Raw genomic sequence first — 55,490 nt, forward strand, 5'->3', positions numbered from 1 at the left:
GTGATGTTCATGGTGGTGATCGGAACGTTCGCCTGGAACTCGCTCCGGATCATGTTCAAGATCCCGCGCTCTGATGCGCTGGTGATCGTTCTGGTCACGGTGGTGACCGTTCAGTACGACCTGGCCGTGGCGGTCGTCGCCGGCGTGATCGTATCCGCGCTCGTCTATGCCTGGCGCTCGGCGAAACGTCTGCATATTTCAGCCCATGACAGCCATACGGTTCCGGGCGCGAAAACCTATGAACTGGACGGCCCGCTCTTCTTCGCCTCGACCGACAATTTCAGCGAACTGTTTGATATCGAGAACGATCCGGATGTGGTGATCGTGGACTTCAAACGCTCGCGTGTGGTCGACCAATCCGCTCTACAGGCGATTGAGGACCTGGCGCTGAAATATGAAGCCAGCGGCAAGGAGCTTCGTCTGCGTCATCTGTCTCGAGATTGTCACCAGCTTCTGACGAAAGCCGGTCAGCTGATGATCGATTCCGATGATGATCCGGAATACCAGATCGCGACGGACTATTCGGTGAAGACGGGCGCGTTCGGCGGCGGTCACTAGAGCCGCTATTGGGCTGACCGCCCCATCAGCCAGTAGATGGCGTCGTGGCGCTCTTCAAACAGGCGCATTTCCACGGCGCCGCCGCCGGTGGGGAAGAACCGCGTCCAGGCGTCGACCGTATCCCGGATGCTGTCCTTCACGCCATAGAAGGCATTGAATTGCCGTGTGCGGGACTTGTCGCCGAAATCGCGCGCGCGTTGATTGGCGAAGCTGACAAGATCGGCGGAGGTCAGGGTGATCTCTTCAACCTCTGTGAGATTGATCAAAGTCCGGCCATGGGTCGAGATCGGGCCAACCTGCATATAGGTCATGGCTTCGCGAACCGCCGGCGCATCCATACAGGCCGGATAGATCACTTCCAGAATGTCGCGATCTTCATCGAAGACGAAGCGGAGTCGCCCCTGCCCTGAAATAGTGTCCGACATGACTGCCCCCGTGCCTTCAGCCCATGGCGACCCCGGTAGGACTCGAACCTACAACCGTCGGATTAGAAGTCCGGTGCTCTATCCAGTTGAGCTACGGGGCCTGACCGTCACCCTCATTAGAACGGAACGCCGCATCCTGTGAAGATACGGCGTTGCGGGAAAGGGTCAGTTTTAAGGGCTGCCTTGCGGCGGCTTGGCCTTAGTGCGACCAGGGTTCCTTGCGATCCGCATCGAAATTGGCGGCGTAGGATTTGATCTTGCGCGGGGTTTCGCGCACTTCACGGACCTGGAACGCGATGCCGTAACGCTGTGCGTAAGACACAGCGGCGTCCTTGGTATCGAAATGAAGGTGGATCTGACGGCGGGTGTCGCCGCTGGACGACCAGCCCATCAAGGGGTCGGGACGCTTGGCCATGGCGGGTTCAAACTCCAGCACCCAGTCCTGAGACTTGGCGCGGCCTGATTGCATGGCGGTTTTTGACGGGCGGTAGATCTTCGCGAACATGATTCTCGTCCAGACGTGGCTGTCGACAGTCCTGTCTCACCCAAAGCTTCCTAAGAAGCCCTGAAGATAATGGTCGGGGCGGCAAGATTCGAACTTGCGACCCTCTGGTCCCAAACCAGATGCGCTACCAGGCTGCGCTACGCCCCGACATGCAAACCGTTTAGGGGGCTGCGCCGTCCGGCGCAAGCACCCTAGCGCTGCGGATCTGTTTCTTCCGCAGTCTCATCGGCAGCCATCGGCGCCTCTTCGTCGGAGACATTGTCAAACAGCGGGTGTCGCACCAGGTCGCCCGGCTCGATGCCCAGCTCCAGCGTGCGCCCGCCATTGAGCTCCACCACTGCAATCACGCGATAGTCTGACGACATGGGGCGACGTGAAAACGGCTGCGCCCCGGTGACGATCTTGGCGATCTCGCCATTGGCCCGCACATAGAGAATGTCGAGCGGGATGATCGTGTTCTCCATCCAGATGGAGATGAAATCCTCACGCCCGAAATCAAACAGCATGCCGGCGTCAGGATCCATGGATTCGCGATGCATCAGCCCCCGCTCACGGGAGTCATCGGTGTTTGCGACTTCCACGGTGAAGGTGTGCGAGCCGAAATCCCCTTCGATGGTCAGCGGGTCAGGACCGCCATACTCAACGATAGCGTCAGGCGCAGTGGGGTCGATAGACTGCGCCAGGGCGCAGCCGGCGGAGCCGAAACCGACAAGTGCGGCGGCAGCCAGGGCAAGAATGCGAGTTCCGATCATCATGGGCGGCAAGCTAGCTCCGCCCGCCTTTGCGCGCAATCTCTCAACGCGCCTGCAGACGGTCTGAAAATCAGAAATTGTCTTGCACCGCACAAATCACTTGCAGCTGGACGCTCAACACGGTTTTTTGCGCGCCAACATTCGCGTTTCGCTGGAGGACTATTCGTGCGCATTGATAAAATCAGCGCCGGCGTGAACCCGCCTGAAGACATCAACGTCATCATCGAGGTTCCCGTCGGCGGCCAACCGGTCAAGTACGAGCTGGATAAAGACTCAGGTACGGTTTTCGTCGACCGCTTCCTGCACACCCCGATGCGCTATCCGTGCAATTACGGCTTCATGCCGCACACCCTGTCAGATGACGGCGATCCCATCGATGTGATGGTTCTGGGTCAGACCGAGCTGGTGCCGGGCTGCGTCGTGCGCGCCCGTCCGATCGGCGTGCTGATGATGGAAGACGAGAGCGGCCAGGACGAGAAGATCCTCGCGGCCCCGCACGCCAAGCTGACCCCGTTCTATGACGACATCAAAGACTATAACGATGTCCACGGCGCTCAGCTGGCGCGCATCACCCACTTCTTTGAGCACTACAAGGATCTCGAGCCCAATAAATGGGTGAAGGTTCAGGGCTGGCATGGCGTCGAACGCGCCCGCGAGATGATCACGGCCGCCATGGAGCGCGCGAAGAAGGCCTAGCCCTCTTGCCGATGAAGACTTGAAGACGGCGCACGGGTCTCTCGTGCGCCGTTTTTCATGCGCAGGCCACAAAGGCGCGACCGTTCGCTGACGCGGTTCTGAGACGATTGTGAAGAGAGGCGAGGCGCGTGGCAGGCCCTAGGGGAATCGAACCCCTCTTTCCAGGTTGAAAACCTGGCGTCCTAACCGATAGACGAAGGGCCCGCAGCGCGTCGGGAGCGGTCGTATACCGGTCCCCATAGTGTGTGGCAAGCGACCAATTGCAGGGTGCGTCCGCCAGCTGCAGAGCTGAAGGCGTTCGGCCTAAATCAGTCTGCACAAAAAGAAAAACCGCCACGAGGGCGGTCAGTCCGTTTTGATTTTCACACCGATGGCAGGCCCTAGGGGAATCGAACCCCTCTTTCCAGGTTGAAAACCTGGCGTCCTAACCGATAGACGAAGGGCCCGCATCGGTGTGGAGGCGGTGATATATCTGTCCCGGCGGTGTCATGCAAGCATGTCTGTGTAGGTTTTACAGCAATCGGTGCAGATCGTTTCAGTCCGCCTTGGCCAGATCTTCCAGATGCAGTTCCGCCTTGCGTCCATAGCGATTATCTTCGGCTTTCAGTTTGCCCGCCACGTGCCACAGCCCGTCCGGACCATTCAGCAGCGCCTGCCCCATCGGACCGTCAGCGGTGCGGAAGCTGATCCCGGTCAGACGCCCGCCGCCCGGCGATTCAAAGGTGAAACGCACATGATCGGTTCCGACCCGTTGCGCGTAACTGCGCCGCAAGGATGAGAACGCGAATCGCGGTTCGGGATTGCCGGCCCCATAGGGCGCAGCGGCGGACAGGGCCTCGCAGAACTCAAAACTGACAGCAGAGGGGCTGACGACGGCGTCCACCTGATAGGTGCGCGCTTCATCCGCCCTCGCCCATTCATCCTTGAGTGTTTCAGAGAGAAATTCAGTCAGCTCACCGATTCGCGACGCCTGGATCGTCAGGCCGCAGGCCATGGCGTGACCGCCGCCCGCTTCCAGCAGTCCCGCTTCACGCGCCGCTGCAACCGCGCCGCCCAGATTGACCCCGGCGCAGGATCGGCCGGAGCCTTTCCCAAGACCGGTTTCAGGATCAATGCCGATGACGATGGCGGGACGGTTGAAGCGTTCCTTGATCCGGCCCGCCACAATGCCGATGACGCCGGGATGCCAGTGATCGCCGGACGCGACGAGGATAGACGTGTCATCTGCAATGGATTGCGCTTCGACCTGGGTCTGCGCCTGCTCCAGGACATCGGATTCAATGGCCCGGCGTTCCGCATTGAGGGCATCCAAAGTCTGGGCGATATGAGCGGCTTCCGCTGGATCGGTCGTCATCATCAGGCGCGCGCCGAGATCAGACTGCCCCACGCGACCACCCGCATTGATGCGCGGCCCCAGCAGGAAACCCGCATGATAGGGCGAGGCCGGCCCTGTGACGCCCGCAGCGGCCGCCAAGGCCGCCATGCCGGGACGCGTCCACGCGCTCATCACTTTCAGTCCCTGGGTGACGATCGCCCGGTTCACACCCGTCAGCGGCACCACGTCACAGATCGTTCCAAGCGCGGCCAGGTCGGCAAAATCGAGTATATTGGGTTCAGCTTGATCCTTGAAAGCGCCGCGTTTGCGCCCTTCCCGGTTGAGCGCAGCCAGCAGCACGAACGTCACGCCCGCCGCCGCCAGATGCCCGCAACCGGACGCATCGCCCGGCTGATTGGGGTTCACCAGCGCATCCGCCGGGGGGATCTCGCCGTCCATCAGGTGGTGATCAATCACCACAACGGGCAGATCCATCTTGTGCGCCGCAGTCAACGGCCCCACGGACGCTGCCCCGCAATCCAGCGTGATGACCAGTCGAGCGCCTTGTTCTTTGAGATGTTTCAGCGCCGGAGCGTTCGGGCCATAGCCTTCCTCAATCCGGTCTGGCACGTAGATGATGGGTTCTGCGCCCAAAGCCCGCAGCCAGCCGCCCAGCTGAGCGGCGGAGGTGGCGCCGTCCACGTCGTAATCTGCGAACAGCGCGATCCGATCGCCCGCCTCGACAGCGTCCCAGATGCGCACAGCGGCCTCGTCCATGCCTTTCAGGCTGGTCGGATCGGGAAAGCTGTCGCGCAGTTTGGGGGCAAGGAAAGCCGGGGCGGCGTCAGCGGTCAGTCCGCGCGCCGCCATCAGCCGCGCCAGAGCGTCAGAGACGCCCGTAGCGCGGGTGATTGCTTGTATCGCTGCGTCGTCAGCCGCTTTCAACCGCCAGGTCCGCCCGCCCAGAGACTGGCGGACGCTAAAGAGCGGTTCGGCGGACATCGGGCTCAAGACTGATGCGGGCGCCGGGTGGTGATGACGCGGCGCATCCCGGAAGCGGACGAGAAGACGAGAGATTGTGTCTCCACATACCCGGGGCCGAAGGTGACGCCGGAGACCATTTCGCCATGGGTCACGCCTGTGGCGATGAACAGGCAATCCTGAGACGCCAGCTCTTTAAGATCGTATTTGCGATCGAGATCTGCGATCCCGACGCGCTTGGCGCGCTCGCGTTCGTCATCCGTCCGGAAATACAGACGCCCTTGCATCTGGCCGCCCAGGCATTTCAGGGCCGCTGCGCTCAAGACGCCTTCAGGCGCGCCGCCGCGACCGATATAAATGTCCGCCTCGCCGTCAGGATCGGCAGCGTTGATGCAACCCGCCACATCACCATCCGTAATGAAGTTGATGCGCGCGCCGGTCGAGCGGATCGACTCGATGATGTCTTCATGGCGTTCGCGATCCAGCACACAGGCGGTCATGTCAGACGGAGCGACGCCCTTGGCTTTCGCCAACGCTTTGACATTGTCCGCCGGGCTGGCGTCCAGATCGATGACGCCTTCAGCATAGCCCGCGCCGATGGCGATCTTGTCCATATAGGTATCTGGCGCGTTCAAGAGGCCGCCTCGCGGAGCCAGCGCCAGAACGGCCAGAGCGTTCGCCATGCCTTTCGCGGTCAGGCTTGTGCCTTCGAGCGGATCCAGGGCGATGTCGATTTCAGGCCCCTCGCCCGTTCCCACTTCCTCGCCGATATACAGCATGGGCGCTTCGTCGCGCTCGCCTTCGCCGATGACGATACGGCCTTTCATCTCGGTCGCATTCAACCCGGTGCGCATGGCGTCCACAGCGGCCTGGTCGGCGGCGATCTTGTCGCCTCGTCCCACAAGGGCGGAGGCGGCGATAGCGGCCATTTCAGCCGCATTCAGCGCGCCGGTGACAAGACGATCGAGGGCGAAACCATCGGACATGGGGAGTCTTCCTTCAGGCAATCCGGAGTAAATCGGTGTTTATTGCGGCGGTTGGGTGCGGGCGCGCTGTTCAGCGGCGTAACGTTCAGAATCAGGGTCGGGACCGCGCAGCGCCTGGCCGGCCTCCAGGACAGCGAGACCGCTTTGCAGCACATCGGCTTCGTGCAGGTGCAAATCGGTGCGTTCATCCTCGGACAGGCGCAGCGTCGGCACGAAAACAGGCGCAGCATGGGCCGGTTGCGCCGCCAAAGCGTCATCGGTCCAGCGAGGATCCTGGTGGGCTGGCGCCATCATGCAGCCGGTGAGCAGCATGGATGACAGAAGAAGAAATGCTTTTTTCAGTGTCATGGCCTTCCAGCGACCTCCTGACCGGTGGACGCGGTCGTGGCTTTCTATACGCTTTGTCCCGTGGCTGTCACCCACTGTAAGGAGTCCGGGCGAATGACAACGCGCAAATCATCTTCCAAGTCCTCTGACGGATCGCAAGCCGAACCGAAAAAGACATCGACTCCGAAAGCGTCCGTCTCGAAGGCGAAAAAGCCGACGACCAAGCGGGCTCCCAAAGCCTCTGCGGCGAAAGCCAAGAGCAAGACTTCAGCCGATGCTCCGAAACCGCCGCAGCCCGATCAGCAGGACGAACTCCTGAGCCATATGCCTCAAGCGTATCTGGAGAAGCTGGACGAAATTTCTCGCAATGTGCTCAAGGCCTCCTTGAGCGGTCAGAAGCTCCTGAGTGAGCGCGTGCGCCGGTCGCTGGAAGGCGATCCGTCCATGATGCCTCAGGCCGACCCGCTTCACGCCAATCCAGAGGTGCTGAACACCTGGGAGCATATCCTGTCTGACCCTGAATTGCTCATGCAGTCCCAGGCAGACCTCTATGCCGGGTATCTGGATCTGTGGTCGAACGCCACACGCCGGATGATGAGCGGTGAAGCGTCGGATCCGGTGATCACGCCTGACCCCGCTGACAAGCGCTGGAAATCTGACGCCTGGCGCGATCATCCGCTGTTTGACGCCATGAAGCAGTCCTATCTGCTCAATCAGAGATTTCTGATGGGTCTGGTGGAAGGCGCCAAAGGGGTTGATGAAGCGACCAAACGCAAGGTCCAGTTTCTCACCCAGCAATTGGTGGACGCCCTCGCCCCGACCAATTTCGCCCTCACCAACCCCGAGGTGCTGGAAGAAATCGTCAAGACAAAGGGCGAAAACCTGACGCGCGGCCTGATGCGTCTGGTGGAAGACCTGGAACGCGGCGACGGCCGCCTGGCGCTCAGCCAGACCGACATGACGGGCTTTGAAGTCGGCAAGGACCTCGCCACGACGCCCGGCCAGGTGGTTTATCGCAACCGGGTGATGGAACTGATCCAGTACGAACCGGTGACGGAGCAGGTTCGCAAGCGACCCTTGCTGATCGCCCCGCCGTGGATCAACAAGTTCTACATTCTAGATCTGCGCCCGCAGAGCTCGATGATCCGTTGGCTGACCGAACAGGGCTTCACGGTTTTCCTGATTTCCTGGGTGAACCCTGATGCGTCCATGAAGGACGTGACGTTCCAGGACTACATCAAAGAAGGCTTGTTTCAGTCGCTCGAAGTGATTGAAGAGGTGACCGGAGAACATCAGGTCGACACGGTCGGGTATTGCATCGGCGGCACCATGCTGGGGACGGCGCTGGCCTGGATGGCGGCCGAGCACGATGACCGCATCGCTTCCGCGACCTTCTTCGCCGCCCAGCATGACTTCAAGCTCGCCGGTGACTTGCTCGTCTTCGCGGATGAAGAATGGATCGCTGAAATCTCACGCCTGATGGACGCTCAGGGCGGCGTTCTGGACGGCCGCACCATGGCGGACACCTTCAACATGCTGCGTTCGAACGATCTTGTGTGGTCGTTCGTGATCAAGAATTATCTCTTGGGCCGAGAGCCGCAAGCCTTTGATCTTCTATACTGGAACGCCGATCAAACCCGCATGCCCAAGGCGCTGCATCTGTTTTATCTGAATGCGTTCTATCGCCAGAACTTGCTCGCGGAGGGCAAGCTGGAGCTGGAGGGTCATCTGCTGAACATGAAAGACGTCCAGATCCCGATCTTCATGCAGGCGAGCCAGAAAGACCATATCGCTCCGGCCGACAGCGTGTACCGATCGGCCCGCCTGTTTGGCGGACCGGTTGAATACATGATGGCGGGCTCAGGCCATATCGCCGGCGTGGTGAACCATCCCGACGCCCAGAAATATCAGCACTGGATCAACACCAAGCTGCCTGAAACGCGCGAAGACTGGATGAAGGATGCAGTCGAGCATCCCGGCTCCTGGTGGCCGCACTGGCGAGACTGGCTGCTGGCGCTCAGTGATGAACAGGTTCCCGCCCGGCAACCGGGAGGCGGCGTCAGAGAACCGCTCTGCCCGGCGCCGGGGGAGTACGTGAAGGTTCGAAGCTAGAGCAAAGGCTTGCGGGCGATGACAAACACCGTCGGCGCTTTCGCCGGACGGTGGGTATAGGTGATGTCAAACCCCGCCTGCCGCATTTCGTCGATCAGCCGTGTTTGGCGGAAAATCTGAAAATCTGGCCAGCCGCCAAACAGACGCATGATCGGCTTGATCAGCGCCAGAAACCACATGCCGTCTCCCAGACAGGCCGTGCTGGTGATGAACACCCCGCCCGGCTTGAGCAGATCATAGCTCTGCGTCATCACCTCGCGCCTGTTTGGCAGGAGGTGCAGGACGTTTAGGCCCAGGACGACGTCAAAGCTCTCATTGGGTTCAGCCAGGTCTGCAACGTCGATGGCTTGAAAGCGCACATTCTCCACACCGGCCTCCGCCGCCCGCTCATGAGCGATCTCGATCATCCCGTCAGATAAATCTGTCGCGATGATCTCTTTCACGAAGGGCGCATGAAGCAGCGCGGTGGAGCCGGTTCCGCATCCAAACTCAAGCACGCGCGAGTCTGGCGTGAAGCATTCGCGCGTCTTTTCGAGCTTGTGCTGGTAGGTCGCTTCATCGGCGATGGGATCTGCGGCGTATTTGCGCGCAATGCGGTCCCAGAAGGCTTTGTCGTTCGACATGGGGAGGTCCTGACCGTCTTTATTTTTGTCTTTGTCGTTCGATACCCCGCGCCAGACTATTTGGATATTGTGTAAATAAGCGTATCTGATATACGCAAAACGATGAAGTGGTCAGCGCTCGATTTTGACTGGAACCAGGTTCGGGCCTTTGTCGCTACGGCGCGGGAAGGCTCGTTCTCCGCCGCCTCCAGAGCCTTGGGGCTTACGCAACCCACATTATCGCGGCAAGTCAGCGGTCTGGAAGCACGTCTAGGCGTCACCTTGTTTGAGCGCGGCAAACGCTCAATGGCGCTGACCCAGGCCGGAACCGCCATGCTGGAGCCGGCAGAACGGATGCTTGAGGGCGCTTTTGCGCTCTCGCTCGCCGCCGATGGTCACGCGTCCACCTTGAAAGGCGTAGTGACGGTGACCGCCACCAGCCTCTACGCCATGCAGTATCTGCCCCCTGTCGTGGCGCAATTGCGCACGCTGGCGCCTGACCTGCAACTGGATCTGATCGCCTCCAACTCGGTTCAGGATTTACGGCGACGCGAGGCTGATATCGCCATTCGTCATGTGCGTCCCGAACAGGACGACCTGATAGGAAAGCTGGTCAGCGAGCACTCAGCGGGCTTGTACGCCTCTCCATCCTATCTCGACCGGATGGGGCGTCCGGATACGCTTGCAGACCTTTCAGATCATCATTTCATCGGTTTTGACGACGCGGATCGCTCGTTTGAGTATTATGAGGACATCGGGATTTCGGTGCCCAAAGACCGCATGCAGGTCCGCAGCGGCTATGGTGAAGTGCTGGTGTCCCTGACACGAGAAGGTCTTGGCGTTTGCATTCTGCCTTGCGGGTCATATTGCGAGGGTCTCGAGCGCGTCCTGCCCGATCAGGTACGCATCAACTTCCCGGTCTGGCTGGTCACGCATCGGGAATTGCAAACCAATCCACGCATCCGGCTGGTTTTCGACCATCTGGCCCAGGCGCTCAAACAGCCTGACGATGAAACGCCAGCGTCACATACCTGGCCTAAGATGCGCTGATTTCACATTTAGCCTGACCCTGGTTCGGGAGCCGTCCATGTCTCTGTCACGCCGTCGCTTTCTCGCAAACGCCGCCGCCGTCAGCACGGCGTTCAGCGCCCTGCCGCTTCTGAGCGCTCGCGCTCAGGCCCAAAACACGAGCGGCTATATCAACCAGGTTGAGGGCTATGGCGCGTTACAGGCCGACCCCAACGGCCTGTTCGACCTTCCGGCCGGGTTTGACTATGTGACCCTGTCTGAAACCGGTGAGACCATGGATGACGGCCTGATCGTACCGGGCGACCATGATGGCACGGCGTGTTTTCCAGGCCTTGAAGACGGTCAGGTCATACTGGTCCGCAACCACGAGCTCTCCCCCGACCAGTTTGATGAATCGCCCTTCGGCCCTGACGCCGCCGGGCTCTCCCGCATCGATGCCGACAAGCTCTATGATCATGAAGCGGGCGGCCTGACGCATCTGGGCGGGACCACCACCGTTCATGTGGACCTCGCCACACGCCGCGTCGTTCGCCAGTTCCTGTCGCTGGGCGGCACGGAGCGTAATTGCGCTGGCGGACCGACGCCCTGGGGCAGCTGGATCACGTGCGAGGAAAGCCTGACGCAAGCCGGCGACGGGTCTGGCCGACGTGATCACGGCTACGCGTTTGAAGTGCCTTCACAGGCGATGGGCCTCGTCAACGCGGAACCGCTCACCGCCATGGGCCGCTTCAACCGTGAAGCCTGCGCCATCGATCCGCGCACCAATATCGTCTACCAGACCGAGGACGCCCGCCCCTCGCTGATCACGCGCTTCCTGCCAGAGGTCGCTGAGGCGTTGCACCGTGGCGGACGTCTGCAGGCGCTGGCCATCACAGGCCGTCCGGGCCTGAACACCCATAATTGGGACGCCAATGCGCAAACAGTCGATGTTGGTGAAACCTTGTCGTGCGAATGGATTGATGTGGATGGCGTCGACAACCCGCACAATGATCTCGCCAGCCGCCTTGTGGAGGCCGGCGCTGCGAATTTCACCCGCGGTGAAGGCATGTGGTTCGGCGACGGCGAAGTCTTTTTCTGCTGTACCGATGGCGGGCCTGAGCATATCGGCCAGATCTGGCGCTATCGCCCCTCACCCTCCGAAGGACAATCGGGCGAAACCGATCAGCCCGGTGAGCTGACCTTGCTGGTCCAGACGACGGACCAGCGCATTCTGGAAAAATGCGACAACATTACTGTCGCCCCCTGGGGCGATCTGGTGGTGGTTGAAGATGGCCGCAACGAACAGTTCATTCGTGGCGTCACGCCCGATGGCCGCGTCTATACGATCGGCCGCAACGCCGCCTCTGACGCCGAAGGCGATTACAGTGAGATCACCGGTCCCTGCTTCTCGCCCGACGGCTCAACCCTGTTCTTCAACGTGCAAAATGGTCCGGGGCGGACTTTCGCGGTCAAAGGCCCGTGGGAAACGCGGTCGCTGGCGGACGTCTGATCGGGGCGACGCACCCGACGAGAGTTCAAGTCACGGGCGGCGCTGCATCAGCGTCGCCCGTTTTGATGAGGACTCAGTAAAGCGTGATGCGGTGCAGTTCGCGGCGATAGCCTTCATAGCCGCCGGTCGCCTTGTGAACGACACTGCGGTTGTCCCACATCACCAGCATGTCTTTCTCCCACTTCTGGGCGAAGACGAATTCCTCACGTGACTGCCAGGCGTTGAGCTCCAGGATCAGGTCAAGGGCGGTCTTGTCGTCCACGCCCTCAAACCCGATCAGATAACCGATTCCGCTGAGAAAACCGCGTCTCCCAGTTTCGGGATGAATGGGCGCGAGCGGGTGGGTGTAACGAATGTGGGCGGCCTCTTCGGACGGACGGATGTCCATGGCGCCGTTTTTCGTCACATCGCCATACGCGCCTTGCAGCGAATAGCCCATCACCGGGGAATGGATCGCCTTGAGATCAGCGAACCGCGCACGCATTTCTTCAGGCATGGCGTCGAACGACAGATGCTGGTTGGAAAACAGCGTGTCGCCGCCCATGGGCGGGATGTCGAGACTGTAGAGCACCGTGCCCTTGGGCGGATGCTCCAGAAAGCTCCAGTCTGAATGCCAGTGCTCGGCGAAGATCGGATTGGTGTCCGTGGCTTCGCGTTTGACCGCGGCGATATGGGTTCGGCCCGGAATAGGGTTGAAGTACGGGTCCTCGCCAAACCGGCCGAACTGAAGCGAAAAGGCCTCAAGCTGGTCGTCGTCGAGTTTCTGATCGGGAAAGGCCAGCACGTGATGGTCCAGCCAGGCCGCTTGTATCTCCGCGATCTCGCTGTCTGAGAGCGGCTTTGACAAATCCACGCCGCGCACCTCTGCGCCGCAGGCCCCACCGCTGGGCGTCACCTCAATCATGATCTCTCCTCCCGTTTTTATGTTTTGGGAGATGAGAGCATGAGCGCTGCGATCATGAAAGCGCAGCGCAAACGAAAAAGGGCGGCCCAAACGAGCCGCCCTTCCCCAAAGTCGATTTGAAAACCGTCTTAGCGCTTCGAGAACTGGAAGCTACGACGGGCTTTCTTACGGCCGTATTTCTTACGCTCAACCACACGGGAGTCGCGGGTGAGGAAGCCGCCAGCCTTGAGCACGCCGCGCAGGGAGGGCTCAAAATAGGTCAGCGCACGGGAGATGCCGTGACGAACCGCGCCGGCTTGACCGGACAGGCCGCCGCCTTTGACCGTGCAATACACGTCAAATGCGTCAACGCGTTCAGCCGTTTCAAACGGTTGAGCGATCAGCATGCGCAGAACCGGACGTGCGAAATACACTTCCTGTTCGCGGCCATTGACGATGATCTTGCCGGAGCCCGGCTTGATCCAAACGCGCGCCGTGGCGTCTTTACGACGACCGGTCGCGTAAGCGCGGCCGAATTCGTCGATTTTCGGCTCAGCGAGCACTTGCTCTTCCGGAGCTTCCGGAACGATTTCGGAGCCTGCATCCTGCAAAGCAGACTTCAGGTCTTCCAGGGAACGAGCTTCATCAGCCATGGTCATTAGCCCCGCGCGTTCTTGGTGTTCATGGACTTGAAGTCGATGACTTCAGGATTTTGTGCTTCGTGCGGATGCTCCGCGCCAGCATACACGCGCAGTTTGGTGAACTGCCCGCGCGCCAGGGAGCTATCCTTGGGAAGCATGCGCTTGACGGCCATCTCGACCACGCGCTCAGGGAAACGGCCTTCCAGCACTTTACGCGGAGAGGTTTCCTTGATGCCGCCCGGGTGACCGGTGTGGCGATAGTAGCGCTTGTCTTGGAATTTACGGCCCGTGAACACCACCTTGTCAGCGTTGATGACGATCACATGATCGCCGGTATCAACGTGCGGGGTGAACTCGGGACGGTGCTTACCGCGGAGACGCGTGGCGATGTACGCTGCCAGGCGGCCAACAATGGCGCCCTCTGCGTCGATCACGACCCACTTTTTCTCAACGTCCGCGGGCTTGGCGGTAAAGGTCTTCATCGCTCTGCCTTGGTGTCCGTTCGCCATGACAGGGCCCATCCCCGTCACGAAGGTGAGCGGCTTCTACGCGGGCCAAACAGTCGCGTCAACACCTGTTGTGAAGTTCGCTGTATTTCAGACACTTACGAATACGGTATTGGGCTACCTCATCATTTGGTCCTCACGAACTTCTGACAGGCTGCACGCGTCATGTGACGGCGTCCAGGATTGAATATAGTGTGCGCTCACACACAATTTCGCCTGTTCATCGCAGAGGCCGATCATGACCGTACGCCGCTCCCGCCTACTCCTTACCGCAGCTCTCGCCGGCGGACTGTTCTGGATGGCGGGATGTGAAGCGCCGGACCCGGAAGGTGATGGCGTCGACCCTTCTCAGCAAACGCGCAGCGCCATGGTCACCGGCGCTTTTGACTCCGCTGGCCGTGCTGAATCGCTCCTGTTTCTTCCCAATGCGGATGCGCCCTGGACGGGCTTGCTGGCGGCGTCGCTGACAGGCGGCGGCTTTGACATCTTCAATGTTGACGGCCAGGTGCTGATCAGCGCTGGCGGTCCGGAACTGCGCGGCCTGGCGGGCGTGCCTGACTTTGCGTTACGCGGCGAGACCTTTCCGATGCTGTTCGGCGTCGATGATCTGGGTGTGTTGCGCAGCTTTGTCGTCGTGCGTGAAACCCGTGAAGTGATCGAGTTGCCGCTTGAGACCGAAGCGACGCTCTCACCTGCTGCTGGCGTCTGTCTTTATGATCAGGGCATCGGCTATGTGGAGCTGGCGCTGCTGGGCGAAGACGCGTCCGCGCAGCTCGTGCGTATTCGGGATGCTGGCGGCGAGGGGCTGACCCTTGAAAGCCGAGACGCCCGAGCCCTGCCCTTCCCGGCCCGATCTTGTGCAGCGGCCAACGAGGACCTTCTGGTCGCCGGACCGACCGCCGGGCTCTCGCGCGTGTCTCCCAGCGGTGAACAATCCGCCTTCGCCTCCGGCCTCTCGGTGTCGGATGTGGCTTATACTGAATTGCTGGGACGCCCTGTCGCCCTGATCGCTTCATCACAGACCGGTCTTGTGTCTGTCTATGACGCCCGCACGCTGGATCTGATCACAGACGTGCAGTTTGAAGACGGCTTCAGCGCGCCGGCCTTTGTCAGGCCCACAGCACTCGCGATCACCGAAAACAATTATGGCGGCATGGCGTTTTCGAGCGGCATCCTGGCGACTTATGACGCGGCGGATTCGCAGATCAAGCTGGTTGCTCGCGAGGTTCTGTCACGGACTGTGGTGAACCCTGAGGACGCCTAGCGCGTCGCTTCGGACTCTACCGGAACCGCACCCCGCGCCGCCGTCCAGGCCAGCCCGCCGCTGGCGAGGAACAGGATGATCGCGCCCGCCTGGTGCATCAGCGACAGCGAGAGCGGCGCGACATGGATCAGGGTGACGATGCCCAGAACCACCTGAACGATCAGGGCTGCGGCCACGACATGCCCCATGCGCTTGAGTTCAGGCGCCGGGCTTTTGATCACCGTCCAGCACAGCCATAAACCGCCGGCCAGCAGGAGATAGGCGAACCAGCGATGCTGGAATTGCACGGCCGGACGGCTTTCAAAAATCGCCTGCCAGAACGGCATGCCGCTGAGATAGTCGTCGGGGATCAATTGACCTTGAAAGCCTGGCCAGGTGTTGAAGATCCGGCCCGCATCAAGCCCCGCGACGAATGCGCCGAGCGCAATCTGCACCAGCACTGCGGCCCAGAAGACCCAGGACCAACGAAACAGCCGGGACCGGGTCAGCGCTTGCGCCTGGCCATATCGCAACTCGAGCGCCGTCCAGAGCGTCAGTCCCAGAATGATGAAGGCCATGCTCAGATGGGTCGCCAGCCGGTACTGGCTGACGTCCAGCCGGTCCACCAGCCCTGAGGACACCATCCACCAGCCGATCGCGCCCTGAAGCCCGCCCAGGCCGAACAACACCCACAAACGCGGCAACAAACGGCGCGGCGCCTGACGGGTCGCCAGAAAGAACACGAAGGGTGCGAAATAAACGAGACCCAACGTCCGCCCCAGTTGGCGATGCCCCCATTCCCACCAGTAGATGAACTGGAACTCGGCCATGCTCATGCCGCGGTTCTGTTCCTGGTATTCGGGGATCTGACGGTATTTTTCGAGTTCGGCTTCCCAACCCGCTTCCGTCAGCGGCGGCAGCGCGCCGGTGACCGGTCGCCATTCCGTGATCGACAGGCCCGAATCTGTCAGACGAGTCGCCCCGCCCACGACGATCATGGCGCACACAAACAGCCCCACCACCACAAGCCACCAGAACATGCCGCGATGCGTGTCGGCGGCGGTGAAAGGCTTAGGTAAAGCGTGCGCAGTCATGTCAGATCCTGATCGAACCAGTCGTCTTTATAGCTACATATCTGACAGGCGGCCGGGGGCAAGGCGCCCGTGCGGCGAATGGTCAGTGCATGAGGCGTTCGATCAGGACTGGCCAGAAACTGCTTAGCGCCTTACCTTTCTATCAAACGCAAGGGAGGAGCGCATCATGTCGCTTGAGAATTTCCGCAAGGAAACAAAAGATTGGCTCCAGGCCAACTGTCCTGAGAGCATGCGCCAGCCGATCCGGTCCGAAGCCGACATCTGCTGGGGCGGCCGCAATTGGACCTTCGCCAGCGATGATCAGAAACTCTGGCTTGAGCGCATGGCCGAACGCGGCTGGACCGTGCCGACCTGGCCGACCGAATATGGCGGCGGCGGTCTGAGCAAGGACGAAGCCTTCGTGCTGAAAGAGGAATTGAAGGCGATCAACGCCCGTTCGCCGCTCGACAGCTTCGGCATCTGGATGCTTGGCCCGGCGCTTCTGAAATACGGCACGCACGAGCAAAAGCTGAAATTCCTGCCGCCGATCGCCCGCGGTGAAATCCGCTGGTGCCAGGGCTATTCAGAGCCGGGCGCGGGCTCTGATCTGGTCTCCCTGCGGACCAAGGGCGTGCTGGACGGCGACCATTACACCGTCAACGGCCAGAAAGTCTGGACCTCATACGCCGACCAGTCTGACTGGATTTTCGCCTTGGTTCGCACCGAAGCGGATGCGCCGAAATATAACGGCATCTCCTTCCTTCTGATCGACATGGACCAGCCCGGCGTGACCACCAAGCCGATCAAGCTGATCTCGGGCAAGTCGCCCTTCTGCGAGACCTTCTTTGATGACGCCAAGGCTCTGGTGGAGAACCGCGTCGGCAATGCCGGCCAGGGCTGGGAGATCGCCAAATACCTGCTCAGCCACGAACGCGCCGGCATCGTGTCCGAAGCCGCTTTTGGCGGACTGAACCCGGTCAGTGCGGCGCATCAGTCCGGTGAAGTCGAGGCGGACGGCAAAATGTCTGACCCGATCCTGCGCGGCGATGTGGCGCGTCTGACCATTGATGGTCTGGCGTTTGAAGCCACCATGCGCCGAGTCAAGGAAGAAGCCGACCATGGCGAAGGCGTGGGCGCACGCGCGTCCTTGCTCAAATATATGGGCACCGAGCTGAACAAGCGCCGCAATGAGCTGAACATGTCGGCTCTGGGCTCTGACGGCCTGCTTTGGGAAGGCGAGAAAGAGAGCGATGGCGATCCGGCTCGCTCCTGGCTGCGCTCGCGCGCCAACTCCATCGAGGGCGGCACAAGCGAGATCAACCTCAACATCGTCGCCAAGCGCGTATTGAACCTGCCGGGCGCGTAAGCCGCGTCTTTCAGAGTAAGGAATTAATCGATGAGCTTTGTTCTCAACGAAGACGAACAGATGCTGCGCGATTCAGCGCGCGCTTTCCTTGGCGAATCCTCGCCCGTGACCGCCCTTCGCGCCTTGCGTGACGAGAGGAGCCCGACCGGCTTCTCGGCAGAGCTGTGGTCGTCCTTTGCGGAAATGGGCTGGAGCGGCGTTCTGGTCAGCGAAGACCATGGCGGCGTGGATATGGGCTATGCCGCTGCAGGCCTGGTGCTTGAGGAGATGGGCCGCACCCTCGCCTCATCGCCTTTCCTGTCCACGTCGGTTCTGGCGGCCACCGCCTTTAACCTGGCGGGCACGGATGCGCAGAAATCAAGCTGGCTTCCCAAAATCGCCGCCGGTGATACCGTCATTGCGATCGCACTGGACGAACGCGCCCGGCACAATCCCGACCATATCGAGACGCGCGCGAAGAAAGACGGCAACGGCTTTGTTCTGTCAGGCAAAAAGCGATTCGTGAATGAAGGCGCTGGCGCGGACATGCTGATCGTCGTCGCCCGTACGGATGACGACCAGATTGGCTTTTTCCTGGTGGATCCCAAAGCGAACGGCGTCAGCCGCACCGACCGCCGGACGCTCGACAGCCATGTGCCCGCCGATTTCGACTTTGACGATGTGAAGCTGGATGGCGACGCCTATCTGTCGGGCGCTGAAGACGCGGACGCAGCCTATCGTCGTCTGCTGGACGCCGGCCGGGCTTGCCAGGCGGCGGAATCCCTGGGCGTCGCCGAACAGGCGTTTGATGACACCATCGCCTATATCTCTGAACGCGAGCAGTTCGGTGTGCCGATCTCGAGCTTTCAGGGCTTGCAGCATCGCGCCGCCCACCTTCTGGGCGAGCTGGAGCTGACGCGTTCGCTGGTGCGCCGGGCGCTCACCACGCTCGACACCCAGCCCAGCCAGGCGCCGCTCTGGTGCGTGGCGGCGAAGGCCAAAGCGACGCAAGTGTCACGGCTCGCGACCGCCGAAGGCATTCAGATGCACGGCGGCGTCGGCATGACCGACGAGTACGATATCGGGCTGTACTACAAGCGCGCGCAAGCGGCGGGCGAATTCATGGGCGATGACGCCTTTAACGCTGGCGAAGTGGCGCGGATGAGCGGCTACTAGGACGCCGCTTGTCTCCAGATCAAGGCGGGGCCGTTTCGCGGCTCCGCCTTTTTTGTTCACGCGGGATCTGAGTCTGTCGCCGTGTCGGTCTGCTCCTGGGCCGGATCCAGTCCCATTTCATAAAGCTGCTTCATCTCGCCTGCCAGCAAGATCGGCGACGCGTCAATGTCCTCGGCGTCCATCAACTCCGCCACGCGCTGGACTGACGCGATCAGCATATGCTGTTCCCAGCTGGGCAGCTGGCGGAAAGCGCGCAGAAAGCCTGCCTGCAGGAGTTCCGGCGCAGTGTCAGCCTTCTCGAGCCCCGCTGATGTCAGCCCCACCATCACGACCCGGCGGTCGTTTTCGCTACGGCGACGAACAACCCATCCATGATTTTCCAACCGGTCGAGAATGGACGTGATCGTCGCCTGGCTCAACGACACAGCCCGCGCAATCGCGCTTGGGGCCATTTCGCCATCCTTGCGCAAGGCTTGGATGACGACGAGCTGCGGTGCGGTGAGCCCCGAGCTTTTCACAAGTCGTTTGGAGTGAATATCAATCGCGCGCGTAATCCGGCGCAAAGCGATCAGGATTTCATCATAATCAGTCATCGAACCCATCATGAACTTGCGCGAACGCGAGACGACTGCGTCGGCTTACCATGAGTTTGTTCAGAAAGGGAAATGGTCGGAACGGCGAGATTCGAACTCGCGACCCCTGGTCCCCCAGACCAGTGCGCTAACCGGGCTGCGCCACGTTCCGACGTTTCAGTCTCCGAACAGGTCCCGGCGTTCGGAGAGGAGAGACGTATAAGGGCCAAAAAGCGGACAGGCAACCATTCAGCGCGGTCTGTGGCAGACCTGATGCAGCCTTGTGGCGGCGCTGCGCTCAGGCCGTCTTCTCAAGCACTTCAGAGAGCCGCGCCCTCGCCTGCTCCAGACGTGACAGCGCGCTTCGCGCCAAGTCGATCTGACCGCCAGACAAACGCGTCGCGTGTGGCTGCTCCGCACTTTGAAGCGTCACCGGCCTATCATCCGACGGGGCCGCAGCTTCTGTAGCTGCCGGTGAGGCTTTGACATCCAGAGCAGGGTCCGGGCTGGGCGTGCTGGCGTCCGCCAGGGCCGCGACCGACGCGACGCCATGCTCGCGCAGATACTTCTGCGCGCCCTTGATGGTGTATCCGTCATCGTAAAGCAGCCGGCGCAGGCCTTTGAGGAGCTGAACGTCCTGGCGGCGATACATGCGCCGACCACCCGCACGCTTGACCGGTTTGAGCTGGGCGAACTTGCTCTCCCAAAATCGCAAGACGTGAGGGGGCAGCCCCGCCTCCTCCCCGGCTTCGGATATGGTCCGGTAAGCGTCTGGCGATTTGTCGCTCATGGCGTGTCCTATTTGGACAGGGCGGCGTCGACCCGGTCCTTGAGCACCTGGGAGGGTTTGAAGACCAGAACCCGGCGCGGTTCGATCGGCACTTCTTCGCCAGTTTTCGGATTGCGTCCGACACGTCCGGTCTTGTCGCGCAACAGGAATGACCCGAAGGACGACAGCTTGACCGATTCTCCGCCCACAAGCTTGTCGGAGATCATGTCGAGAACGGCTTCCACCAACTCCGCGCTTTCGTGTCGGGACAAGCCGACTTCGCGATGGACGGCATCTGACAGATCTGCGCGCGTGACAGTCTTCGAACCCATGTTGGCCCCCGTTTTAATGTCTGCGATGAAGACGTTACGTCGCAAACCGCTCACTGGTCAACGTTAACCATAGGTCGCACAATGAACGCGCTTAATAACGCACTAACGCGGCGCCCCAGGTGAAGCCTCCGCCAAGCGCTTCCATCAGCACCGTATCGCCGCGTTTGATGCGGCCATCCTTGACCGCGGCGTCAAAGGCGAGCGGGATGGACGCAGCGGAGGTGTTGCCGTGTTCAGCGACGGTGGAGATCACCTGTTCCACTGAAATCCCAAGCTTTTTCGCGACGCCGAGCAGAATGCGCTGATTGGCCTGGTGCGGCACCACCCAGTCAATATCCGCAATGTCGACGCCGGTCTGCGCGCACAAGGTGGTCATGGCGTCCGAGATTTTCGTCACGGCGTGGCGGAACACCTGATTGCCCTGCATGCGCAAATGGCCGACCGTTTTTGTCGCAGAGGGACCGCCATCGACGTAAAGCAGGTCGCAATACTCGCCATCCGAACGAAGATGGGTTTTCAGAACACCTTTGTACTCTTCAGGCTCACCCTCTTCGGCCGTCAGAACCATGGCGCCCGCGCCATCCCCGAAGAGGACGCACGTGGTGCGGTCGGTCCAGTCGAGAATGCGCGAGAATGTCTCGGCGCCGATGACCAGAGCGCATTTTGCCTGGCCGGTGCGAATGAAATTGTCCGCCGTCGCCAGCGCGTAGAGGAAGCCCGAACAGACGGCGTGAACGTCAAAGGCGAAGCCGTTCTTCACGCCGAGCTTGTGCTGAATAATGGTGGCGGTGGCGGGAAAGGTCAGATCGGGCGTGGCCGTGGCCACGATGATCAGATCCACATCCTCCAAAGCCAATCCGGCATGGTCAACCGCCCTGCGTGCGGCGGCTTCGCCCAGGTCAGAAGTCCGTTCGCCATCACCGGCGATATGGCGCTTGTTGATTCCCGTGCGCTCGCGAATCCACTCGTCGCTGGTTTCGACAATCGCTTCCATACCCTTGTTGGTCAGGACTTTCTCAGGCAGGTACGAACCGATCCCGGCGATGCGTGAATAGGTCAAGCCGTTTCCCCCTCGGAAACATTATCCGTTTGCAACTCGGACAGTCTTTCAAGATTGCGTTCGATCTCGGACAGGAACCGGCTGTCCGCCATTTCCAGCGCAATGCGCAAGGACGTGGCGAAGCCGAGCGCGTCCGTGCCGCCATGACTTTTCACCACAACGCCGTTCAGCCCCAGAAACACGCCGCCATTGACGTTGCGCGGATCCATCTTGGCGCGCAGCTGGCCTAACGCGCCCAGGCTCAACAGGCCGGTGGCGATCTTGGCGATGAGAGAGCTGGTCAGCGCTTCGCGCAGCCAGCCGCCCACAAGCCGCGCCGTCCCCTCGGCGGTCTTCAGCGCCACATTGCCTGTGAAGCCGTCGGTGACGACCACATTGGTGGTGCCGGCGGAAATATCATCGCCCTCGATGAAGCCGCGATAATCAAGATCGAGCTCGGCCTGGCGGATCAGGGCGTCCGCATCGCGGATCGTCTGATCACCCTTGAGCTCTTCCTGGCCCACATTGAGCAAGCCGACTGTCGGGTTCTTCTCACCGTGAACAGCACGATGAAACGCTTCGCCCAGAACGGCGAATTCGACGAGTTGAGACGGCGAACAATCCACGTTCGCACCCACATCCAGCACGGTGGAAAAGCCTTGCGGCGCGGGCCAGCTTGCAGCGATGGCGGGACGGTGCACGCCCTTTTTCATGCGCAGGATGACCTTGGAGATCGCCATAAGCGCGCCAGTGTTTCCAGCTGAGACCGCGACCTGGGCCTCGCCCTCCTTCACCGACAGGACGGCGTTCCACATGGACGAGCCGCGTGCGCGCCGAACCGCTTCGGACGGTTTGGCGGACATATCCACTTCGGTGTCGGAATGGCGGATATCGCACACCTCGGCCAAGCCTTCATGCCGGGCGAGCAAGGGCTTTATCTGCGCTTCGTCGCCATGAAGGATGAACCGAACCGCACGCTTGCGGCCTTTGAGAAAATGCGCGACTCCGTCAACGACGATTTCCGGCGCATCATCGCCGCCCATGGCGTCGATAGAAAGGACCAGCGCTGAGCTCATAGACAATCCGTCTTAAAATAATTTGTGCGCCGGCAGGCGGCCGACGGCGGGCGAACCTTACCCATTGACCCTCTCATTGCAAGCGACGCACGCCGCAGCTCAAGCCTGTGCAAACTGCGGCGCTTCGCCGGCCATCAACGCGTCGATCGGTTGCGCGTCGAGTGTTTTGACGCTCTTCAGAGCATATTCCGCAAGGCGTGCGCAAACCTCGGGATTGGGCTCGCTCTCTTCCAGCATGTTGCGTTCAAAGGCCTCGGAGAGCGCTGCTAGATCCCCGTCCGCGAGCGGCGTCTCATAGGCTTTCGCGCGCCCGTAGAACGCCTCTCCCATTTCCTTGATTTTCTTGCCGACGCTCAGATCTCCGGTGCCCATTTCGCGCAAGGCGGCGTCCATGTCGTCAAACATGACGTCAAACACGCGTTGCGACAGGTCACGGCCGAGATCCCCGCCCTCGCGCAGGCGACGCATCAGCAAAACCGCATGCAGGACGATCATGTCATAGCGACCGTCCACGCTGTCCTCCACGCCGTCAGCGCCGTAAAACGCCGGACGCCGCGCTGAGCGCACGAGGGAATCATAAAGACTGCGAGCGATTTGCTTGCCGCGATCTTTCCTGAACAAACGACTGAACATGTATTAACAGGCTCCCCTCACTGAGCGCTTGCAGCTATGGTTCCATCCGGTTACGTCAAGGCGATAGTCCAGCGCAAGCTGGCTGACCACTGACGTTTACGTCTCGAACGCTATCAATGGAGCCCTTATGCGCCTCAGCCGAGTGATCCTCGCCGCCACCGTCGCCCTCAGCGCGACGCTGGTTACGGCCTGCAATCCGACCCTGCGCAGCCATGGCTTCCGCTATCCCGATGGCGAAGTGCCTGAACTGACCGTGGGCGTGGACAGCCAGTCCACCGTGCTCGCCACGCTGGGCAATCCGTCCACTCGCGGCACGTTCGAGCAAGACACTTGGTATTATATCTCTGCAACGCGCGAATATCTCGCCTATCTGCGTCCCGACACCCGCGAACGCCGGATCATCGCCGTGCGCTTTGACGAAGACGGCACGGTCAGCGCCGTAGACGAGTTCGGCATGGAAGACGGCCGGGTCGTGGCTTTTGTAGATCGCGAAACCCCGACTCGCGGACGCGAGCTGACCATTCTTGAACAGCTTCTGGGCAATGTGGGGCGTCTGCCGAGCGAACAGTTCGGCGGCGAGCAGAACCTGCCCGGCGGCGCGGGCGGCCCGCGTCCGGGCGGCTAGACGCGTCCATCATCCGAATACAAAAACCCCCGACGCCGAGCGCCGGGGGTTTTCTTTTGCCCGGTGGGCGGGACTACAGCCCCGCCAGCACCGCCAGCATGAGCAAGGCCACGATATTGGTGATCTTGATCATCGGGTTCACCGCAGGTCCTGCCGTGTCCTTGTAGGGATCGCCCACCGTATCGCCTGTCACGGCGGCCTTGTGGGCTTCTGAGCCCTTGCCGCCATGATGGCCGTCCTCGATGTATTTCTTGGCGTTGTCCCAAGCCCCGCCGCCGGCGGTCATGGAGATCGCCACATAGAGGCCGGTCACGATCACGCCGAGCAACATGGCCCCGACGCTGGCCAGCGCTTCGGCTCGTCCGGCGATGAAGTTCACCACGATAAACAGCACGATCGGGCTGAGCACCGGCAAAAGCGAGGGAATGATCATCTCCCGGATCGCCGCCTTGGTCAGAAGGTCGACCGCGCGGCCGTAATCAGGCTTCACCTCGCCTTTCATGATGCCGGGGTTTTCGCGGAACTGACGCCGCACCTCCTCGACCACCGCCTGGGCGGCGCGTCCCACAGCCGTCATGGACATGCCGCCGAACAGGAAGGGCAAGAGCCCGCCAAAGAGCAGCCCGACGACCACATAAGGATTGGAGAGCGAGAAGTTCACGCTCAGGCCCGCAAAGAAGGGATAGGTCTCAGGATTTGACGCGAAATACGCCAGATCCTCGGTATAGGCGGCGAAGAGCACAAGCGCGCCCAGCCCTGCCGATCCGATGGCGTAGCCTTTGGTGACGGCTTTGGTGGTGTTGCCGACCGCATCCAGCATGTCGGTGGTGTCACGCACCGCGCCTTCCAGCCCCGCCATCTCGGCGATGCCGCCGGCGTTGTCGGTCACCGGTCCGAACGCATCCAGCGCCACAACCATGCCCGCAAGCGCCAGCATGGTCGTCACCGCGATCGCGATGCCGAACAGCCCCGCCAGGTTGAAGGTCAGCATGATGGCGCCGATGATCACCAGCGCCGGCAGCGCCGTGGCCTCCATGGAGACGGCGAGCCCCTGGATGACGTTCGCGCCATGGCCGGACTCAGACGCCTTGGCGACGGACTTCACCGGGCCATAGTTCACGCCTGTATAGTATTCCGTGATCCAGACGATCAGGCCCGTGACCGCCAAACCGGTCAGGCCGCAATAAAACAGCGACATGGCCGTGATCGACAGCCCGTTCGCGCTTACAACGACGCCGTCAAATCCCAGGACGAAGTGCGTGGCGATCGCCAGGCCTGCCGCTGAAAAGATCGCAGCGGCGAAAAACCCTTTGTAGAGCGCGCCCATGACATTGGTTGAGCCCTTGCCGAGACGCACAAAGAACGCGCCCAGGATCGACGCGACCATGCAAACGCCGCCAATCGCCAGCGGATAGATCATCATGGCGTCCAGCGTGATCGCGCCCGCCGCATCGCGGAAATAGATCGAGGCGAGCACCATGGTGGCCACAATCGTCACGGCGTAGGTCTCAAACAGATCCGCCGCCATGCCGGCGCAGTCGCCAACATTATCGCCCACATTATCGGCGATGGTCGCGGCGTTACGCGGGTCATCCTCGGGGATGCCGGCTTCCACCTTGCCGACCATGTCCCCGCCCACATCGGCGCCCTTGGTGAAGATGCCGCCGCCCAGACGCGCGAAGATCGAGATCAGTGAGGCCCCGAAACCAAGCGCCACCAGCCCGTCAATAATCTGTCTGGGCTCCTCGGCCGAACCGAATGACGTCCCTTGCGTGAGCCACAGATAGTATCCGGTGACCGCCAGTAGCGCCAAACCCGCCACCAGCATCCCGGTGATCGCACCGGCGCGGAAGGCCATGGAGAGCCCCGCCTGAAGCGAGTCCATCGACGCTTGCGTGGTCCGCACATTCGCCCGGACAGACACCAGCATGCCGATGAAACCGGCAGCGCCCGATAACAACGCCCCGATCAGGAAACCCAAGGCGACGACCGGGCCGAGCAAAAACCCGACCAGAATCAAAATCGCCGCCCCAACGGCGGCGATCGTCATGTATTGGCGTTTGAGATAGGCGTTCGCGCCTTCCTGGATGGCGCTGGCGATTTCCTGCATGCGCTCCGAACCCGCGCTCGCCGCGAGAATGGAGCGAATCTGAACCGCACCGTAGAGAACCGCAAGTCCCCCGCAGGCTAAGGAAATCCATAGCCAGATATATACTGATTGCATGACACCCTCCCCGAGCGTCTAAAGGCTTCTTGCAACGCCGCATCGAGTTCTTGGAAGCCTCCAAGACATGGGCGGCTATTGCTTTGACAAAGAAAGCCTAGTCCCGGTTTTCAGGGAGATGCAACAGTAAAGAGAAATGCTGCGGTGCAGCTATATTCTTAAATCAGCGCAGAGGGCGAACGTCAGAGCCTAGAAGATCAAGACGCTCTATCTGCGTCGGGTCCACAACTTCACCGATCGCAGCATACAGGATCTGGCGCGTGGATTCGCGGTCGATCTCACCGGCGTCATCCATCATGAACGGATGGCGATGGGCGGATCTGACCATGGTGTCGACCAGGAAGTGCAAGTCTTCGATAAAGCGGGTCGCACTCACGCCGCGCGCCAAACAAATACGTGGCGTTACAAACGCATAGCCATACAAATGGTGGTGAGATTCAATCGGCACCACGATCGAGGGCACATCCACTCTACGCGGGCAGGTTTCGTCTTCGCCGAACTCCGCCATGAGCGCCTGGGTGGCCTCTTCAACAGAGTTGTAAAGAGGTAAATCCGTGGACGCCACGGCGCCAGGCCCGCTGGAGCCGCCGCCTCCACCGCCTCCTCCGCCACCGCCGCCCGCGGCGAACGCAGGCGTGGAGAGCAGAAAAGCGGTGCAGAGTGCGTATGCGAAATACCGAATCATAAATCCTGCTTAGCAGGCAAGACTCAAAAATGCGTAAACCCAAAAGACGAAGGCGTGATGGGCGCCCCATCCGCTCGAACGATCAGATCGTCGTCTGAGTCGCGTCTGGAAGTGACCTCGCCCATGCATGTCACTTCGACGCCGAGACGCCTCGCCGCTGCGATGAAGTCTGGCGCGGCATCCGCCGACACCGTCAGCACCAGCTCATAATCATCACCGCTCGAAGCCAGCTCCAGCAAGGCCTGCAACTGATCCGGCTGCTGCGTCAGCCAATGGCGTGCAGGGTCCGAGAGAGGGATCGCATCCAGGTTCAGCTCAACCGTGCAATGTGACGCTTCCGCGATGTGCCGGGCGTCGGCCAGCAAGCCATCAGAAACATCAATCGCGGCGTGAGCATACTGGCGCACCAGCCCTGACAGCGCACAGCGCGGCTCGGGCAAGGTGAACCGCTGGGCCAGAAATTTCGCATCCGCGTCCGGGGGCGCATAGCCGCCCTGTCTCGCTTTCAGGCCGAGACCCGCATCACCAATGGTTCCTGTCACCAGAACCTGATCCCCTGGCTGCGCGCCGCTGCGCCGGACCGCCTGCCCTATCGGGACCGCGCCAAAGGCGGTGATGGAAATCATCCAGGGTCCGGGCGCGCTGGTGGTGTCGCCCCCGGCCAGATGGACGCCGAAACTGTCCTGATCCACAGCCAACCCGTCCGCAAAGCCGCTCATACGCGCCTCGCGTCCAGCCTCAGGCCAGACCACGCACGCCATATAGGCATGCGGATCAGCGCCCATGGCGGCCAGATCAGACAGGTTTGCGCGCAGCGCCTTTCGGGCGGCCAGCGCAGGATCTTCGTCATGTGGAAAATGGCGGCCTTCGATCAGCGTGTCCGCCGTCACCGCCCACTCACACCCCTCTGGCGGCGTCAGAACAGCGCCGTCATCTGTCAGCGCGGCGGCGCCAGGCAATCCAAGACTGAGCGGGGCGAGCCGCGTTCGTATGTAGTCAAACTCGCCCGATCCGCTCATATCAATCAGGCGTCACGCACCTGTTTGGACAGGGCGTCCAGCGTCGCGTTGACGAAGCCCGATTCCGAGCCGTCAAAGAAGGCGTGCGCGACATCGACATATTCGTTGATGACCACGGCGGCCGGCACATCCTTGCGCGCGACCAGCTCATAGCCGCCTGCCCGCAAGATCGCGCGCACAGTGGCGTCCAGACGTGAGAGTTTCCAGCCTTCCTTCAGAACGCCGGACACGCGCTTGTCCACATCGGACTGGTGCGAAATGATGCCTGTCACGAGGTCTTCAAAGAACACTTCATCGGTTTCGACAAAATCTCCCGGCTCGCCTTTATAGCCGAACCGGTGATCGCGAAATTCCTTCACGACCGCCGCGGCGCCGGAGCCAGACGTCTCCATCTGGTAGAGCGCCTGCACAGCGCTCAGGCGCGCCGCACGGCGCAGCCGGGCGCGTCGGTCCGATGACGCTTCCTGTGCCTTGTCGCTCATCAGGCCGCCCCGAATTTCTTCTTGAGGCTCAACAGCGCCAACGCGGCGTTCGCCGCATCACCGCCCTTGTTTTTCTCATGCACATTGGCGCGCACGCGAGCCTGTTTGATGTTTTCGACCGTCAGGATGCCATTGCCGACCGGAACGCCCTTGAGCGTCAGATCCATCAAACCGCGGGCCGATTCCCCGCAGACATAATCAAAATGGCTGGTTTCACCGCGGATGACGCAGCCTAGAGCCACGTAGGCGTCATAGGGGGCCTTGCCCAGCTCGGACAGCGCGATCACAGCTGGAATCTCCAGTGCGCCAGGCACTTCAACGACGTCTGCCGTCACACCCGCCGCGTCACAGGCGCCCTGAGCGCCGGAAACCAGCTGCTCGGTGATATCTTCGTAAAAAGGCGCTGCGATCAGCAGCACTCGGGTTTCAGCGCTCACAAGCGCCTCCTTTAATCAATTTCGCGTTGCTCGACGACTTCAAGACCGTAGCCGTCCAGCCCCACAATGTTTTGCGGCGCAGTGGACAAGAGGATCATCTTGCGCACGCCCAGATCCAGCAATATTTGCGCGCCCAGACCATATTCACGCAAGCGACGTTCTTCGCGCGTATCGGGCGGATCCGACGGCGCTGCGCCAAACCGCTCTGTGATCGCTGCTCGATTGGTCTCCCGGATGAACACCATGGCCGCCGGGCCATCATGGTCAGACAGCGCTTTCACACCCTTATCCACCAGACCCGTGCGTCCGCCAAGCGCGCCCAACACGTCATCCGCGAAGCTGACCTTGTGCATACGCACCAGAGCCGGCGCATCAGCGGTGATTTCGCCTTTATGCAGCGCGACATGCTCCACATTGTCCACCAGGGAGCGAAACACCGTCAGCTTGAATGGACCGCCCGCTTCAGTGGACACTTCCGTGTCCATGCGGCGCTCCACAAAGCGATCATGCTGACGGCGATAGGCGATCAGGTCGGCGATCGCGCCGATCTTCATATTATGCTCTTTGGCGAATTCGATAAGGTCGGGAAGACGGGCCATCGTCCCGTCATCCTTCATGATCTCACAGATCACGCCGGCCGGGTTCACACCGGCCAGACGGGCGATGTCCACCGCCGCCTCGGTATGACCGGCGCGCACCAGCACGCCGCCATCGCGCGCCACCAGCGGAAAGACATGCCCCGGCGACACCACGTCTTCCGAGCCTTTGGACGGGTCGATCGCCGTGGCGACCGTCAACGCCCGGTCATGGGCGGAGATGCCGGTGGAGATGCCTTCGCGCGCTTCGATCGACACCGTGAAATTGGTGGAGTGTCGCGACTGATTGCGCTGGCTCATAAAGGGCAGCTGCAGGGTTTTCGCACGGTCCTGGGTCATCGACAGGCAAATCAGGCCGCGGCCATAGCGCGCCATGAAATTGATGACGTCCGGCGTGGCGAACTGGGCGGGGATGATCAGATCCCCTTCGTTCTCACGGTCCTCGGCGTCCACCAGGATAAACATGCGGCCATTGCGGGCCTCGTCGATGATCTCTTCCACCGGCGACAGCGCGGATTGGGGGGCGGCTTCGCTCACGACTGGACCTCATTATTCGCGGCGCCGTCTGCACGGGCCTCCATTAGACGGGCGGCGTAGCGCGCCATGACGTCAACCTCAAGGTTGACGCGCGTTCCCGCCTGCAAAGATCCCAAAGTTGTGACCTCGGCCGTATGGGGAATGATCATCAGCTCGAACGTGTCGCCCTCGACCCGGTTCACCGTCAGGGACACGCCATCCACCGTGATCGAACCCTTGTAGGCGATGAAGGCGCTGAGATCTGTAGGGGCTTTTACGATAAAGCGTAGCCAGCCGTCTTCATCGGATCGGGAAACCACACGCCCGACGCCGTCCACATGGCCTTGCACGATATGGCCGCCCAGCTCGTCGCCGACTTTCAAGGCGCGCTCAAGATTGACCACATCTCCCGCTGTCCACTCACCGAGCGTGGTTTTGGAAAGCGTTTCAGGTGAGACGTCGAGATCATATTCAGCCCCCTCGCCTACAGCACGTCGCGCCACAACGGTCAGGCAGACTCCGGCATGAGCGATAGACGCCCCAAGGTCGATCGAGGACGCGGGATACGGGCTCGAGATCGTCATCCGGCGCACATCGCCCTCAGACACAGATACGATCCGCCCGAGAGCAGAGACTAGGCCGGTAAACATGGGATCATCCCCGTTGATAGGTTTCCCAAAGATCCGCGCCACAAGCGCGAACAGATGTGCGTTGGAATGTGGGCGCTAGGCTGAGTTCCTCAAGGCCAAGCCCTGCAATACAGGCTCGCCCCTCCGCTCCGATCAGCATGGGCGCGCGGAACCATTCGATATGCGTGACGAGCCCGGAGCGGATCGCCGAGCCTGCGATCTCAGCCCCGGCTTCGATCATGAGGCTTTGAACGCCTCGCTCCAGGAGTGTTTGCAGAACGGCTTTGAAACAGACGTGTCCGAACGCGTCCGCCTCCGTCTGGATCAGCTCAGCTGCGCCTAGACCGATCGAAGCCTCTGCAACATGAAACACCCAGACCGGCGCTCCGGTGAGCATGGCCGCATCGGCAGGCATGCGAAGATGAGAATCAAGCACCACGCGTCGGGGCTGGTCCCCACTCGCAACGCCGTCCGGACGCGCTGTCAGTTGTGGATCATCGGCGAGCACGGTCCCGATCCCGGTCAGGATGGCGTCATGCTCCGCGCGCATGCGATGGACTTGCCCGCGGGCCTCAGGGCCTGTGATCCATTTGGATTGGCCGTTCGCCAATGCGATCCGGCCATCAAGGCTGGTGGCGAGTTTCAGCGTCACGCGCAGGGTTTGCGCCGCCGTCATTGATCTGCGTCCAGATCATCCTCATGCCCGAGTTTTTCGCCCTTGATGAATTCCGAGAAGTCATCAACTTCCTGAAAGTCTTTATAGACTGAGGCGTAGCGCACATAGGCGACGGTATCGAGATTGCGCAATCCATCCATCACCAGCTCGCCGATAACGCTGGCGGGCACGTCTGGATCACCCAGGCTTTCGAGACGCCGGACAATGCCGGAAATCATCTGCTCGACCCGTTCGCGCTCAATGGCGCGTTTCTGGGTCGCCAACAACACTGACCGCGCCATCTTGTCACGATCAAACGCTTCGCGCTTGTTGTCGGACTTGAGCACATGAAGATCGCGCAGCTGCACGCGCTCGAACGTAGTGAAACGGCCGCCGCACGCCGGGCAATGACGACGGCGTCGGATCGCCTGGCTGTCTTCAGCCGGGCGGGAATCCTTCACCTGAGAATCAGGGTTGGCGCAAAACGGACACCGCATGCGCGTATCCTAGCCGAGCGCGGGGTAGATCGGGAAGCGTTCGCACAGCGCGACCACTTCATCACGCACTCGCGCCTCGACCTCGGCGTCACCTTCACGATTGACCGCCAACGCATCCAGCACTTCCGCCATCATCTCGCCCACGCGGCGGAACTCAGCGGCGCCGAAGCCTCGCGTAGTCCCCGCCGGCGCGCCGACGCGCAGGCCCGAGGTTACGGTCGGCTTCTCGGGATCAAACGGCACGCCGTTCTTGTTGCAGGTCATATGCGCGCGTTCGAGCGCGGCTTCGGAAATGTCGCCCGTCAGGGATTTGGGGCGCAGATCCACCAGTGCGAGATGGCTGTCGGTGCCGCCAGAGACAATGTCATAGCCAGCTTCCACCAGCGCGCCAGACATGGCGCGGCAGTTCTCGATCACGGATGCGGCGTAGGCCTTGAACTCGGGGCGCAGCGCTTCGCCGAACGCGACCGCCTTGGCGGCGATCACATGCATCAAGGGTCCGCCCTGAAGGCCCGGGAAGACGGCGGAGTTGAACTTTTTGCCCAAAGCTTCATCGCGGCTGATGATCATGCCGCCGCGCGGGCCGCGCAGGGTCTTGTGCGTGGTGGTGGTGCACACATCGGCCAGCGGAACCGGATTGGGATAAACTCCGCCAGCGACAAGACCCGCAAAGTGCGCCATGTCCACAAGCAGATAAGCGCCGACCTCGTCAGCAATGTCGCGGAACGCCTGAAAATCAATCTCGCGCGGATACGCGGACCCGCCCGCGATGATCATCTGAGGCTGGACCTCTTTGGCCTGCTCGCGCAGCTTGTCATAATCGATCAGCGCATTGTCTTCGCGCACGCCATAGGCGTGGGCTTCGAACCATTTGCCAGACAGGTTCGGGCGAGCGCCGTGGGTCAGGTGCCCCCCCGATGACAGGTCCAGTCCCAGAATTTTATCGCCCGGCTTCAGAAGCGCCAGGAACACCGCCTGGTTGGCCTGGCTGCCTGAATTGGGCTGGACGTTGGCGTACGCGGCGCCGAACAATTGCTTGGCGCGCTCGATCGCAAGCTCTTCTGCTATGTCGACGAATTCGCACCCGCCATAATAGCGCCGGCCCGGATAGCCTTCGGCGTATTTATTGGTCAGCGGCGAGCCCTGCGCTTCCAGAACAGCGCGCGAGACGATGTTCTCGGACGCGATCAGTTCGATCTGCGTCTGCTGACGATGAATTTCCTTGCTGATCGCCGAGGCGAGCTGAGGATCGGCGTCAGCCAGCGACTGGGCAAAGAAAGAGGTGTTCTGGGCGGTCGATTGAACGTCAGCCATCTCGCTCGCACTCCATATAGCGGATATTGATAGCTACATACGGCTGGATGGGGTCGTGGACAAGGCGCTGATCAGACGTAAATTCATCCGATTGCATCAACAAAGTTTGTTACGTGCATTCAGCAACCTTAAAAAATCTATGGTATCTGCAGATTCTTCAATTCAATACTTGTAGAGCGAATACACTATCATTAAACACAAGACATCTCGTTTTCAGACGCAAACGCCATAATGTTGCGCAAGGATCAGAATATGACTGAAGAGACACTGCTGCCCGTCGATAATGAAGAACTGATGCGGATGACCACTGACATCATCGCATCTTTTCTCTCGCACAACTCTGTGCCGGCGGAAAGCGTCCCGGATATGATCAAATCGGTCTACGCCACCATGAAAGAAATTTCGGGTGAGCCGGCCAAGCCTGAGCCCAAAGCGAAACCGGCTGTGCCTGTCTCTCGTTCGGTCAGCGATGATTACATCGTCTGCCTTGAAGACGGCAAAAAACTGAAAATGCTCAAGCGCTATCTGCGCTCGCAATACGATATGTCGCCGGAAGACTATCGCCGCAAATGGGGCCTGCCGGCTGACTATCCGATGGTGGCGCCGAATTATTCCAAGCGTCGCTCGGAGTTCGCCAAAGAAATCGGTCTGGGCCGCGGCGCTCGCAAGAAATAAGCGCTAGCCCGAACGCCTACACAATCACGCCCCGACCGCCTGGTCGGGGCGTTTTTGATTCTGGCGTCACGCCCTCTTGCGTCAGACGGCGCATCAGCTTGCGCGCGGCGAGACGCTGCAAATCATCCTGACGGGTTTTGATGGGGCCGAAGACGACCACTTCTATGCCGGTTTCGACATCGACCGCCGCCACTCGGACAGAATCGCCCACGGAAACAAACTCAAAGATAAACTCACGATCCTGACCGGGATCGCCAGACATTATGCGACCTTGAGGCCGACATGCTTGGCGTAGACGGTTTTCACCGCATCCAGCAGCTCGTCCATCATGGCGTCGTCATGCATGGGGGTCGGGGTCAGGCGCATCCGCTCGGTGCCTTTGGGCACTGTGGGATAGTTGATCGGCTGAACATAGATGCCGTGAACGTCTAGCAGCTCATCGGTCATCCGCTTGCAGAGCACCGGATCTCCCACATGGACGGGCACGATATGGGTGACGGAGTCGAGCACCGGAATGCCTGCCTCATGAAAGCGCGCTTTCAAGGTGGCGGCGCGTTCCTGATGTTGCTCGCGCAGATGATAAGCACTCTTGAGATATTCGACGCTGGCGCGAGCGCCCGCCGCCAGAGCCGGCGCCAGGGAGGTGGTGAAGATGAAACCCGGCGCCCAGGATCGGATGGCGTCAACGATCACTTCATCCGCGGCGATATAGCCGCCCATGACGCCGAACGCCTTGCCCAGAGTGCCTTCGATAATGTCGAACCGGTCCAGCAATCCGTCACGCTCGGCGATGCCGGCGCCGCGCAGGCCGTAAAGACCGACCGCGTGCACTTCATCAAGATAAGTCAGAGCGTTGTACTTGTCCGCAAGATCGCAAACGGCTTCGAGCGGACCAATATCGCCGTCCATAGAGTAGACGGATTCAAGCGCGATCAGCTTGGGTGCGTCTTTCGGCGCGGCTTTCAGAAGCTCTTCCAGATGCGCAACGTCATTGTGCCGCCAGACATGCTTCTCGCATTTCGCGCCCTTCACGCCCTCGATCATTGAGGCGTGGTTGAGCTCGTCAGAGAAGATGATCAGGCCGGGCAGTATCTTGCCCAGGGTGGCGAGCGTCGCCTGGTTGGCGATATAGCCCGAGGTGAACAGCAGCGCGCTTTCCTTGTCATGCAGATCAGCGAGGCTGGCTTCGAGCTCCACATGATAGTGAGTCGTGCCGGAGATGTTGCGCGTACCGCCTGCGCCGGCGCCCACATCTTCGATCGCTTGTTTCATCGCGCCGGTGACGCACGGGCTTTGCCCCATGCCCAGATAGTCATTGGAGCACCAAACCACCACATCCCGCGTGTCGCCTTCATCGGTGCGCAGGCGGGCCCGAGGGAACTGCCCCTTTACGCGACGCAGATTGGCGAACACACGATAACGGCCCTCGGCACGGACGCGAGCGACGGAGGCTTTGAAAGCGCTGCGGTAATCCATTGTTCTTGCACTCGCATTTCAGCGCGAGCGGCTCTCCCTAAAGGTCAGCATGTCATCTGCACAATGACATAGGATTCTGAGCTTGTCTTATCACCGGTCAGGGACCAAAGGTCGCGGTTTAACTGCTAGCGCCTCGCAAACTCAAGTATGCTTTTACTTCATCTCTCCAGCGAGCCATTTGATCACGCCTGAGAAGTCCATCTCCTCGCCGCCCTGCTCGACAAAGGCGTCATAAATGGTCTGCGCTTTTTCGCCCATGGGCGTGTTCACGCCGGCCGATTTCGATGTCTGCATGGCAAGGTTTAAATCTTTAAGCATCATCGGCGCAGCGAAGCCGGGCTTGTAATCACGGTTCGACGGCGCTGTCGGAACAGGCCCGGGCACCGGGCAATAGCTGGTCAGGGACCAGTTCTGGCCTGACGCCTTGGAGGCGATGTCAAAGAAGTTCTGAGGATCAAGACCCAACTTGATCGCCAGATTCATCGCTTCGCATGTGCCGATCATGTGAATGCCAAGCAGCATGTTGTTGCAGATCTTCGCCGCCTGCCCTGCACCGGCTTCGCCGGCGCGAATCACCGCCTTGCCCATATTGGACAGGATCGGTTCGGCCTTTGCGAAAGCGTCTTCAGGACCGCCGACCATGAAAGTCAGCGTGCCACCCTCGGCCGCCGCCACACCGCCAGACACAGGCGCGTCTACAAACGCGAAGCCCGCCTCTGCGGCCTTTTCTGCGACAGCGCGTGCGCTGTCCACGTCAATGGTGGAGCAATCAATGAGCACCGCATCCTTGCGCGCCAATGAGAGCACCCCGCCTTCATCCATATAGACGCCGCGCACATGCGGGCCGGCCGGCAGCATGGTCACCACGGCGTCAGCGCCGGTGACCGCATGGGTGAGATCAGAGGCCGCCGTCGCGCCCTTGTCGACCAACGCCGCCACAGCGTCAGCGTTCAGATCAAATGCGCGCACGTCATGGCCAGCCTTCACGAGGTTGGCCGCCATGCCTGAGCCCATATTGCCAAGGCCGATAAATGCAACAACCGCCATGCGGTCCTCCCTTGTCTTCACTAGGGCGAGCGGTTGATCCGCTCTGCCCGGTGTTCCTAATCGAGGAACGTCATTTCCATGTCCGCCGCAAGGGGCTCGAAATATGCCGCGACATCTGCATCAGAGATCGGCGCCGACCAGTTCGGCGCATTGTCCTTGTCGATAATGACCGCGCGAACGCCTTCGTAAAAATCCGAGCCGTCTTTGAGAAGGCGGCTCGAAACCCGAAGGTCCTGGACCATGACGTCGCGCAGTGACAGCTCCGCGCCCTTGCGCAGCGCCGCCAGCGTCACCTTCACCGCGGTCGGCGACTTGGACGAGAGGATTTTCAACACAGCCTTCGACCAGGCGTCATCGGCAGCTTCAAGCCGGTTGATGATCGCCTCCACATCATCGCCTTCAAACGCTGCATCGATCAGCGGCTGGACCATGCCCAGATCGGACTGGCCCGGATCACCGGCGAACTTTTCAAGGATGGCGTCGACCTTTTCGCCGTCGTCATCCAGCGTTTCGGTTTCCAGCGCTTCGATAAGGGCGGGATGGGAGTCAGTCGGCACATAATGGGTGGCGACGCCGGCGGCGATGCAGTCCGCCGTTTTCAGGCGGGCGCCGGTCAGGCCCATCCAGACCCCCAGCTCCCCCATGAGGCGGGGCAGGAAATAAGCTCCGCCCACATCGGGGTGAAAGCCGATCCCGGTCTCCGGCATGGCGAACATCGTCCGGTCGCCTGCGACGCGGAACTCGCCATGAATGGAGACGCCGACGCCGCCGCCCATGGTGATGCCGTCGATCAGGGCCACGTAAGGCTTGGGATATTCCGCGATCAGGGTGTTGAGCTGGTATTCGTCACGCCAAAAGGTCCAGGCGCGGTCATCGCCCGCCTGGCCGCTTTCCGCCAGCATGCGAATGTCGCCGCCTGCACAGAAGCCTTTCTCGCCCGCGCCGTCCACGACCACGGCCTTCACGCTGTCATCATTGCGCCAAGCCTGCAGGGCTTCAACCATGGCGGTGACCATGTCCTGATTGAGCGCATTGAGCGCCTTGGGCCGGTTCAGTGTTATGCGACCCACCGAGCCAGCTTTGCGAGTGATGACGTCTTCATTCATGAGAGGCTTCTCCGGACGAAAATGTGCTCTTAGTCCTGCTGAAATGGCAGGGCCAATTGATACTCTTTGTAGGCGCAATCGAGCCTGACGATAACGCGACCTAGCGCAGCACGTCCTTGGCGATGATCACACGCATGATTTCATTGGTGCCTTCAAGAATCTGGTGAACCCGCAAGTCACGCACGATGCGCTCCAGCGGATAATCCTTCAGATACCCGTAGCCGCCATGGATCTGCAATGCGTCATTGGCGATCTTGAACCCCATATCGGTCGAGAACCGCTTGGCCATGGCGCAGTATTTCGCCGCTTGGGGATCCTTGCGATCCACAGCGTCCGCTGCGCGCAACAGCATCATGCGAGAGGCGTCGAGCTCGGTGACCATGTCCGCCAGCTTGAACTGGGTGGCCTGAAAGTCCGCGATATGACGGCCGAACTGGCTGCGTTCCTTGGCGTAGTCGATGGCGAGATCCACCGCTTCCGCAGCGCCGCCCAGCGAACAGGCGCCGATATTGATGCGGCCGCCATTCAGCCCTTGCATCGCAAAGCCGAAGCCCTGGCCTTCTTCGCCTATGCGGTTTTCAACCGGCACGCGGCAGTCTTCAAAGGTGACGACGCGGGTGGGCTGGGAATTCCAGCCCATCTTGCGCTCGTTTGCGCCAAAGCTGAGGCCGGGCGTGTCTTTCTCGACAATGATGGTTGAGATGCCCTTGGGGCCGTCTTCGCCGGTGCGGCACATCACGGCGTAAAGATCGCTGGTTCCCGCGCCGGAAATGAAGGCTTTCGAACCGTTCAGGACGTAATGGTCGCCATCGCGCACAGCCTTGGTGCGCAGATTGGCGGCGTCCGACCCCGCGCCCGGTTCGGTCAGGCAGTAAGATGCGATCGTGTTCATCGCGGTCAGGTCCGGCAGCCAGCGCTGGCGCTGCTCTTCGCTGCCCCAGCTGTCGATCATCCAGCTGACCATGTTGTGGATGGAGATGAAGGCCGCTGTGGACACGCAACCGCGCGAGAGCTGTTCAAAGATCAGCGCTGCGTCGACCCGGCTCATGCCCGATCCGCCCACATCATCGCGGGTGTAGATGCCCGCAAAACCCATCGCCGCGCTTTCCTTCAGCACGTCGACGGGGAAGTGTTTGGTCTCGTCCCACTCCGCCGCATGGGGCTTGAGACGGTCGTCCGCAAATTTGCGTGCGGCGTCTTGTATCAGCGCTTGCTCTTCTGTCAGCTCGAAATGCACGGGGAAACCTCCTAAACAGACCGGGTTGGACCGGTTCCGACCGCATGAAACGCGATGTGTTCTGATTTGCTGCAAGCGAGATAGACCAAGATGGCCGCTTTTCCCACCACCCGTATGCGCCGAATGCGCGCCAATGACTGGTCGCGCCGCCTGATGCGCGAGAACACATTGACGCCCAACGACCTGATCTGGACCCTGGTCGTCTCCGACACAGCCAATCCCACAGAGCCCGTCGCCTCCATGCCGGGCGTGGAGCGTCTCAGCGTCAAGGCCGCTGCCGACGCCGCCCGGCGGGCCCGCGATCTGGGCATTCCCGCCATCGCTGTCTTCCCGCATCTGGACCCGTCGCTCAAAGACGAGAACGGGCGCGAGGCGGACAATCCTGACGGTCTTGTGGCGCAAGCGATCAAGGCGATGAAAGACGCCGCGCCAGAGGTGGGAATCATTTGTGATGTCGCCCTCGACCCGTTCACCGATCACGGCCATGACGGGCTGATGGAGGACGGCGTCATCCTCAATGACGCAACCGTAGAGCGCCTGTGCAGCCAGGCGCTGATGCAGGCCGCGTCAGGCTGCGATGTGGTCGCGCCGTCCGACATGATGGACGGGCGAATCGGCGCGATCCGCGACGCGCTCGATTCCGAAGGCTTTCAGGACACGCTGATCATGTCCTACGCGGCGAAATACGCGTCCGCGTTCTACGGCCCCTATCGCGACGCGATCGGCAGCGCCAAGGCGCTGCAGGGCGACAAGAAGACCTATCAGATGGATCCCGCCAACACAGACGAAGCGATCCGCGAAGTCGCGCTCGACATCGACGAGGGCGCGGACATGGTGATGGTCAAACCCGGCCTGCCCTATCTCGACATTGTCGCCCGCGTGAAAGCGACCTTTGAAATGCCCACCTATGCGTTTCAGGTGTCGGGCGAATACGCGATGATCCAGGCCGCCGCCCAGAACGGCTGGATTGATGGCGAACGCGCCATGATGGAAAGCCTGCTGGCGTTCAAGCGCGCCGGCGCGGATGGCATTCTCACCTATTTTGCTCCTAAGGCGGCGGAACTGCTCAATGACTAAACGCCTCGAAACGCTCGCCGCCCAGGCCCTGCACCAGACGGACCTCGAAACTGGTGCGGTCATCCCGCCCATCCATCCCGCCACGACTTTCATGCGCGACGAGAAAAACGCGCTCGTCGGCGACATGGATTATCGTCGCCCCAAAGGACCAACCGAAGTGCAGGCCGCGAAGGTGCTGGCGGCGCTCGAAGGCGCGGCGGATGCGCGGCTGTTCAGCTCCGGCCTCGCCGCCATCGCAGCGATTCTGGACACGCTGCAGATTGGCGCACACGTGGTCGCTCAAACGGAGATGTATTATGGCGCGAAGAAACTGCTTCATCATCTCGCCGCCAAAGGGCTGATCTCCCTCACCTTCTTTGAACCCCATGACAAAGCGGGTTTGAAAAAGGCCGTGCAATCAGGGAAGACGGAGCTGGTCTGGATCGAGACGCCCGCCAATCCCAGCTGGGCGGTCGTTGATGTGGCGCATGCAGCCGAAGTCGCCCACGCCGCCGGCGCGATTCTGGCGGTGGACGGCACTTGCTCTCCGCCCTGCACCACGCGCGCGCTTGATCTGGGCGCAGACCTCGTCATGCATTCGGCGACCAAATATCTCAACGGTCATTCCGATGTTCTGATGGGCGCCGTGGTGACGAAGTCCCAGGACGAGCGCTGGGAGAAACTCTGCGCGGGTCACAGCCTGACTGGCGCGGTTCCAAGCGCGTTCGACAGCTGGTTGATGATGCGCGGCCTACGCACGCTCTTCGTTCGCTTTGAACGTCAGAGCGCGAACGCCCTCAAAGTCGCCGAGGCTATGAACGCCCATGACGCGGTCAGCCATGTGCTCTACCCGGGACTGGAAGATCATACCGGTCACGCCATCGCCGCCCGTCAGATGACGAACGGATTCGGCGGCCTGCTGTCTATCCGGCTCAAGGGCGGCCCGGAAGCGGCGCGCAAGCTCTGCGCGTCAACCAAGGTGTTCTTGCAAGCCACCTCCATTGGCGGTGTGGAAAGCCTGATCGAGCACAGAAAGCCCATTGAAGGCCCCAGCAGCCCGACGCCGGATAATCTGGTGCGACTGTCTTGTGGGATCGAAGCGGCGGACGACCTGATCGAGGATCTCAGTCTTGCTCTGGACCGCGTCGGAAATTAAACTCTGGGGCGAATACAATCGCCTGAGATCGCCTATGTATCGCTGTCCGCACTGTCGAGAATCCTTAGGCGCAACCGCCCTGCTCAACATGAATCCCAACACGCTGTCCGTCTGTAAGCATTGCGGACAGCGTTACGGATGGGACGTGTCAGGCTCGATGATGCTGTTGATGATCTTCATGGTCATCGCCAGCGTCATCGCACTGCTGATGACGATCTCGATCATGCCTGTCGTAATGGCAAGCCTCGCGATCCCGATCCTCATCGGAGTGTGCGGCTATCTCGCCTTGTGCGCCTTCCGCCCTGTCGCGCGTTAATCCACGCGCCCGATCGGCGGGATCGACCATTTGAAGATGATCGCGCAGCCCCGCAATATGAACGCCGCCAGCGCCGCGCCAACCGCCGCCGAGCCGGTGGGCACGCCGAACTCCAGCGCAGCCACGTACACTGCCGCGCCGAATAAGGCCGCCAGCGCATAAACGTCCGCTCGCAAGATCAGCGGCACGTCATTGACGATGATATCGCGCACCAGCCCGCCGAAGGCGGCGCTCATGACGCCGGTGACCAGCGCAATCGACCAGTGCGCCCCAGCCATCAAACCCGCCTGCGCGCCCAGCACGCAGAACACGGCAAGGCCTAGGCTGTCAGCCCAGATCAGGGCGCGATAGCGCGCGCCTTCCTCGCCGCGCACCAGTTCAGAGCCGTAATATCCGATCACGCCGCCTGCGAGCGCCAGGATCAGATAATGCGGCGCATCAATCCAGTAGACAGGAAGACGTCCAAGCAGAACATCGCGCAGCGTGCCGCCGCCCATGCCGGTGACCGCACCGATCACGGCAGCGCCGAACGGATCAAGATGCTTGCGCGCCGACAGAATGCCGCCTGACAGGGCGAAGACAAAGATGCCGATATAATTGAGGATGATGAAGACGAGCGTGACGTTCACAACTGCACGCCCTCACCACCCGTGGCGGCGAAATGGGCGGCGAGCGCCGACAACACCAGGATCATGATGATCCACACCCCGGCGTTCACATAGACCGAGCGCTTGGCCGAGCGTCGTTCCAGCCAGGTCCGCGGTCGCACGCCCTTGAAGTAATAGACCATCAGCGCGCTCAAATTGACCGCCACCACATTGATCGACAGCAAAAGCGTCGCCCGCCCCGCCAGATCCCAGGACCCGCTGCCGGCCAGAAGCCCCGCCGCAGACGCGGGCGGCAAGAGAGCCACCGCCACCATCACGCCCACAAGCGCCGCCGGCAAACCCGTGGCGATAGAGAGCGCCGCCGCGGCTCCGGCCGCCAGCGCAAGGGCGGCGGAGTCGGGCCCCACCACGGTTCGGCTCATCAATTCATTGGAATAGAGGTTCGGTTCATAGAACAGGCCGACCAGAAAGCTCAAAGCCAAACCAAGCGCCAGCCCCGCCACAGCGGTTCTGGCCGCTTTCAGCATCAAGGGCAAATCACCCAAAGCCGAACCGAAGGAGAACGCCAGGATCGGCCCAAGAAGCGGCGCGATCACCATAGCGCCGATGACGGCCGCCACATTGTCAGCCGACAGGCCAAAAACGACCACGACGGTTGAGAGCGCAGTCAGCATCAGGAAATCAGAGTTGATCTCCGCGCCTTTGGCGATGTCCTGGAACATCTCTTCACGCAAAGCCAGGCGACGTTTGACACGCGTCGCTTCATCCGGGTCTTCGTCAATGCGCGGCACGCTGGCTTCAATGGGAATAACGACCAGACGCCAGTTTTGTTCGCCTTCCATAATCGCCTGAACGGCGTCGATGGCCTTCTGGCCGTCGCCGTCGCGAAACGTCAGCCGCAACAAACGTTTGCCCTGAGCGTCCGGCTCGGTCAGGCGATGGTCCAGAGGCTCGGTCTTCAGCGTCGCCTTGAGGATCGGCTGAACCTTGTCTCCATCGGGCAGCGTAACTTCGATCAGACGCATCGCGCTCAGGTCCGCTCGGCGTTTTCAAGCCGGGCGATCAGGCTTGACGTGTCCCAGCGTCCGCCGCCCATGGCTTCGATCTCGGCGTAGAACTGGTCGACCAACGCCGCCGCGGGCAATCGAGCGCCATTGTTGCGCGCTTCATCCAGCGCGATGCGAAGATCCTTACGCATCCAGTTGACAGCAAAACCGAAATCAAACTCGCCATCGACCATGGTGCGCCAGCGGTTTTCCATTTGCCAGCTTTGCGCCGCGCCTTTGGAGACGGCTGAAATCACCGTCTCGGGGTCAAGTCCGGCGCTCTTGGCGAAGTGCAGCCCCTCGGCCAGCCCCTGCACCAGGCCGGCAATGCAGATCTGGTTGACCATCTTGGTCAATTGTCCGGCGCCGGCCGGCCCGGCATGCACCATGGCCTTGGCGTACGCGCCCATGATCGGCTCGGCCTTGGCGAAAACACTGTCATCACCGCCGCACATGATCGACAGCTGACCATTTTCCGCGCCGGCCTGACCGCCAGACACCGGCGCGTCCAGAAAGCCGATTTGCGAGGCCTTGGCTGTCTCATGAAGCTCGCGCGCCAAAGCCGCTGACGCCGTCGTGTGATCCACCAGCACCGCGCCCGCCTTCATGGCGGGAAGCGCGATCTCAGCGACCGCGCGCACATCCGGGTCATCGCCCAGGCACATCAGGACACAATCGGCGTCCGCCACGGCGTCGGCGATGCCGTGGCAAGCCTGTCCCTGATGCTGCTCAGCCCAGGTTTGCGCCTTGGCGGCGGTTCGGTTCCAGACCCTGACCGTGTGACCGGCTTTTGACAAATGCCCGGCCATGGGAAATCCCATCACGCCCAGACCCAAAAACGCGACATTCGCCATATTATGCTCCCCCAAGGCCGCTTCCAGCCAATTGCTCGTCCAGACTGCGCGTCTTGTCCGCCACCACATCGCCGGTGTGCTTGGTGGCGACCGGCTCAACCAGCATCACCCAGCATTCGTCTTCAGCCACAGGATTGTGACTGACGCCCTTCGGCACGACGTGCATGTCGCCTTCAGACAAGGTGACTGAGCCGTCTTCATAGTGCATTTCGAGCCGCCCCTTCACGATAAAGAACAACTCATCCTCATCCGCATGATCATGCCAGACAAATTCGCCCTTGAGCTTGGCCAGTTTGACGTACTGGTCATTTACCCGAGCGACGACCCGCGGCGACCAGTACTCGGAAATCTGGTCAAATTCAGCCTGCAGGCGTTTGACGTCCGCAATCATGTCCGCTGCTCCTCAAATTTTCGAATAGCCTGAGCGCACAAAGACCAGCGCTTCTGCGTCCCTGGGACGATCCGCGTTCAGAACCTCACCGAGAATGATCTCATGATCGCCTCCAGCAAAGACCTGATGCCGGCGACATTCAAACCGGGCGATCGCGTCTTCGAGCAAAGGCGCGCCATTGCTGGCGGGCGTCCAGCGTCCGCCATTGGCCTCCAGATCGTCTGAGCGCGCGCACGCTGTCGACAGCTCCGCCTGGTCCGCCGCCAGGATATTCACGGCGAAATCCTGCGCGTTCAGGAAGCGGTCATAGCGATGACTATCCTTGGCGAGCGACCATAAAATAAGAGGGGGATCGAGAGAGACCGACGAAAAGGAATTGATCGTCATCGCTCGCGCAGATCCGCCGTCCATGACCGTGATCAGGGCCACGCCTGTGGGGAATCGTCCCAGGCAATCGCGAAATTCGCGCTCAAAAAGTGACAAAATTCGCTCCTGATTCGTTTTGACAACGCAGATTTAACCCTGTTGCTCCAGAGTGTCCGCCACAAAAGCCGAAGGTGGATGGATATGAGTTCGGATCAACCGATCGTCATCAAGAAAGTCAAGAAGGGCGGCGGCCATGGGCACCATGGCGGCGCCTGGAAAGTCGCCTATGCCGATTTCGTGACGGCCATGATGGCGTTTTTTCTCATGATGTGGCTGATCAATAACACAGAACCTGAACAGCGACAGGGGATCGCGGACTATTTCGCACCTGCCAGCGTCAGCCGCACCACCTCCGGCTCCGGCGGCGTTCTGGGCGGCACCAGCTTTGGCGATGACGGCGCACGCGGCTCCGGTTCTTCCTCTGTCGTCGAACGCCTCGCGCCCCGCTCTGAACAGGATGTGTCTCGCGAACAGGAAGCCGATGAAGCGTCCGGCGCTGCCGGGGGCCAGCCGCAAGCCTCGACCGACGCACTCGCCAGCGCCCTCGCCCGTCGTGAAGCGGCGGAGTTCGCCAGCGCCGAGCAGTCCCTGCGTCAGGCCCTGCAAGACATGCCCGAGCTCGCAGAATTGTCGCGCCACGTCCTGATTGAAGAAACGCCTGAAGGCCTGCGCATCCAGCTGATCGACCAGGAAGGTCGTCCGATGTTTGAACCGGGCGCAATCGAACCCAACAGCCGGGCCCGCGTCTTGCTTCGGACGATCTCGGAGATTGTTCTGCGCTTGCCGAACCGCATCACCCTGTCCGGTCATACGGACGCCAGCCCGGCGCCGGTGGGCGGCCCGTCCAACTGGGAACTCTCAGCGGCCCGCGCCAACGCCGCGCTGAACATCATGGCGAACGCCGGCGTTCCAGATCACCGGATCGCGGAAGTCCGCGGCAAAGCCGGCGCTGAGCCGCTTTTTCCCGATGATCCCTATCTGCCAGGCAATCGCCGTCTGTCGATCACCTTGCTGCGTGAAGCGCCCGCCGTACCGCCCGGCCACTCGCTCTAGCCGAACGCAGAGGCGCTTCTAAAAGAGTCTCTGCGTACAGCGCTTCACGCTCGCATCACGCCGCAAAGGCGTTAACCTGCTCACTTTGGCGCGAATCCGCGCGGGGCATGAGTGACGGGCATGGACGACCTCTCCGTACTATCGGACTGGCGAATGTGGGCGGTTCTCGTCGGTGTTTGCGGGGCCATCGTTTTCTATTGCTGGGAAAAGTTCGCCCTCGAACTGGTCTCGGTGGTGATCCTGTGCGCGGCTTTGGTCTTCTTCGAGCTGTTCGGCGCCGAGGATGCGCCCACAGCGGCGGCTCTGCTGGCCGGATTCGCCAATCCAGCGCTGTTGACGATCATGGCGCTGCTGGTTGTGGGCCAGGGCATTTTCCATACCGGTGCGCTGGACGGCCCGACCCGCACCTTGCTGTCCATGTTCGACGTCCGGCCCAAGCTGACCATCGTGACGCTGTTCGCGCTGGTGTTTGGCGTCTCCGCCTTCATCAACAATACGCCCGTTGTGGTGATGTTCATTCCCATTCTGGGCGCCGTGGCGGCCCGGATGGGCGGCTCGGCTTCAGTGTTCATGATGCCGCTGAGCTTTGTGTGCATCTTCGCCGGCATGACGACGCTGATCGGCTCGTCCACCAATCTTCTGGTGGCTGACAGTCTGCTCGCGAGTACGGGTGAAACGCTGGGGTTTTTCCAACCGGCCAAAATGGGCGCCATGCTCTCGGTCGTTGGCATGATCTATATCGCTTTCATCATGCCCAAGCTGCTGCCTGAGCGTGAAGAATCTGAAGATGACAAGGCGGGCTCTCCAGGCAAGCAATATATCGCCCAAATCGAAGTGACGGCGGGTCATCCGCTGGTCGGCGCCAAGCCGGTGGCGGGCATGTTCACTGAGCTTGGCGACATCACCGTGCGGATGGTTCAGCGCAATGAAGACGCCTTCCTGCCGCCCTTTGACTCCATCGAGCTCAAACAAGGCGATCTGATCATCATCGCCGCCACTCGCAAAAAACTGACAGAGCTGTTGTCCAGCCGTGCGGAATTCGTCGAAGGCGTGCTGCGCTCAGCAGGTCCGGCGGATCTGCCCACGCGTGGCGAACGCCTGGCGTTGACCGAGGCTGTGGTTTCGCCAGGCTCGCGTCTGATTGGACGAACCGTGCGCCAGATCGGGTTCCGTCATGCCGTCGGCGCCATTGTTCTCGGTGTGCAGCGACGCTCGCGCATGATCCGCGCCAAGCTGGGGGAAATCCGTCTGGAGGCGGGCGATGTCTTGCTGCTGTTCGGGGGCGCTGACGCCATGCGCCGCCTGCGGGCGGATCGCGACGTTCTGTTGATGGATTGGGCGACCTCTGACCTGCCCGATATCCGCAAGGCCTCCATAGCGCGATTGATTCTGGGCGGTGTGGTCCTGGCCGCCTCCACAGGCGTATTGCCCATCGTCGCCGCATCCTTGATTGGCGCCGCGGCCATGATCGGCGCCGGGTGTCTCAATGTTCGTCAGGCGGCGCGCGCATTTGACCTCAAGCTCTATCTGCTGATCGGGTCAGCCTTTGCGCTGGGCACGGCGATGGAGGCCACGGGCGGCGCGACTGTGCTGGCCATGGGCGTTGTGCATGTCTTTTCGCCTCTGGGCACGACAGCGCTGGTCTCGGCCCTGTTCTTCCTGGTGATGGTGCTGACAAATGTGTTGTCCAACAACGCCACCGCCATTCTGTTCACGCCCATCGCCGTGACGGCGGCCAATTCAGTCGGCGCGGATCCAACCTTGTTCGCCCTGACCGTGCTGTTCGCCGCCAACACCTGTTTTGCAACGCCGATCGGCTATCAGACCAATCTTCTGGTCATGGGACCTGGCAAATACCGGTTTGCGGACTTCATCCGCGCCGGCGCGCCCCTCGCCGTTCTGATATGGCTTGCCTTCACCGTTTTGGTGGGCATCAGTTTCGCCCTGGCCTAGCTCAGGTTAGGATGACCGGACTTTAGCGTTTGAGAGGATGCTCGTGACTCGCCCGTTTGCGACCCGTCAATTGCCCTTCTTCCTGACGGCTCCCACTGCCTGCCCCTATCTGGAGGGCCGGATGGAGCGGAAGATCTTCACGCGTGTTGATGGCGACCAGACGGCGCATCTGAACAATATCCTCACTCATGCCGGCTTCAGACGGTCTCAATCCATTTTGTATCGTCCCGCGTGTGAGATGTGCTCGGCGTGCAAATCCGCTCGCATCCCGGTGTCTGAATTCAAACCCTCGCGCACACAGCGCCGCGTTCAGAAGCGAAACGCCGATCTGTTGCGCCTGCCCCGACCTGCTGAAGCGATGCCCGAACAATTCGCGCTGCTCAGCCGCTATCTCAACGCCCGTCATAGCGATGGCGATATGGCCGGCATGGATTTCTTCGACTTCGCGTCCATGATCGAAGACGGGGCCGAGCACACCGAGCTGGTCGAATATCGCGACGCACGCGGCCAGCTGATCGCCTGCGTCCTGGTGGACCGACTGATTGACGGCTTTTCTCTGGTGTACAGTTTTTTCGCGCCCGACCGCGCCAAGGACAGCCTCGGCGCTTTCATCATCCTCGATCACATCGAACGCGCACGCGCCGAAAATTTGCCGTTTGTCTATCTGGGATACTGGGTGCAAGGCAGTCCGAAAATGGACTACAAGGCTCATTATAAACCACTTGAAGTGCTTGAACCTGAAGGTTGGCGACCTTTGCAGCCGGCCTCGGACGCACAAGAGTGATCAAAAGCTGACATCACGGACAAGAGCTGAGCCATAATCAGTCTGTCCGGCCTGGGGAGGAATAGATGGATCGTCGCACATTTTTGTCCGGCGCCGCGGTTGTCGCCGCTGGCGCCGCATCGGCCTGTTCACAAGACACGGGCGCGGAAACCGCGCCTGCCGCACCGGCGGTGAATCGTAACCGCACGCGCCGCCTGCGCATGGTCACCACCTGGCCCACAGGGTTTCCGGGTCTTGGCTCTGCCGCCGAGCGCACGGCGCAATTCATCACCGAGATGACCGGCGGCGCGCTGGAAGTCGAGGTTTACGGCGCAGGTGAAATCGTCGGCGCGTTTGAAGTCTTTGACGCGGTCTCCAACGGCGTCGCGGACATGTATCACGGCGCTGAATATTACTGGCAGGGCCGCTCGCCCGCTTTCAACTTCTTCTGCGCCGTGCCTCTGGGCATGACCGCCCATGAAATCATGGCGTGGGTGGAATATGGCGGCGGTCAGCAATTGTGGGAGGAACTCTCCGGTCAGTTCGGTCTGATCGCCTTCCAGGCCGGCAATTCTGGCCATCAGATGGGCGGCTGGTTCAAGCGTGAAGTGAATACGCTGGAGGATTTCCGAGGCCTGCGCATGCGCATTCCGGGCCTGGGCGGCTCTGTCCTGCGCGAGCTGGGCGGCGCGGCGGTGGCCCTGTCAGGCGGCGAGATCTACCAGTCGCTTCAATCCGGCGCGATCGACGCGACCGAATGGGTCGGTCCCTGGAATGACCTCGCCTTCGGGTTCTACCGCGAAGCGCCCTATTATTACGGTCCGGGCTTTCATGAGCCGGGCTCGTCTCTGGCGGTCGGTCTTAATCGCGGCGTCTGGGATTCCCTGCCCGCAGATCAGCAAGCTGTCGTCCGCGCCGCCGCCCGCGCCGCGAACAATCAGTCGCTCGCTGAGTTCACCTATCAGAACGGTCTCGCCCTGCGCACACTGACCGGCGAGCATGGCGTGCAGCTGCGCGAGTTCTCGGACGACATCTGGCGGGAAGTGGGGCGCATTTCCGAAGCCGTGGTCGCCGACACCGCCAATGCGGATCCCTTGAGCCGCCGCGTCTATGAAAGCTATCGCGACGCAAGGCGTCTGGGTCGGGACTGGGCCAATGTGTCTGAAGCGCCCTATTACCAGAAACGTGAAATGGTGCTTGGCCGCTAGATCATGAAACTCGCTGATCGCCTTCTGCTCGCCGTGATCGCCGTCACGGCTGCGCTGCTTGTCGCCGACGCCCTGTCAGGGGGCGCGGTCGGCGCTGTGATGGATGGTCATATCAGCGCTGTCGCTGCGATCATTGGGCGTTTTCTGGGCTGGATCGGATGGGCGATAAGCCCGTTCCTGTTCATCGCCCTGTTGAGCGCGCTCTATGGACGGGTCATGGGCCTGCCAACCCCTGTTTCCAGGCTGTTGCGTCGGGCGATCATGGTCCTGGACGCCATCTCCGTCACGATTGGCGACATGGTGCGATGGGCGGCGCTGGCGCTTGTGCTGGTCACCGGGCTGATCGTGGTGCAGCGCTATGTGTTCGGCGTCTCGCTGACCAAGCTGCAGGAAAGCGTGATCTATCTGCACGCGATCCTCTTCCTGCTGTCGAGCGCGGCGACGCTCTATAATGGCGGGCATGTCCGGGTGGATATCGTCTATTCCAAACTCTCTGATCACGGCAAAGCCTGGACTGACCTTCTGGGCGTCTATCTCGCCCTCATCCCCATGTGCTGGCTGATCCTGATCACTGCGGAGAGCTATGTGGGGGGCGCCTGGCGCATCCTCGAACGATCCCGGGAAAGTGACGGCCTGCCGCTGGTCTTCTTGTTGAAAACCGCCATTCCCGTCTTCGCTGTCATGATGATCGGCCAGGGGTTCGCCATGGCCTCGCGCGCCGCGCTGACCCTGTCAGGCGAAACGCCGCCGCCATCAGGCCAAGATAATGCAGAACATGAGCTATAGAGACTAAATGATGGATTTAATTGTTAGTCTCCTGCCATTCGCCATGTTTGCGGCGGCCTTTGTCGCCTTGCTGCGAGGCTTTCCGGTTGCGTTCACACTGGCGGGTGTCGGACTCGCCTTCGCTCTCATCGGACTGGCGCTGGGCCTGTTTGATCCCTTCCATCTGCGCGCTTTCCCGCAGCGGATCTACGGCAACATCATGGAGATGGACAAAGCCATTCTGGTGGCGGTGCCGCTCTTTGTGTTCATGGGCGTGATGCTGGAAAAGTCCCGCATCGCCGAACAATTGCTCGACGCTATGGGCTCGTTGTTCGGCACATTGCGCGGCGGTCTGGGGATCTCAGTCGTCATCGTCGGCGCGCTGCTGGCCGCGTCCACCGGCATTGTCGGCGCGACCGTGGTGACGATGGGATTGCTGTCCCTGCCGACCATGCTCAAGCGCGGGTATTCGCCCTCGCTCGCCGCCGGCTCCATCGCGGCGGCTGGGACGCTGGGTCAGATCATTCCGCCATCCATCGTACTGGTGTTGCTGGGTGACCAGTTGTCGTCCGCCTATGCCGAGGCGCAACGGGCGCAGGGCATTTTCTCGCCTGACATCGTCTCGGTGGGCGACCTCTTCGCGGGCGCGCTGATCCCCGGCCTGCTGCTGGTGGCGGTGTATATCCTCTACCAGGTCGGCGTCGCGATTCTGCGCCCGAGCGCGTCTCCGGCGATCCCCCCTGAAGAAATCCACGCCGACTGGGGCAAGCTGCTCGGGGCCTTGATTCCGCCCCTCATCCTGATCATCGCCGTGCTCGGCTCGATCCTGGGCGGGCTCGCCACGCCCACCGAAGCGGCGGGCGTAGGGGCGCTGGGCGCGATCTTGCTGGCGGGCTATCGCAATAGCGGCGGTCAGGACAATCCGGCCTTCGGGCAAACCGTGATCGTCATCGGCTCGCTCACGCTGTTCATCTTGCTGTTGTCCCCCTTGGCGTTTGATCTGCGGGCGGGCGACAACCCGCTGGAGATGGGGCTCGCCTATGGGCTTTCCGCGGTCTCCGCCCTGGGCGTTATGATCGCCTGCATCCGCCTCTTCAGAACCGGCGTTCTGGATGAGGTCATGCGCTCCACCGCACAGATCTCGGCCATGGTCTTTGTCATCCTGATCGGCGCCAGCCTGTTCGCCCTGGTCTTCCGCGAGCTGGGCGGCGATCACACGGTGCGCGCTGCGCTCGAGGCCGCCCCCGGCGGTGCGACAGGCGCGCTGATCGTGGTGATGATCGTGATGTTCCTTCTGGGCTTCTTCCTGGATTTCATCGAGATCACCTTCGTGGTGGTGCCCATTGTCGCGCCTGTCCTGTTCATGATGGGGGTCGACCCGGTCTGGCTGGGCGTGATGATGGCGCTGAACCTGCAGACCAGCTTCCTGACGCCGCCTTTCGGTTTTGCGCTGTTCTATCTGCGCGGCGTCGCGCCGCCCACTCTGACCTCGGGCGCGATCTATCGGGGCGCTGCGCCTTTCGTCATAATTCAGCTCCTGATGATCGCTATGGTCGCACTGATGCCATGGCTGGCGACCGCGCTTCCGGGACTGCTGTATGACTGATCAGAATGATACCGACACATCCTCCAAGGGCAGCAATTTCTCTGCCCTGATGTCTGATCGCGAAGCCCTGCAGCGCCTGTTCATCGTGGTGCTTGCGCTCGGCATTTCGGTCATCTTCATCTGGATGATCCGCGGCTTTCTCAGCCCGCTCTTCATGGCGGCTGTGTTTGCGATGTTCCTGCATCCCGTCCACCGCTTCATGAGACGCGTTCTGTTCGGCTCCAGCTCCGCCGCAGCCGGCGTGGTGCTGCTCCTGGCTGTGGTGGTCGTGCTGATCCCGCTGGCCGCCATCCTGGTGATTGTCGCTGATCAAGCCGTGCAGGTGACCGGCGCTGTCGCGCCCTGGCTGCAAGAACAGATCGCCGCGATCCGCGAAGGCGGTCTTGAAGCCCTGCCCGCCTGGCTGCCCTTCCGCGAAAGCCTCGCGCCCTACCAGCAAGACATCACCAGTCAGGCCGCGCAGTTTGCGTCGAACGCCGGCGGTTGGATGGTGGACGCCTTGCGCCGGGCGACCTCGGGCACATTCGGAGCCTTTCTCAATCTGGTGGTGATGCTGTTCGCCTTGTTCTTCTTTCTGACCCAGGGGCCCCGCCTCGCAAGTCAGGGGCTGAAACTCATGCCCATGCCGTCTGAAGATCGCGACCTGCTGGTGGAGCGGGCCATGTCCACCATCCGCGCCACAGTGAAAGGCACCTTCGTCATCGCCATCATTCAAGGTGTTCTGACCGGCGCCGCGCTGGCGCTGGCGGAGGTTCCCGGCGCCTTGTTCCTGGCGACGCTCACCGCGGTCCTGTCGGTCATTCCCGGCATCGGCCCGCCGCTTGTCTGGGGGCCGGCGGGTCTGTGGCTGATCGCCAGCGGCCGGTATCTGGAAGGCGGCTTATTGATCGCCTGGGGCGCGCTGGTGGTGGGGTTGATCGACAACCTCTTGCGTCCGCGTCTTGTGGGGCAGGACGCCAAACTCCCCGATCTGATGATCCTGATCTCGACCTTGGGCGGGCTAACGCTGTTCGGGGCTGTCGGCCTGATCGTCGGACCGATGATCGCAGCGCTCTTCGCCTCGGTCTGGTATCTCTACGCCCAGTCCTATGCGCCCTTGCTGAATGAGGATCACCCCGAAGACCGCGTCGAACCCGATAGTGACTAGACAGACGGGATCGAGGTTTCACGCTGGCGGCGACGCCCGCCCGCATAGGTCTCCAGCGCCTCAATGCGTTTCTCGATCGGCGGATGGGTGGCGAAAAGACCGGCGAAGCTGACCTTGGTCTCATTCTCGATAAACATCTGACGCACCTCTTCGGGCGCGTCCTTGATCTCGCTACGGCCAGAGATTTTCTCCAGCGCCGAAATCATCGCGTCGGGATTTTTCGTCAGCTCCACCGCGCCGGCGTCGGCCATATATTCGCGCGACCGTGACAGCGCAAAGCGGATCACAAACGCCAAAGCATAAGTCACCGCCACGATCAGCGCCGCCACCAGCAAGATCACGCCCGCATTGCCCGATCGTCCGCGTCGTCCGCCGCCTGCGCGCGCCAGCGAGCCATGAAACAGGCCGCGCGCCGCAATCTCCACGGTGAAGGAGATGATCCCAACAAAAATCACCGCGATCACCAAGAGCCGGACATCGCGGTTGATCACATGGCTTAGTTCGTGGGCCAGCACCGCTTCCAGCTCTTGCGCGTTCAGCGTGTTCATCAGGCCGCGCGTAACGGTGATGACGGCTTTCTTTTCGCTCAGCCCGGACGCATAGGCGTTCAGCGCATCGGTCTCGATGATCCGCAAGGACGGCATCGGCATGCCGCGCGAAATCGTCAGGTTTTCAAGAAGATTATAAAGCTCGGGCTCATCAGCGCGGCTGACTTTGCGCGCGCCGGTCGCCGCATCAATCATCGCCTGATGGCCCAGCCAGGCGATGACGAACCAGACGGCCACGCCGATCATCACGAACGGAAAGGCGCGCAAGGTCAGATCCAGCGCCGGCCCCATCGCGCCGGCATAGGCGCCGGTTTTGGCGGGGGCGTCCGCATACCCGCTCCACACCAGAGCGGCCGCGAAAACGATGCCCAGAACAAGAACCGGAAATCCGGCCAGCAGCGCGATGGATTTGAGATTATTGTTCCAGATATGGGTGCGCAGGCCGGCGGCGGCGATCATGATGCGCCCTCCTCCAGCCTGCGCATGGCCCTAGAACTTTACGGACGGGCCGGCGTTGACGGCGGCGCGTTCATTGGCGGCGACTTCAAAGAAGTCCGCCTCATTAAAGCCAAAGGAATTGGCCAGCACCACGGCGGGGAATTGTTCGCGCGCGGTGTTATATTCGCTGACCGCATTGTTGAAGAAGCGGCGGGCGGCGGCGATCTTGTTCTCAAGATCAGCCAACTCGTTCTGCAGCGACAGGAAGTTCTCGTTCGCCTTCAGATCGGGATAGCTTTCCGACAGAGCGAAGAGCTGACGCAACGCGCCGGAGAGCACGTTTTCGGCGGCGGCCAGATCCTTGACCGAGCTCGCGTCCACGGCCTGCTGACGCGCCTTCACGACGCTTTCCAGCGTCTCTTTCTCATGGCTGGCATAGCCTTTGACGGTCTCAACCAGGTTGGGCACCAGATCATGGCGCTGCTTGAGCTGGACGTCGATATCACCCCACGCCTGACGAGTGGTTTGCCGAAGCGCCACCAGCCGGTTGTAGATCGTCATGACGAACAGGCCGATCAGAACGATCACACCGAAAGTAATCAGCAATTCCATGAAACGCTCCTTGATGGCGCTGAAGGGAAACCGGTTAAAGCCTTACTCCGATTGCGGGAGAACGCCAAGTGACAGCGCGGTGAAGGGCTTACGCCTCTTCGTTTGTGGTCACCGCCCGCCAAAGCTCTTATTGGAGAAGCCGCGCGGGGCGAGCTTGCCGGCGCTGGCGCGCTTGCCTTCATAATAGCGCCAATCCTCGACCAGATGACGGCGGCCGGCCGGATCAACACGGACCAGGCCTTCTTCGGCGTTAAAGATGCTGATATCGGCCACATCGCCGGACTTGCCGCCGAGCAGGCGCACGCCCTTGCCGCGCACCATTTCGGGGATCTCGTCGGCGTTGAAGACCAGAAGTTTCTTGTTCTCGCCCAGCACCGCGATGCGGTCGCCCGCAACCGGCAGCGCCATCATGGCTTTGTGCCCGTCGATCACATTGAGCACCTGACGCCCGGCGCGCTTGATGGCGGGCAGGTCTTTTTCCGCAACTACAAAGCCATGACCCGAGGTCGAAGCGAGCAGCAGCTTGCGGTCCGCCTTGTATTTGAACAGAGCGACGGGTTCCGCGCTCTCATCCATATCAATGAGCAAGCGCACCGGTTCGCCAAAGCCGCGCCCGCCGGGCAGCTTGGACGCGTCGAGCGTATAAACGCGCCCATCTGTGGTGAGCATCAGGATTTTGTCGGTGGTCTCCGCTTTCAGCGAGAACAACGTCTCGTCGCCATCCTTGTGCTTGATCCCGGTCACATCGTCGGTGTGGCCCTTCAGCGCCCGGATCCAGCCCATGCGCGACAGCACGATCGTGATCGGTTCGCGCGGGATCAACGCCTCTTCCACCATATCGGCGAAGTCTGCGTCCGGCGCGTCAGCGAAGGTCGTGCGGCGCTTGCCCAGCGGCGTGTTCGGGCCGAAGCGCTTCTTGACGTCAGCGACTTCGCTGTCGACTTTTTTCCATTGCAGGTCTTCATCGCCGATGAGGGCGGTCAGCTCGTCACGCTCGCCTTCAAGCCGGGTCTGCTCGTCGCGGATCTCCATCTCTTCAAGCTTGCGCAAGCTACGCAGGCGCATGTTGAGGATGGCTTCGGCCTGACGGTCGGTCAGCGAGAAGGTCGAGATCAGCTGGTCCTTGGGATGGTCCTCAAAGCGGATGATGCGGATCACTTCATCCAGATTGAGATAGGCGACCATGAAGCCCGACAGGACTTCCAGGCGGTCCTCCACCTGCTCCAGTCGGCGGGTGGCGCGGCGCACCACCACTTCGC

The 55,490-nt window shown here is 61.3% G+C and carries 60 protein-coding genes and 5 tRNA genes (1 of these 65 only partly in view); 20 read left to right on the top strand and 45 right to left on the bottom strand.

Annotated elements, in window-relative coordinates; translation table 11 throughout:
* The coding region (locus B3M53_RS06305) for a sodium-independent anion transporter (protein WP_286799949.1) at positions 1-558 on the top strand (558 nt) is incomplete at its 5' end.
* A gap of 5 nt (positions 559-563) precedes the next feature.
* Here the strand turns inward: B3M53_RS06305 and B3M53_RS06310 are convergent.
* The 5 genes from B3M53_RS06310 to B3M53_RS06330 form a co-directional block, all read right to left on the bottom strand.
* Entirely contained in the window at positions 564-983 is a 420-nt protein-coding gene (locus B3M53_RS06310) for a hypothetical protein (protein ID WP_022699449.1), read from the bottom strand.
* 24 nt (positions 984-1,007) lie between these two features.
* Positions 1,008-1,084 (bottom strand) — tRNA-Arg (locus tag B3M53_RS06315).
* A 98-nt stretch (positions 1,085-1,182) separates the two neighbouring features.
* Positions 1,183-1,488 carry an ETC complex I subunit gene (locus B3M53_RS06320; protein ID WP_022699448.1) on the bottom strand — a complete coding sequence of 102 codons (306 nt, stop codon included), beginning with the start codon at positions 1,486-1,488 and terminating at the stop codon, positions 1,183-1,185.
* A 70-nt stretch (positions 1,489-1,558) separates the two neighbouring features.
* Positions 1,559-1,635 (bottom strand) — tRNA-Pro (locus B3M53_RS06325).
* A gap of 44 nt (positions 1,636-1,679) precedes the next feature.
* Positions 1,680-2,243 carry a DUF192 domain-containing protein gene (locus B3M53_RS06330; RefSeq protein WP_273147660.1) on the bottom strand — a complete coding sequence of 188 codons (564 nt, stop codon included), beginning with the start codon at positions 2,241-2,243 and terminating at the stop codon, positions 1,680-1,682.
* Between the two features lie 162 nt (positions 2,244-2,405).
* Between B3M53_RS06330 and ppa the strand changes: the two genes are divergently transcribed.
* Positions 2,406-2,936, top strand: a complete 531-nt coding sequence (ppa, locus tag B3M53_RS06335; RefSeq protein WP_022699446.1) for an inorganic diphosphatase — start codon at positions 2,406-2,408, stop codon at positions 2,934-2,936.
* Between the two features lie 129 nt (positions 2,937-3,065).
* On the opposite strand, the gene B3M53_RS06340 is transcribed toward ppa, so the two are convergent.
* The 5 genes from B3M53_RS06340 to B3M53_RS06360 all read right to left on the bottom strand — a co-directional run bounded on the left by B3M53_RS06340 (position 3,066) and on the right by B3M53_RS06360 (position 6,566).
* A tRNA-Glu gene (locus tag B3M53_RS06340) sits at positions 3,066-3,140 on the bottom strand.
* A gap of 167 nt (positions 3,141-3,307) precedes the next feature.
* Positions 3,308-3,382 (bottom strand) — tRNA-Glu (locus B3M53_RS06345).
* Between the two features lie 89 nt (positions 3,383-3,471).
* Positions 3,472-5,253 (bottom strand): single-stranded-DNA-specific exonuclease RecJ, encoded by a 1,782-nt coding sequence (gene recJ, locus B3M53_RS06350; RefSeq protein ID WP_286799951.1) that lies wholly within the window; start codon positions 5,251-5,253, stop codon positions 3,472-3,474.
* Positions 5,254-5,258: 5 nt separating this feature from the next.
* Positions 5,259-6,218 (bottom strand): class II fructose-bisphosphatase, encoded by a 960-nt coding sequence (glpX, locus tag B3M53_RS06355; RefSeq protein ID WP_286799952.1) that lies wholly within the window; start codon positions 6,216-6,218, stop codon positions 5,259-5,261.
* 39 nt (positions 6,219-6,257) lie between these two features.
* Positions 6,258-6,566, bottom strand: coding sequence for a hypothetical protein (locus B3M53_RS06360; RefSeq protein WP_022699443.1), 309 nt, complete (start codon positions 6,564-6,566; stop codon positions 6,258-6,260).
* A 93-nt stretch (positions 6,567-6,659) separates the two neighbouring features.
* On the opposite strand from B3M53_RS06360, the gene phaC reads away from it, so the two are divergent.
* A complete protein-coding gene (gene phaC / locus B3M53_RS06365) occupies positions 6,660-8,657 on the top strand; it encodes a class I poly(R)-hydroxyalkanoic acid synthase (RefSeq protein ID WP_286799953.1) in 1,998 nt (665 codons plus the stop codon).
* On the opposite strand, the gene B3M53_RS06370 is transcribed toward phaC, so the two are convergent.
* On the bottom strand, positions 8,654-9,280 hold the full coding sequence (locus B3M53_RS06370; protein ID WP_022702231.1) for a class I SAM-dependent methyltransferase: 627 nt from the start codon (positions 9,278-9,280) through the stop codon (positions 8,654-8,656). The genes phaC and B3M53_RS06370 overlap by 4 nt on opposite strands.
* Before the next feature lie 102 nt (positions 9,281-9,382).
* Between B3M53_RS06370 and B3M53_RS06375 the strand changes: the two genes are divergently transcribed.
* A complete protein-coding gene (locus tag B3M53_RS06375) occupies positions 9,383-10,309 on the top strand; it encodes a LysR family transcriptional regulator (RefSeq protein ID WP_286799955.1) in 927 nt (308 codons plus the stop codon).
* A gap of 37 nt (positions 10,310-10,346) precedes the next feature.
* Entirely contained in the window at positions 10,347-11,777 is a 1,431-nt protein-coding gene (locus B3M53_RS06380) for an alkaline phosphatase PhoX (protein ID WP_286799956.1), read from the top strand.
* 73 nt (positions 11,778-11,850) lie between these two features.
* On the opposite strand, the gene B3M53_RS06385 is transcribed toward B3M53_RS06380, so the two are convergent.
* The 3 genes from B3M53_RS06385 to rplM all read right to left on the bottom strand — a co-directional run bounded on the left by B3M53_RS06385 (position 11,851) and on the right by rplM (position 13,783).
* On the bottom strand, positions 11,851-12,681 hold the full coding sequence (locus tag B3M53_RS06385; RefSeq protein WP_286799957.1) for a TauD/TfdA dioxygenase family protein: 831 nt from the start codon (positions 12,679-12,681) through the stop codon (positions 11,851-11,853).
* Between the two features lie 128 nt (positions 12,682-12,809).
* The gene (gene rpsI, locus B3M53_RS06390) at positions 12,810-13,313 is read right to left on the bottom strand and encodes a 30S ribosomal protein S9 (protein ID WP_028284845.1); all 504 of its coding nucleotides are present in this window, start codon (positions 13,311-13,313) and stop codon (positions 12,810-12,812) included.
* 5 nt (positions 13,314-13,318) lie between these two features.
* The gene (rplM, locus tag B3M53_RS06395; protein ID WP_022702226.1) at positions 13,319-13,783 is read right to left on the bottom strand and encodes a 50S ribosomal protein L13; all 465 of its coding nucleotides are present in this window, start codon (positions 13,781-13,783) and stop codon (positions 13,319-13,321) included.
* 262 nt (positions 13,784-14,045) lie between these two features.
* Here rplM and B3M53_RS06400 point away from each other — a divergent pair, with 262 nt between their 5' ends.
* Complete coding sequence (locus tag B3M53_RS06400) at positions 14,046-15,071, top strand: hypothetical protein (RefSeq protein ID WP_286799959.1); 1,026 nt, start codon at positions 14,046-14,048, stop codon at positions 15,069-15,071.
* Here B3M53_RS06400 and B3M53_RS06405 read toward each other — a convergent pair.
* A complete protein-coding gene (locus B3M53_RS06405) occupies positions 15,068-16,144 on the bottom strand; it encodes a COX15/CtaA family protein (RefSeq protein WP_286799960.1) in 1,077 nt (358 codons plus the stop codon). The genes B3M53_RS06400 and B3M53_RS06405 overlap by 4 nt on opposite strands.
* Positions 16,145-16,307: 163 nt before the next feature.
* On the opposite strand from B3M53_RS06405, the gene B3M53_RS06410 reads away from it, so the two are divergent.
* Positions 16,308-17,489, top strand: coding sequence for an acyl-CoA dehydrogenase family protein (locus tag B3M53_RS06410; protein WP_160093428.1), 1,182 nt, complete (start codon positions 16,308-16,310; stop codon positions 17,487-17,489).
* A gap of 30 nt (positions 17,490-17,519) precedes the next feature.
* Positions 17,520-18,644: an acyl-CoA dehydrogenase family protein gene (locus B3M53_RS06415; RefSeq protein WP_286799961.1), complete on the top strand. Its 1,125-nt coding sequence runs from the start codon at positions 17,520-17,522 to the stop codon at positions 18,642-18,644.
* A 56-nt stretch (positions 18,645-18,700) separates the two neighbouring features.
* On the opposite strand, the gene B3M53_RS06420 is transcribed toward B3M53_RS06415, so the two are convergent.
* The 7 genes from B3M53_RS06420 to B3M53_RS06450 all read right to left on the bottom strand — a co-directional run bounded on the left by B3M53_RS06420 (position 18,701) and on the right by B3M53_RS06450 (position 23,065).
* Positions 18,701-19,237, bottom strand: coding sequence for a MarR family winged helix-turn-helix transcriptional regulator (locus B3M53_RS06420; RefSeq protein WP_286799963.1), 537 nt, complete (start codon positions 19,235-19,237; stop codon positions 18,701-18,703).
* Between the two features lie 73 nt (positions 19,238-19,310).
* Positions 19,311-19,388 (bottom strand) — tRNA-Pro (locus tag B3M53_RS06425).
* Between the two features lie 126 nt (positions 19,389-19,514).
* Positions 19,515-20,006: a MerR family transcriptional regulator gene (locus B3M53_RS06430; protein ID WP_022702220.1), complete on the bottom strand. Its 492-nt coding sequence runs from the start codon at positions 20,004-20,006 to the stop codon at positions 19,515-19,517.
* Between the two features lie 8 nt (positions 20,007-20,014).
* The gene (locus tag B3M53_RS06435; protein ID WP_022702219.1) at positions 20,015-20,317 is read right to left on the bottom strand and encodes an integration host factor subunit alpha; all 303 of its coding nucleotides are present in this window, start codon (positions 20,315-20,317) and stop codon (positions 20,015-20,017) included.
* 91 nt (positions 20,318-20,408) lie between these two features.
* The gene (locus tag B3M53_RS06440) at positions 20,409-21,377 is read right to left on the bottom strand and encodes a beta-ketoacyl-ACP synthase III (protein WP_022702218.1); all 969 of its coding nucleotides are present in this window, start codon (positions 21,375-21,377) and stop codon (positions 20,409-20,411) included.
* Positions 21,374-22,432, bottom strand: coding sequence for a phosphate acyltransferase PlsX (gene plsX, locus B3M53_RS06445; protein WP_022702217.1), 1,059 nt, complete (start codon positions 22,430-22,432; stop codon positions 21,374-21,376). The genes B3M53_RS06440 and plsX overlap by 4 nt, the downstream gene beginning before the upstream one ends.
* A gap of 99 nt (positions 22,433-22,531) precedes the next feature.
* The gene (locus B3M53_RS06450) at positions 22,532-23,065 is read right to left on the bottom strand and encodes a ubiquinol-cytochrome C chaperone family protein (RefSeq protein ID WP_286799967.1); all 534 of its coding nucleotides are present in this window, start codon (positions 23,063-23,065) and stop codon (positions 22,532-22,534) included.
* A gap of 127 nt (positions 23,066-23,192) precedes the next feature.
* Here B3M53_RS06450 and B3M53_RS06455 point away from each other — a divergent pair, with 127 nt between their 5' ends.
* Entirely contained in the window at positions 23,193-23,690 is a 498-nt protein-coding gene (locus tag B3M53_RS06455; protein WP_022702215.1) for an outer membrane protein assembly factor BamE, read from the top strand.
* 73 nt (positions 23,691-23,763) lie between these two features.
* On the opposite strand, the gene B3M53_RS06460 is transcribed toward B3M53_RS06455, so the two are convergent.
* The 10 genes from B3M53_RS06460 to glyA all read right to left on the bottom strand — a co-directional run bounded on the left by B3M53_RS06460 (position 23,764) and on the right by glyA (position 32,744).
* On the bottom strand, positions 23,764-25,914 hold the full coding sequence (locus B3M53_RS06460; RefSeq protein ID WP_273146968.1) for a sodium-translocating pyrophosphatase: 2,151 nt from the start codon (positions 25,912-25,914) through the stop codon (positions 23,764-23,766).
* 163 nt (positions 25,915-26,077) lie between these two features.
* Positions 26,078-26,599 (bottom strand): hypothetical protein, encoded by a 522-nt coding sequence (locus B3M53_RS06465; RefSeq protein WP_022702213.1) that lies wholly within the window; start codon positions 26,597-26,599, stop codon positions 26,078-26,080.
* A 23-nt stretch (positions 26,600-26,622) separates the two neighbouring features.
* Positions 26,623-27,618: a thiamine-phosphate kinase gene (thiL, locus tag B3M53_RS06470; protein WP_286799968.1), complete on the bottom strand. Its 996-nt coding sequence runs from the start codon at positions 27,616-27,618 to the stop codon at positions 26,623-26,625.
* 5 nt (positions 27,619-27,623) lie between these two features.
* Entirely contained in the window at positions 27,624-28,100 is a 477-nt protein-coding gene (nusB, locus tag B3M53_RS06475; RefSeq protein WP_286799969.1) for a transcription antitermination factor NusB, read from the bottom strand.
* Positions 28,100-28,537, bottom strand: a complete 438-nt coding sequence (gene ribH, locus B3M53_RS06480) for a 6,7-dimethyl-8-ribityllumazine synthase (protein WP_022702210.1) — start codon at positions 28,535-28,537, stop codon at positions 28,100-28,102. Before ribH ends, nusB begins: the two co-directional genes overlap by 1 nt.
* Before the next feature lie 11 nt (positions 28,538-28,548).
* A complete protein-coding gene (gene ribB / locus B3M53_RS06485) occupies positions 28,549-29,670 on the bottom strand; it encodes a 3,4-dihydroxy-2-butanone-4-phosphate synthase (RefSeq protein ID WP_273146963.1) in 1,122 nt (373 codons plus the stop codon).
* Positions 29,667-30,299, bottom strand: coding sequence for a riboflavin synthase (locus B3M53_RS06490; protein WP_286799970.1), 633 nt, complete (start codon positions 30,297-30,299; stop codon positions 29,667-29,669). The genes ribB and B3M53_RS06490 overlap by 4 nt, the downstream gene beginning before the upstream one ends.
* 4 nt (positions 30,300-30,303) lie before the next feature.
* Positions 30,304-30,954: a RibD family protein gene (locus B3M53_RS06495; protein ID WP_286799971.1), complete on the bottom strand. Its 651-nt coding sequence runs from the start codon at positions 30,952-30,954 to the stop codon at positions 30,304-30,306.
* Positions 30,951-31,430 (bottom strand): transcriptional regulator NrdR, encoded by a 480-nt coding sequence (nrdR, locus tag B3M53_RS06500; protein ID WP_022702206.1) that lies wholly within the window; start codon positions 31,428-31,430, stop codon positions 30,951-30,953. Before nrdR ends, B3M53_RS06495 begins: the two co-directional genes overlap by 4 nt.
* Before the next feature lie 9 nt (positions 31,431-31,439).
* Positions 31,440-32,744 (bottom strand): serine hydroxymethyltransferase, encoded by a 1,305-nt coding sequence (glyA, locus tag B3M53_RS06505; protein WP_022702205.1) that lies wholly within the window; start codon positions 32,742-32,744, stop codon positions 31,440-31,442.
* Positions 32,745-32,996: 252 nt separating this feature from the next.
* Between glyA and B3M53_RS06510 the strand changes: the two genes are divergently transcribed.
* Positions 32,997-33,419, top strand: a complete 423-nt coding sequence (locus B3M53_RS06510) for a MucR family transcriptional regulator (RefSeq protein WP_028284842.1) — start codon at positions 32,997-32,999, stop codon at positions 33,417-33,419.
* 16 nt (positions 33,420-33,435) lie between these two features.
* On the opposite strand, the gene B3M53_RS06515 is transcribed toward B3M53_RS06510, so the two are convergent.
* The 5 genes from B3M53_RS06515 to B3M53_RS06535 all read right to left on the bottom strand — a co-directional run bounded on the left by B3M53_RS06515 (position 33,436) and on the right by B3M53_RS06535 (position 38,285).
* Complete coding sequence (locus B3M53_RS06515; protein WP_022702203.1) at positions 33,436-33,681, bottom strand: DUF6898 family protein; 246 nt, start codon at positions 33,679-33,681, stop codon at positions 33,436-33,438.
* Positions 33,681-34,895: a 5-aminolevulinate synthase gene (hemA, locus tag B3M53_RS06520; RefSeq protein ID WP_160091745.1), complete on the bottom strand. Its 1,215-nt coding sequence runs from the start codon at positions 34,893-34,895 to the stop codon at positions 33,681-33,683. Before hemA ends, B3M53_RS06515 begins: the two co-directional genes overlap by 1 nt.
* Positions 34,896-35,048: 153 nt before the next feature.
* Positions 35,049-35,942: a 3-hydroxyisobutyrate dehydrogenase gene (gene mmsB, locus B3M53_RS06525; protein ID WP_286799973.1), complete on the bottom strand. Its 894-nt coding sequence runs from the start codon at positions 35,940-35,942 to the stop codon at positions 35,049-35,051.
* Between the two features lie 56 nt (positions 35,943-35,998).
* Complete coding sequence (locus B3M53_RS06530) at positions 35,999-37,048, bottom strand: enoyl-CoA hydratase/isomerase family protein (RefSeq protein ID WP_286799974.1); 1,050 nt, start codon at positions 37,046-37,048, stop codon at positions 35,999-36,001.
* A 100-nt stretch (positions 37,049-37,148) separates the two neighbouring features.
* Positions 37,149-38,285, bottom strand: coding sequence for an isobutyryl-CoA dehydrogenase (locus tag B3M53_RS06535; protein ID WP_022702199.1), 1,137 nt, complete (start codon positions 38,283-38,285; stop codon positions 37,149-37,151).
* A gap of 90 nt (positions 38,286-38,375) precedes the next feature.
* Here B3M53_RS06535 and hemB point away from each other — a divergent pair, with 90 nt between their 5' ends.
* The 3 genes from hemB to B3M53_RS06550 are packed head-to-tail and all read left to right on the top strand — an operon-like array spanning position 38,376 to position 40,813.
* Positions 38,376-39,362 (top strand): porphobilinogen synthase, encoded by a 987-nt coding sequence (hemB, locus tag B3M53_RS06540; RefSeq protein ID WP_160091749.1) that lies wholly within the window; start codon positions 38,376-38,378, stop codon positions 39,360-39,362.
* Positions 39,355-40,497 (top strand): trans-sulfuration enzyme family protein, encoded by a 1,143-nt coding sequence (locus B3M53_RS06545; RefSeq protein ID WP_286799975.1) that lies wholly within the window; start codon positions 39,355-39,357, stop codon positions 40,495-40,497. The genes hemB and B3M53_RS06545 overlap by 8 nt, the downstream gene beginning before the upstream one ends.
* The gene (locus tag B3M53_RS06550; protein ID WP_286799976.1) at positions 40,472-40,813 is read left to right on the top strand and encodes a hypothetical protein; all 342 of its coding nucleotides are present in this window, start codon (positions 40,472-40,474) and stop codon (positions 40,811-40,813) included. The genes B3M53_RS06545 and B3M53_RS06550 overlap by 26 nt, the downstream gene beginning before the upstream one ends.
* Here B3M53_RS06550 and B3M53_RS06555 read toward each other — a convergent pair.
* The 5 genes from B3M53_RS06555 to B3M53_RS06575 are packed head-to-tail and all read right to left on the bottom strand — an operon-like array spanning position 40,810 to position 44,195.
* Positions 40,810-41,442 carry a trimeric intracellular cation channel family protein gene (locus tag B3M53_RS06555; protein WP_022702195.1) on the bottom strand — a complete coding sequence of 211 codons (633 nt, stop codon included), beginning with the start codon at positions 41,440-41,442 and terminating at the stop codon, positions 40,810-40,812. The two genes, B3M53_RS06550 and B3M53_RS06555, sit on opposite strands and share 4 nt — an antisense overlap.
* Complete coding sequence (locus B3M53_RS06560) at positions 41,439-42,446, bottom strand: TIGR00341 family protein (RefSeq protein ID WP_022702194.1); 1,008 nt, start codon at positions 42,444-42,446, stop codon at positions 41,439-41,441. The genes B3M53_RS06555 and B3M53_RS06560 overlap by 4 nt, the downstream gene beginning before the upstream one ends.
* A gap of 5 nt (positions 42,447-42,451) precedes the next feature.
* A complete protein-coding gene (locus tag B3M53_RS06565; protein WP_286799977.1) occupies positions 42,452-43,321 on the bottom strand; it encodes an NAD(P)-dependent oxidoreductase in 870 nt (289 codons plus the stop codon).
* Between the two features lies 1 nt (position 43,322).
* Positions 43,323-43,712, bottom strand: coding sequence for a cupin domain-containing protein (locus B3M53_RS06570; RefSeq protein ID WP_286799978.1), 390 nt, complete (start codon positions 43,710-43,712; stop codon positions 43,323-43,325).
* Positions 43,713-43,724: 12 nt separating this feature from the next.
* A complete protein-coding gene (locus B3M53_RS06575) occupies positions 43,725-44,195 on the bottom strand; it encodes a flavin reductase family protein (RefSeq protein ID WP_022702191.1) in 471 nt (156 codons plus the stop codon).
* A gap of 78 nt (positions 44,196-44,273) precedes the next feature.
* Here B3M53_RS06575 and B3M53_RS06580 point away from each other — a divergent pair, with 78 nt between their 5' ends.
* The 7 genes from B3M53_RS06580 (at position 44,274) to B3M53_RS06610 (ending at position 52,633) form a co-directional block, all read left to right on the top strand.
* Complete coding sequence (locus B3M53_RS06580; protein ID WP_022702190.1) at positions 44,274-45,191, top strand: flagellar motor protein MotB; 918 nt, start codon at positions 44,274-44,276, stop codon at positions 45,189-45,191.
* Positions 45,192-45,311: 120 nt separating this feature from the next.
* Positions 45,312-47,144 carry an SLC13 family permease gene (locus B3M53_RS06585; RefSeq protein ID WP_028284841.1) on the top strand — a complete coding sequence of 611 codons (1,833 nt, stop codon included), beginning with the start codon at positions 45,312-45,314 and terminating at the stop codon, positions 47,142-47,144.
* Positions 47,145-47,181: 37 nt separating this feature from the next.
* On the top strand, positions 47,182-47,928 hold the full coding sequence (locus B3M53_RS06590) for an arginyltransferase (protein ID WP_286799980.1): 747 nt from the start codon (positions 47,182-47,184) through the stop codon (positions 47,926-47,928).
* A gap of 65 nt (positions 47,929-47,993) precedes the next feature.
* Positions 47,994-49,115 carry a TRAP transporter substrate-binding protein gene (locus tag B3M53_RS06595; protein ID WP_022702187.1) on the top strand — a complete coding sequence of 374 codons (1,122 nt, stop codon included), beginning with the start codon at positions 47,994-47,996 and terminating at the stop codon, positions 49,113-49,115.
* Between the two features lie 3 nt (positions 49,116-49,118).
* A complete protein-coding gene (locus B3M53_RS06600; RefSeq protein WP_286799983.1) occupies positions 49,119-49,901 on the top strand; it encodes a TRAP transporter small permease subunit in 783 nt (260 codons plus the stop codon).
* Between the two features lie 10 nt (positions 49,902-49,911).
* The gene (locus B3M53_RS06605) at positions 49,912-51,486 is read left to right on the top strand and encodes a TRAP transporter large permease (RefSeq protein WP_286799985.1); all 1,575 of its coding nucleotides are present in this window, start codon (positions 49,912-49,914) and stop codon (positions 51,484-51,486) included.
* Positions 51,479-52,633 (top strand): AI-2E family transporter, encoded by a 1,155-nt coding sequence (locus B3M53_RS06610; protein WP_286799986.1) that lies wholly within the window; start codon positions 51,479-51,481, stop codon positions 52,631-52,633. The genes B3M53_RS06605 and B3M53_RS06610 overlap by 8 nt, the downstream gene beginning before the upstream one ends.
* Here the strand turns inward: B3M53_RS06610 and B3M53_RS06615 are convergent.
* The 3 genes from B3M53_RS06615 to parC all read right to left on the bottom strand — a co-directional run.
* On the bottom strand, positions 52,630-53,640 hold the full coding sequence (locus tag B3M53_RS06615) for a M48 family metallopeptidase (RefSeq protein WP_286799987.1): 1,011 nt from the start codon (positions 53,638-53,640) through the stop codon (positions 52,630-52,632). The genes B3M53_RS06610 and B3M53_RS06615 overlap by 4 nt on opposite strands.
* A gap of 30 nt (positions 53,641-53,670) precedes the next feature.
* Positions 53,671-54,231 (bottom strand): LemA family protein, encoded by a 561-nt coding sequence (locus B3M53_RS06620; protein ID WP_286799989.1) that lies wholly within the window; start codon positions 54,229-54,231, stop codon positions 53,671-53,673.
* A 108-nt stretch (positions 54,232-54,339) separates the two neighbouring features.
* Positions 54,340-55,490: the 3' portion of a DNA topoisomerase IV subunit A gene (gene parC, locus B3M53_RS06625; protein WP_286799990.1), read on the bottom strand. 1,090 nt of this gene lie beyond the right edge of the window; only the last 1,151 of its 2,241 coding nucleotides appear in the window; its start codon lies off the right edge, out of view; it ends in the stop codon at positions 54,340-54,342.

It is taken from the genome of Oceanicaulis sp. UBA2681, from assembly GCF_002354675.1.
In the GTDB taxonomy this organism is placed as follows: Bacteria; Pseudomonadota; Alphaproteobacteria; order Caulobacterales; family Maricaulaceae; genus Oceanicaulis; species Oceanicaulis alexandrii.

Coding starts and splice junctions, on each gene's coding strand:
- B3M53_RS06460 (WP_273146968.1), bottom strand. CDS start 25,914: ATGCAATCAGTATATATCTGGCTATGGATTTCCTTAGCCTGCGGGGGA.
- B3M53_RS06530 (WP_286799974.1), bottom strand. CDS start 37,048: ATGAATGAAGACGTCATCACTCGCAAAGCTGGCTCGGTGGGTCGCATA.
- B3M53_RS06560 (WP_022702194.1), bottom strand. CDS start 42,446: ATGCGTCTGATCGAAGTTACGCTGCCCGATGGAGACAAGGTTCAGCCG.
- thiL (WP_286799968.1), bottom strand. CDS start 27,618: ATGAGCGGATCGGGCGAGTTTGACTACATACGAACGCGGCTCGCCCCG.
- B3M53_RS06580 (WP_022702190.1), top strand. CDS start 44,274: ATGGATATGAGTTCGGATCAACCGATCGTCATCAAGAAAGTCAAGAAG.
- B3M53_RS06595 (WP_022702187.1), top strand. CDS start 47,994: ATGGATCGTCGCACATTTTTGTCCGGCGCCGCGGTTGTCGCCGCTGGC.
- B3M53_RS06400 (WP_286799959.1), top strand. CDS start 14,046: ATGACCGTACGCCGCTCCCGCCTACTCCTTACCGCAGCTCTCGCCGGC.
- B3M53_RS06490 (WP_286799970.1), bottom strand. CDS start 30,299: ATGTTTACCGGCCTAGTCTCTGCTCTCGGGCGGATCGTATCTGTGTCT.
- nusB (WP_286799969.1), bottom strand. CDS start 28,100: ATGAGCGACAAGGCACAGGAAGCGTCATCGGACCGACGCGCCCGGCTG.
- B3M53_RS06380 (WP_286799956.1), top strand. CDS start 10,347: ATGTCTCTGTCACGCCGTCGCTTTCTCGCAAACGCCGCCGCCGTCAGC.
- rplM (WP_022702226.1), bottom strand. CDS start 13,783: ATGAAGACCTTTACCGCCAAGCCCGCGGACGTTGAGAAAAAGTGGGTC.
- B3M53_RS06375 (WP_286799955.1), top strand. CDS start 9,383: ATGAAGTGGTCAGCGCTCGATTTTGACTGGAACCAGGTTCGGGCCTTT.
- phaC (WP_286799953.1), top strand. CDS start 6,660: ATGACAACGCGCAAATCATCTTCCAAGTCCTCTGACGGATCGCAAGCC.
- B3M53_RS06455 (WP_022702215.1), top strand. CDS start 23,193: ATGCGCCTCAGCCGAGTGATCCTCGCCGCCACCGTCGCCCTCAGCGCG.
- B3M53_RS06465 (WP_022702213.1), bottom strand. CDS start 26,599: ATGATTCGGTATTTCGCATACGCACTCTGCACCGCTTTTCTGCTCTCC.
- B3M53_RS06310 (WP_022699449.1), bottom strand. CDS start 983: ATGTCGGACACTATTTCAGGGCAGGGGCGACTCCGCTTCGTCTTCGAT.
- recJ (WP_286799951.1), bottom strand. CDS start 5,253: ATGTCCGCCGAACCGCTCTTTAGCGTCCGCCAGTCTCTGGGCGGGCGG.
- B3M53_RS06420 (WP_286799963.1), bottom strand. CDS start 19,237: ATGACTGATTATGATGAAATCCTGATCGCTTTGCGCCGGATTACGCGC.
- B3M53_RS06565 (WP_286799977.1), bottom strand. CDS start 43,321: ATGGCGAATGTCGCGTTTTTGGGTCTGGGCGTGATGGGATTTCCCATG.
- B3M53_RS06515 (WP_022702203.1), bottom strand. CDS start 33,681: ATGTCTGGCGATCCCGGTCAGGATCGTGAGTTTATCTTTGAGTTTGTT.
- B3M53_RS06495 (WP_286799971.1), bottom strand. CDS start 30,954: ATGACGGCGGCGCAAACCCTGCGCGTGACGCTGAAACTCGCCACCAGC.
- B3M53_RS06605 (WP_286799985.1), top strand. CDS start 49,912: ATGGATTTAATTGTTAGTCTCCTGCCATTCGCCATGTTTGCGGCGGCC.
- B3M53_RS06450 (WP_286799967.1), bottom strand. CDS start 23,065: ATGTTCAGTCGTTTGTTCAGGAAAGATCGCGGCAAGCAAATCGCTCGC.
- mmsB (WP_286799973.1), bottom strand. CDS start 35,942: ATGGCGGTTGTTGCATTTATCGGCCTTGGCAATATGGGCTCAGGCATG.
- B3M53_RS06545 (WP_286799975.1), top strand. CDS start 39,355: ATGACTAAACGCCTCGAAACGCTCGCCGCCCAGGCCCTGCACCAGACG.
- B3M53_RS06330 (WP_273147660.1), bottom strand. CDS start 2,243: ATGATGATCGGAACTCGCATTCTTGCCCTGGCTGCCGCCGCACTTGTC.
- B3M53_RS06405 (WP_286799960.1), bottom strand. CDS start 16,144: ATGACTGCGCACGCTTTACCTAAGCCTTTCACCGCCGCCGACACGCAT.
- B3M53_RS06590 (WP_286799980.1), top strand. CDS start 47,182: ATGCTCGTGACTCGCCCGTTTGCGACCCGTCAATTGCCCTTCTTCCTG.
- hemA (WP_160091745.1), bottom strand. CDS start 34,895: ATGGATTACCGCAGCGCTTTCAAAGCCTCCGTCGCTCGCGTCCGTGCC.
- hemB (WP_160091749.1), top strand. CDS start 38,376: ATGGCCGCTTTTCCCACCACCCGTATGCGCCGAATGCGCGCCAATGAC.
- B3M53_RS06385 (WP_286799957.1), bottom strand. CDS start 12,681: ATGATTGAGGTGACGCCCAGCGGTGGGGCCTGCGGCGCAGAGGTGCGC.
- B3M53_RS06610 (WP_286799986.1), top strand. CDS start 51,479: ATGACTGATCAGAATGATACCGACACATCCTCCAAGGGCAGCAATTTC.
- nrdR (WP_022702206.1), bottom strand. CDS start 31,430: ATGCGGTGTCCGTTTTGCGCCAACCCTGATTCTCAGGTGAAGGATTCC.
- B3M53_RS06620 (WP_286799989.1), bottom strand. CDS start 54,231: ATGGAATTGCTGATTACTTTCGGTGTGATCGTTCTGATCGGCCTGTTC.
- B3M53_RS06360 (WP_022699443.1), bottom strand. CDS start 6,566: ATGACACTGAAAAAAGCATTTCTTCTTCTGTCATCCATGCTGCTCACC.
- glpX (WP_286799952.1), bottom strand. CDS start 6,218: ATGTCCGATGGTTTCGCCCTCGATCGTCTTGTCACCGGCGCGCTGAAT.
- rpsI (WP_028284845.1), bottom strand. CDS start 13,313: ATGGCTGATGAAGCTCGTTCCCTGGAAGACCTGAAGTCTGCTTTGCAG.
- B3M53_RS06320 (WP_022699448.1), bottom strand. CDS start 1,488: ATGTTCGCGAAGATCTACCGCCCGTCAAAAACCGCCATGCAATCAGGC.
- B3M53_RS06430 (WP_022702220.1), bottom strand. CDS start 20,006: ATGAGCGACAAATCGCCAGACGCTTACCGGACCATATCCGAAGCCGGG.
- B3M53_RS06585 (WP_028284841.1), top strand. CDS start 45,312: ATGGACGACCTCTCCGTACTATCGGACTGGCGAATGTGGGCGGTTCTC.
- B3M53_RS06600 (WP_286799983.1), top strand. CDS start 49,119: ATGAAACTCGCTGATCGCCTTCTGCTCGCCGTGATCGCCGTCACGGCT.
- B3M53_RS06570 (WP_286799978.1), bottom strand. CDS start 43,712: ATGATTGCGGACGTCAAACGCCTGCAGGCTGAATTTGACCAGATTTCC.
- B3M53_RS06370 (WP_022702231.1), bottom strand. CDS start 9,280: ATGTCGAACGACAAAGCCTTCTGGGACCGCATTGCGCGCAAATACGCC.
- B3M53_RS06435 (WP_022702219.1), bottom strand. CDS start 20,317: ATGGGTTCGAAGACTGTCACGCGCGCAGATCTGTCAGATGCCGTCCAT.
- B3M53_RS06415 (WP_286799961.1), top strand. CDS start 17,520: ATGAGCTTTGTTCTCAACGAAGACGAACAGATGCTGCGCGATTCAGCG.
- B3M53_RS06510 (WP_028284842.1), top strand. CDS start 32,997: ATGACTGAAGAGACACTGCTGCCCGTCGATAATGAAGAACTGATGCGG.
- glyA (WP_022702205.1), bottom strand. CDS start 32,744: ATGGCTGACGTTCAATCGACCGCCCAGAACACCTCTTTCTTTGCCCAG.
- B3M53_RS06615 (WP_286799987.1), bottom strand. CDS start 53,640: ATGATCGCCGCCGCCGGCCTGCGCACCCATATCTGGAACAATAATCTC.
- plsX (WP_022702217.1), bottom strand. CDS start 22,432: ATGAGCTCAGCGCTGGTCCTTTCTATCGACGCCATGGGCGGCGATGAT.